Genomic DNA, 57456 nt, shown 5'->3' on the forward strand with positions numbered 1-57456 from the left:
CGAGCCAAGCCTGTCGTGCCAGGCCGCGCCGGCCGCACGTCCGCCGTGTTCTCTCCCCTCCCGGCGTTACCCCGCATTCGCCAGCGGGCGATGCGGCATGCCCCGGTAAAGCAGAGCCCTCTCCCGCTGGCGGCGGGTAGAGGGCTCTGCCTTTCTTCAACGGTATTCGGAGGGCTCAGCCCATAGCTGCCAGACGCTTGGCCTCAGCCACGATCTCCGGCGGCTGCACGAGAAACGCATCCTCCAGCTTCTTGGCGAATGGCACCGAGCAGTAAGGCGCGCCGAGACGGCCGACGGGAGCCTTCAGCTTGCCGAACAAGGTTTCCTGCACGGTCGCCGCGATCTCCGCCCCCGGGCCGAAGTTGCGGCCTGCTTCATGCACTACCAACAAACGCCCCGTCTTCTCGGCCGAGGCAAGGACGGTCTCCTTGTCCCACGGCGAGATCGTGCGCAGGTTGATGACCTCCACCGAAACGCCCGCCTTGCCGAGTTCCTCCACCGCCTGCATCACGGAGAACATCATCTGGCCGTAAGAGACGATGGTCAGGTCGCTGCCTTCGGTGACGACCTGCGCCTTGCCAATGGGAATCGGGCCCTGATTTGCCGGAGTCTCCATCGGCACGAACAGTGTCTTGCCGCTCTCGATGATCATTACCGGGTCCGGGTCCTGGATCGCGGAGAGATAGAGGCCCTTGAAGTCTGCCGGAGTCCAGGGAATCACCACCTTGATGCCTGCGGTGTGGCAGAACCACGCCTCGTAGAAGTCGGCATGCTGTCCCGCTGTCTGGTTGCCCGCACCGGTCAGAGTGCGGATTACCATCGGCACCTGGCTCTGCCCGCCCGACATGAAGCGCAACTTGGCCGCATGGTTGACGATCATGTCCATCGCCACGGTCGTGAAGTTCATCAGCATGATCTCGGCGACCGGCTTGTAGCCAGCCATGGCCGCGCCGATGGCCGCGCCGATGATCGCCTGTTCTGCAATGGGAGTGGAGCGCACGCGCATGTCGCCGAATTTGGTCGAAAGGCCACGTGTGACCCCGATCACGCCGCCGCCTTCCCTATCCGCGACGTCCTCTCCAAGGACGATCACCTTGGGATCGGCTTCCATGGCCTCGACAAGCGCGGCGTTGATAGCCTGCATGCCGTTCATCTTCACCATCTCGGCGGTCGACTTTTCGAGTGTGTCGGTGCTCATGCCGGAATCTCCTCTGCGAATACGTCGCGGCGCAGTTCGTCGACGCTCGGGAATTCACAGGACTGGGCGAACTCGATTGCGTCCTTCACTTCGGCTTCGATGTCCGACTTCATCTGCTCCAGTTGCTCCTCGGTCGCGACTCCATCGTCGATGAGCTTCTGCCGGAAGCGCGGCATCGGATCGAATTCGCGCGCAGCGTCCTTCTCGCCCGGGTTCATGTACTTGTCGTCGTCGCCGAAGACGTGGCCGAAGAAGCGGAAGGTTTTGCATTCCAGCAAAGTCGGGCCCTCACCCGCGCGCGCCCGCTCAATGGCGGCATAGGCATGGGCGTAGACGTCCAGCGGATCGTTGCCGTCGACGGTGTAGCCAGGCATGCCATAGCCCACCGCGCGCTTGGAGATCTGATCCACAGCGGTGGCGTTCTCGTAGCGGGTGTGTTCCGCAAAGCCGTTGTTCTGGCACACGAAGATGACCGGCAGTTTCCACACACCAGCCAGGTTCAACGCTTCATGGAAGGCGCCGATGTTGCTGGCACCGTCGCCGAAATAGGCGACCGTAACCTGCTTCGTGCCATCAAGGAGTGCCGCCCACCCGAAGCCATTCGCAATCGGCATTGAGGAGCCGACGATGCCTGTCGTCACCATCACACCTGTTTCAGGATGCGTCAGGTGCATCGGCCCGCCCTTGCCCTTGCAGGTACCGTCGACCCGGCCCGAGATCTCGGCCCAGAGCGGACGCAGCGGCATATTCTTGGCGACCATGTCGTGAATGCCGCGATAGATCGTGCAGATCTTGTCGTCGTCGTTCAGCAGCACCGAGATAGAGGCTGGGATCGCCTCCTGACCGCGCGCCGAATAGTAAGGCGCGGTGATACGGCCCTGACGGATCTGGGCTCGTGTAAACTCGTCATTGCGCTCAATTCGCAGCATGCGACGGTATATGTCGAGTTGCGTCGCGGCATCCGGCGATGCCCGGTTTGTCAGGGTCTGGCTCATGGTCCCTCTCTCATTGCCTCCGTCTCGTGAACTGGGCTGAAGTCTCGGGCAGTAGTCTTACGGCCTGAGGACGCGAGGGCAAGGCGATGCGTACCCCGTCACAAGGCAAGCATCGCTCCGGCGCTTGCATAAGAGGATCGAGGGCTTTCAACTGGCCTTTGTTCTCAAGCTTTCTACGCTCTGCCTGATGGAGGCCGCTGACGCGCGCCTCCGCGGAATGGCGCTTTGAGGCCCAAGAGTGTTCAACTGGAGACGAGCGATGAGCCAGGCACCCTACAAGGTCACACCGATCTTTGACGAGACGACGCTTCCCGAGGCGATCCGCAACGAGCACCGGACAAAGGCAGGCACCTGGGGCCTGCTACGCGTGCTTGAAGGCGCAGTAACGCTCGTCTTCATCGACCCTGCGCGCGAGGTGGCGGTGAGCAAGGACAGGCCCGCCCCCATCCCACCCGAAGCCCCTCACTTCGTGAAAGTGGATGGCCCGATGAGGCTGCAAGTGGAGTTCTATCGCGAGCAGCCCTCGACGCAGTAGGCCTCCAAGCCTGACGCACGATCGCTTGGCGGCGCCAGCCTTGGGCCTGCACCAGGCCGAGGGGCGCCTCAGGTCGTTCCGGACGGATCTGAGGCAGCTTCCGAAGGCGCGGCCTGAGCGGCGCGGCTTGCCATATCCTTCTCAAGCTCGGCCGCCTTCGAGTTGATCGTCTTCTGGGCGCTTGCGTAGCGCTCCTCAAAGCTCGGCTCCTGCTTGCATGCGGACAGCGCCGGGAGGGCGACAAGCACGCAGACAGCAAGGCGACAGATCCGCTTGGCCATCAGTAGTTCTTCTTCAGACGCACGTTGAGGCTATTCACTCCCGAGCCGCCAGCCTGGCTCAACACCGAGAGCCAAGGGGTCAGGCTGACTTCCAGCTGCGTGGCGGTAAAGCCCCGGGCGTCCGTGATCAGTTCAACGTAGATGTCGTCAGTCAGGTACTGTCCTGCGGCCAGCGAAGTGCCTCGGCCGTTCGTCTCGTCAGGCCCGAGGATACGCAGCCGATCGATGCCGGTGGCAGAGCGCAAGGTACCTAAGGGATTCAAGCCACCACCTGAGCCGCGCAGAGAGTTCAGCGAAGAGGCGAGTTGCACTGCCTGGATCGTTGAAAGGTTCGCGATGGAGCTGCCGAACAGGATGCGAGCCATGATCTCATCCTGCGGCAGGGACGGAGTCGAGGTAAAGGTGATCTCCGGGTCCATCGCCCGTCCGCCCACGTTCACGTTGACCGTGACGTCCTCGACCTCCTCGGTCGCCACTACGCGAATAGTGGGATTGATGGTGTTGCCGCCGTTGAACGCGATGAGGCCTTGAGTCAGCTCGAATGAGCGCCCAGCGAAGCCCAGCGTACCGCGAATGAGTTCCACCTGGCCCGCGAGCCGAGGCTCCGAGCTGGTCCCGCTGATCGCGAGATCCGCTCGCCATTCGGACTCCAGTCCCATGCCGGACACATACAATTGCTCGGGCGCGACAAGCTCAAGGTCGAGCCTGATGGAAGAGAAAGGGCTGCCAGAGGGTTGCGCAGGCTCGTCGCCAGTGATGCGCTGCGGACCGCGCGGCGGCTTGAACCGAACGCCGGTCAGCCTGGGCACCTCGGCAGCACCCTCACGGATAATCCGGTAGCGCGTCTCTGGCAGGCGAAGCTGGCCTGCGAGCAGAGGCGCCTCCCCTGCAGTTTTCGTCAATCGTAAGCTACCGGTGGCGCTGGCAGAAAGGCCTTCGCTGCGGGCGAGGCGAGCATCCCTCAACTCGACAGCAATATCCATAGGGTACCCGGCTTCGGCTGCGAGGCTTACCCGGCCGCTGGCGGTGATCGAACCGTCTCCTGCGCGTGCCGTCAGGTTCTCGATCTGTAAGCTGTTGCCGGTGAAGCGCCCCGCCAGATTCATCCGCGTCAGCTTGGTGCCATATGTCAGGTTCTCGTACGTGAGGTTCTGCCCTCGCACCACGCCATTCAGGCAAGGATCCTGCACGCGACACGTAAAGTCTGCCGCCAGGCCGATCGGTCCCGAAAGACGCTGATCGGTGAGTCCGGCAAAGGAAAACAGTGTATCGGCGGGGCCGTTATAGCGGATGCCACCACCCAACGGCGCGCTCAGCAACCGTTCAGTCCAGGAGCCAGCACTCGGCCCGAGAGGCCGCAAGGAAGCGACGACCCGTCCGATCACCGTCCCACGGCGACGCATCACCGCACGCGCTTCTCCGCCGTCCGGAAGCAGCTTCCCGACAAAATTGATGTCGATAGGCTGGCTGACCGAAGCGGCCGTGGTGCGCGTGAAGTTGTCGAGGTGCAGGCGCGCATCGGCGCGGGGAAATGCGTCGGAACTCGCCTGAGCGAAATCCAGGCTGCCGCTCGCGCTGCCGCCGATGCCGAAGCCGGGAACGAAAGCATTGATGAGCGCCAAGTCTACGTCCTCGAGCCGGCTCTGCAACTTCATGCCCTCGCCGTAGCTCCCAGCCAGCTTCACATTGCCGCCGCCGAAATTGATCTGGGTGGGCAGAAGTTCGTAAGCGCCGTTCTTGGGAACGATCCGGGCCGGCGTCACTGTGCGAACATCGATCCCGCGCACGCGACCGGCCAACGCGACCCGCCAGAGTTCCGGCTGCAAGTCAGCGTTGGCGCTCAGACGGAAGGGGACGCCGCTTGTCCCTTCCACAAGGGCTTTCGCCTGTCCGCGCCCATTCTGGTAGTCGACGAGCACCCGGGCCGCCGCGATGTTGAAGCCGCCTACCCGCGTTCCGGCCAATTGCGCATCAGCGATAATCAGCGGCTGGTCGTAAAGGATCGCCTTGCCATCAATGATCGCCGATCCGATCGCGAGATCGGCCGGACCGGCAAAAACCGTGTTGCGTGCCCGAAGATTGAACACGACCTCCTGGTACTTGCCTTCAGCGTCGAGCCTGAGCAAACCGCCCAGTCCGTTGCCACTCGCAACAAGCTTGCCCGTGAACGGTCCGGCGGGTGTCTGGACGATCCTGCCTGTCAGATCGACGCCCGAGAGATTTGCGCGGTTCACCTGGATGGCCAGCGCACCGCCCGTCTCAAGTATGACGTCGGCGGTGAGCGGACCATAATCCGTGTCGCTCGTGAGATTCAGGCGATACCCCCCCCTGACGCCGTCAATGCGTGCATCAACATTGGCGAGACCGAGGCCGAGATCCGGACGCTCCGCAGTGATGCGCGCATTCGGATCTGCAATCGTTCCTGCGACCCGTACTCCAATCCGTCCATACCGATCCGAGGTCCCCTGCGCATTGAGGACGATCCGGCCGTCGGGAGAATAGGCGCCACTGCCGCCGACGATCCGCAGGTCCGGCGCCTCCAGCCGCAAGCCGGAGAAGCGAACAACACCGTCCGAACCATAGTTCACGCGCGATGAAGCCACGAAGTTGCCGCCCAGATAGGTCTGAAGAGTCTCGTTCAGTAACCGGGTCGAGCGCGCCCGGACCGTTCCCTGGAGGGCATAGCCACTTGCCTGCGCCTTCAGATCCATGTCGGTCTGGATGTTGAAGATGCCGACGCTTTCGAGGCGGTAGTTGTCGATCCGCCCGTCGATTGCGCCGGTATACAGGCCCTCGCTCATGTCCGCGAGGAGAATGACGTTGGCGTCGATCCGGTCTGAACGGAGCCGCATATTGTCCGAGAGAATACGCGGGCCGTCGATCGCCACATCGCCATTCAAGCGAACGTCGGTGAGGGTTCCGCCTGCCACCGTGTCGAGCCCGGTGATCCGTTGCACCCGGGCGTTCACCGGGATGAGGATGCGATCCGCATCCACGCGCGCGGCACCTGTAGCGCTAAAGCCCACCAGTCCGATATCGTCCATCACCAGACGCGCAGCATTCAACGCGTATTGGACTTTCGGCGTCGCAAAAGCGCCGTCGAGGGTGAGAAGCGCACGCACCCCCGCGCCGCGCAGGTTTTCCGCCAGTGCCGCGGGCTTGTGCAGGACGAAAGCGAGCTTCAGATCCTCGAAGCTGTTGTCCGACAGGTCGACAATGCCATCCGGCGTCAGCGTGAACGCATCGCTGTATATGCGGCCGGAGAGTTTTGCCCGTCGCTCATTGAAAGCCGCCGTAACGTCCAGGTTCGTGACGGGTCCAAGCAAGCTCGCAGTGGGACCGCTCACCAGCCGAGCGATCCGCGTCGGGCCGCGCAGCGTGAACGTACCATCGCGTGCAGCGATGCCGATGCGAGCAAGTTCACTGCCGCCGAGATTGGCTGCCAGCTTTCCGTTCCAGCTTGCCCAGTCGCCCCTGCCCTTCACCTGCAGCGCGAGCGGTTGCTGGAGCCCGGCGAGCGTTGCAATCACGCCACCGGCGGGCGCATTGACATCAAGGTCGATGGCCAGCCGGTTCTGTTCCGGAACAGCATCAAGCTTGATCCGGAAGCGATCGCCGCCGGCAACACCTTGTGCCGCAACAGTGCCGCCTCGCGCGTTGATCTGAGCGCGCCCGTCGGAGATGTGCGCCTGCGCCTCAATGGAGGCGATCCGCCGCGCTCCCGTCACCGGCTCGGCAATCACGAACCGATCAACTTTCAGCCTGCCTATGTCGATGTCGATGTCGGGGAGCAAAGGCTCGTTGGGGTCGGGCGGCGGAGTTTCGCGGAACTGCGGTGTCCGCCGCAGGATCATGCGCTCAGCTGTGGCCGAGCGGACATCGACATGATTGTTGAGGTACTCGAAGGGACGCCAATCGATCACAACTCGAGGAGCAAAGAGGAACTCACCCTTGGGATCCCTCACGGAAAGATGGTGCAGGACCATCTCGCCGTAGAGATTGCCTTCGATACGTCCCACCTGGATCTTCATGCCGTTCTCGAACTCGAGTGCGGCAATCTGGTCTGCGACGAAGCGGCGGCCAGGACCGGTGTTAAGGCCCAGAACAATTGCGGCCACCAACACCACCAGGCCGATCACGGCCGCAGCGATGGTCTTCGCGATGCGAGGGCCCCAGCCACGGCGGCGGCGCTCGACGACCTCCACTTCGGCCGACTGCCCTTCGTCGGCTGCCGAGGATGTGGTGTTTGTGGGATCGGCCATCAGAATGCCTGCCCGATCGAGACGTAAACGTTGATCCGTGACTCACCCGGACGGCGGTCGAGCGGGGTGGCGACGTCGACGCGGAGCGGTCCGAAGTTGGTGTAGAAGCGCCCGCCGATACCCACACCGTAACGAAGGTCGGAAAACTTGGGCGTCGTGGACTCATACGATTGCCCGACGTCGAGGAAGGCGACGACGCCGTAGTTGCCAAAGCGATAGCGGCCTTCGATCGAACCCTCGTTCAGACTTCGCCCGCCGATCGGATCGCCATTGGGATCGAGCGGCCCCAGCTTTTGAAAGCCAAACCCGCGAACAGACCCGCCTCCGCCAGAATAGAAACGGCGGGACGGGGCAATCTCTGATCGCTCCGCTCCCTGGATTGTGCCGACGCGGGCTCGCCCAGCGAGGACAAAATCGTCGCTCACCGGAAAATATGCGGAGGCATCAAGGCGCGCCCTCACGTAGGGCGTGAAGTCACCCTGCAGCGAACCTTCGGGCTGCACCAGGCCGGTTACGCGAAACCCTCTGGTGGGGTTCAACAGATCATCCGATGTATCGTAGCCCAGCTGACCGTTCAGTGCCGCGATGTAGAACGTGCGCCGACGACGCTCTCCGACGCTAAAATCGTACTCGCGCTCTGCCGTGCCAAGCAACTCTACGCCGTAGGCGTAAGTGATCCTCTTCTGCCAGATCTGGGTCGAGTCATAGCTGACACGAGCGGCAACACGCCCAGTCAAAGCATTGTAAGCGTCGTAGTCGGTTCGCAGCCCTTCCGCGAGCAATTCGAAGGTGCGGTCCCGCCTCCCGGCGTTGGCGCGGCGGAACGTCACGCCGGCACCCTGCTCCTGTGTGCCCGCCACGCCATGGACGATGAGAGCACCTTCAGGCGGGAACATGTTACGATGGGTCCAAGTCGCCTCGAGAGTGAAACCCTGCCCTGCTGCGTAGCCCGCGCTGCCGGCAATCGTGCGCGGCGGCCCGGCGTCCTGCTTTACGAGCATCGTCACGTACTCAGTGCCCTCCGGAGCGGCTTCCCCCGTGGGCTGCGGCTCAGCAGAGACGGTGGAGAAGAGGCCCGTCGCCACCAAAGCCTTGCGCAGGTCGTCCACCTTGCGGCTGTCATACAGCTCGCCGCGCTCGAAGCGCGCCAGCGTCTCCACATGCTCAACGCCGAAGGCCAGATCGCCTTCCGTTTCGAAGCCACCGAAACGCGCTCGGGGCCCGACCTTGACCGGCAAGGTGTAGACGCCCTCCCCGGTTGTCTGATCCAGCAGAATATCCCGCTCGCGGATTTCGGCGAATGGATAGCCATTTTGCGGCAGAGTCAACGCGACCTGCGCCTCCGCGCCCTGAACTCGCTCAGCAACAATGGGATCGCCAACTTGAAGCGCCAGATTGTCAGAGATCAAGCCGGGCGGAACCGTGGGCTCTGCCTCAACATTGATCTCCGCGAACGTGAACCGCTTGCCCGGCGTGACGTCGATGACAGCTGTCATCGGCAGTGCCCCCTCGCCCTCAGATCGGTCCAGCCGCGTACGAACCTGCGGATTGTACCAGCCTTCCGAGGCGAGGATCGTCTTCACCAGATCGCTGTCCTCGGTAAGCCGAGCCGATAGCATGGCGGTGTTCGCCGCCTCGCCATCAGCCTTCTCCAACGCGGACAAATCCTCGAACATGTCCGCCAGGTTCGCGTCGGTCTGATCGTCGGCCGCAGCCAAGCCATTGACCTCTACCACATAGGTCACCCGGCTGTCGGCTTCGTCGGCCTCCTCCTGTTCTGCAAACTGGACAGGCGAGACCTCGAATTGCTCAAGCGGTGGCAGCGGCGCAGCCAGCTCGGCATCGCGGACCGGAGCATCGCCGATCTCCTCGACTGAATCTTGGTCCGCCAGCGCCGGGGCTCCGGCAGGAAGCGCCTCTCCCTCAGCTGCAGGGGAATTGGCTTGCTCGGCAAGGCGCCGCTCAAAAACTTCTATGGACTCCAGCGGCTCCATAAGCTCCGGGTCATCCTCGGCGCTCAATTCCGGCACGGCGCTGTTGAACTCCTCAGCCGTTATGATCGGCTCCACTTCGGGGAGCGGCGCATCCGGCGGGGGAGGAGGCACTGGCACCGCGCCTGCCCTAAGCGCCTCGTCCGAAACCCCGCCTGCCTCAGCGCCTTCGCCAGGCAGCGACTGCTGAACCACGTCGTCGCCTTGCGTCTGCGCGCGCGCGGGAGCGCTCAACAGCGCGAGCCCCACTGTGACCGTCGCTGCGCCGGCCAGCCAAAACCCCGAACGCTGCAGTGTGGAACCTTGGCGGCTTCTGGCGATTAGCTCTGGCATGCCGTGTGGTATGCAACACCCCCCATCCGAAGCGAGCTACATCTCGCCATCCAGGTTCCGTAATCGTCTGTGCAGGATCATAGTTCCCGTAAGCAAGGAGGATTTTGCGTGACCGAGACTGCGGACCAGAAACCGGTCGATCCCGGCACCACCGCTGCGTCGCCATGGTCCATGCCGCGCAGGGCATGGATTCAGGTGCTGAAGCGTGTCTATGTGATGATTGGCTTCCATGAGCTTGCGCTGCTGGCTGCCGGCCTCGCGTTCTATGTATTCCTCGCCATCACACCTTTAATCGCCGCCACCGTCATGATCTATGGCCTGGTTGGCGACCCTGAGCGCGTGCGGCAGCAGATGGATGCGATAGTGGACGTCGTTCCCGCTGAAGCGGCCCGCCTGATCCAGGATCAGCTTCTGCAAATCGTCACCACCAGTACCGGCGTAACGGGATTTGCACTGATCATAGCGCTTTTCTTTGCGATCTTTGGCGGCATGCGCGCTGCAAGCGGAATGATCAGCGCCCTTAACATCATCAACGAGGAGCATGAGACCCGCTCGTTTATCAGCCTGACTCTGCGCGCAGCAGGACTGACTGTGGCGGCAGTATTCATCGCTCTGACCGGTGTACTTTCCGGCGGTGTATTCGCGTGGCTGCAAACACAGACGTCGGTGTTCCTCGGCGGAGCGACCGCGACGCTGATAAAAAGTCTGACGTGGGTGGCCGCTATCGCCCTTGGAACGGCAGGTTTTGCACTGATCATGCGCTACGGGCCCGATCGCCGGCCCGCAAAGTGGCGTTGGCTCACACCCGGCTCTTTGCTGGCTACGGTGCTGTGGATCGCCGTATCGTTCGGCTTCTCTCTGTATGTTGCTTATATCAGCGACTACAACGCCACTTATGGCTCCCTCTCGGCCATCGTCGTTTTCCTGATGTGGCTGTTTCTGTCAGCCTATGGCATACTCCTGGGCGCCCTGCTCAACGCGGAGATTGAACGGCAGACCTACTGCGATACGACCGCAGGGCCGTCCATGCCGCCAGGGCAAAGGGGCGCAGTTCTGGCCGACGTCATCGATGACCACGTTCCGTCCCAACAGGCGCTCGAAAAGCGCAAACAGCGCCACGCCGCCAAAGCCCGCAGCAAGGCTGATGAAGCGCCGGAGCCAGCCTGAGCGTTCGGTTCCTCCGCGCGGCAAGCGACACCCCTAGGCGAGCTTTGAAAGAGTGATGCTGCTTGGCCAAGAAGAGAGGCGGGCGCCGCATCGCCGCTGCGATGACACCGAAGACTGGTTGATGCCCGAGCGCAGGGCGGCATAGCTGCAAAGTCGGAGGGGCTCTGCGCCCGGACAATGAAAGGATCAGGATCATGAGCGACGTTCTGGGTTATGCAGGTAAGCGCGTCATCGTCAGCGGCTGCTTCTCGGGCATGGGGCAAGCCACGGCCAAGCTTCTTCTGGATCTGGGAGCGGAAGTGCACGGTTTTGATTACAAAGACGTGGACCTGCCCCTGGCTTCGTTCAATAAAGTTGACCTGCGCGACCCGGCGTCGATTGAGGCTGGCGTAGCCGCGGTTGGCGGCAAGGTCGACGCGCTCTTCAATTGCGCCGGCCTTCCCGGCGGCGGTGGCTTTCCTCCGATCGACACAATGAAGGTCAACTTCCTCGGCACCCGACACCTCACTGAGCAGGTCGTACCGCTCATGGGCAACAAGGGGGCAATCGTCTCAATCGCATCGACGGGTGGTCTGGGCTGGAGCCGCCGCATCCCGGTTCACATGCAGCTTCTGCAAACGCAGGGCTTTCAGGCGGGGCTCGACTGGTGCGAAGCCAATGCGGATCAGGTTGCGGAAGGCTATGCCTTCTCCAAGGAGGCCGTGATCGTCTGGACGCAGTTCATGGGTGCGCAACTTATCAAGAAGGGCATCCGCATCAACTGCTCCCTCCCCTCACCCACGCAGACGCCTATGATGGCAACGTTCCATGCCACCTCCGGGAAGGAAGTGGTCGACGCTGCAGCAGAGCCGCTTGGCCGCTACACGACGGCTGAGGAGCAGGCCGGACCGCTGGTGCTGATCAACTCCGATCTGGCCAGCGTGGTCAACGGCATCGTGCTGCCTGTAGATGGCGGCTTCATGGGCGGACTAGCCACCGGGCAGGTCGACATCTCGAAGATGATGAGCGCCGGCAAGAAGGAAGGCTAGACGCGACCACTCGCCGCTATCGCGCGTTTCTGACTACATCAGAACAGGTCTGTCGGGGAGAGCTCGGCAGACCTGTTTTCGCTGCAGGAACTCACATCCACACACCACCCTTGCCTGCAATGTGAATGCCACCTAAAGCGAGCACATCAAAATGTGATGTGAGCGCAAGAATGGCTACCGACCTAATCGAAAAAGTCCGCAAGCTTGTAGCGGAAGGCTCGATGAGCCGCTCCGGACTCGCCCGCGCTGCGGGGCTTCACGCCAACACCTTGCGTGACTGCACCGAGCCGGACTGGAATCCCACTGCGGAAACGCTGAACAAGTTGGAACGGGTTCTCCTGTCCAACGAGGACAGGCAAGTGCTCGTCCCAATCGAGGAAATCATCGACGAGGCCCGCAATGGCCGGATGTTTATCCTGGTTGATGACGAGGATCGCGAGAATGAAGGCGATCTGGTAATTCCTGCGCAGATGGCCACTCCCTCAGCCGTCAACTTCATGGCCACGCATGGTCGCGGACTCATCTGCCTTTCGCTGACGTCGGCTCGCTGCGAACAGCTGGGTCTTGAAGCGATGAGCCCCAAGAATGGGACGCGGCATGAGACAGCATTCACTGTCTCCATCGAGGCACGCGAAGGGGTAACGACGGGCATCTCTGCCGCCGATCGCGCCCGCACGATCAGCGTCGCAATCGATGGCACCAAGTCACGCGATGACATTGTTACGCCGGGCCACGTTTTCCCTCTGCGCGCCCGCGACGGCGGTGTCCTCGTGCGAGCCGGCCACACGGAAGCGGCGGTCGACATTTCTCGGCTGGCTGGTCTCAATCCTTCCGGCGTCATCTGCGAGATCATGCGCGATGACGGCACTATGGCCCGGATGGACGACCTGGTCACATTCGCCCGTATGCATGATCTGAAGATCGGAACTATCCGGGACCTGATTGCTTACAGGCGCCGCCACGACCGGATGGTCGAGAAGAAGGCCGACCTCACCTTCCAAAGCCGCTTTGGCGGACAGTGGACAGCGCGCACCTACTTCAACAAGGCCACCGGCGAAGAGACCATGGCTTTGGTCAAAGGCCGGATCGATCCAGAGCAGCCCACGCTGGTGCGAATGCACACGCTTTCGATTTTCGCCGACATCCTGGGTGAGCACCAAGGGCCGCGAAGCGACCTCCTGCACCGTTCCATGGAACTCATCGGAGAAGCGGGAACCGGTGTGATTGTGCTGATCAACCGCCCGATGTGGAGCCTCATGTCACGTTCGATCGACATCAAGCAGCGCGTGCGGGCCGGTGAACAACCGGACTTGGGCGAACTGCGGGATTATGGTGTAGGCGCGCAGATCCTTGCAGAGTTGGGCGTGCATGACATGATTCTGTTGACCAACACGCACCACTCGCTTGTGGCACTGGAAGGATATGGCCTCAACATCGTTGGCGAGAAGCCGATCGATGCAGGAGACGAACATAATGGCTAAGTTCCTCATCGTCGAAGCTCGGTTCTACGATCATCTGAACGACATGCTGATTGCCGGCGCCCGGGCTACGCTCAAGGCGGCAGGTCACAAGAGCGAGACGATTACGGTGCCCGGCGCACTTGAAATCCCGGGTGCTATCGCGCTTGCCGAAGCGACGGGCGACTACGACGGCTTCGTTGCGATCGGCGTCGTCATTCGCGGTGAGACCTACCACTTCGAGATCGTTGCAGGTGAGAGCGCACGCGGCATCCTGGCCATGACGATGGACGGGGTTGCCATCGGCAACGGCATCCTTACCGTGGAAAACGAGGCTCAAGCGCTGGTGCGTGCGGACCCCGAGCAGAAGAACAAGGGCGGAGAGGCAGCGCAGGCTGCGATCGCGCTGCTGGAACTGAAGGAAAGATTTGGTGGATAGCAACGATCCGGTCGATCACCCCTGTCTTAGCGGAATCCGTCTCGTGTTGGGCGGCAACGTTTTCGGTTGGACGATTGACCGTGATCGTAGCTTCGCCGTGCTCGACGCCTTCTACGAGGCCGGCGGTCGCATGATCGACACCGCAGAAGGGTATTCCGCCTGGGTACCCGGCCATGAGGGCGGAGAATCAGAGGCCGTGATCGGAGCCTGGCTTGAGAGCCGCGGAGTCCGCTCCGAGATGCGCATCGGAACGAAGACCGGCATGGGCGGCCCACCCGGCGCGCTCAAGCCGGAGGCCGTGGCGAGCGCCTTACGCGGCTCTCTTGAGAGACTGCGTACTGACTACGTCGATCTCTACTACATCCATAGAGACGATCAGGTGACGCCTCTTGATGAGGTTGTCTCTGCCTTCAATGCGCCGCTTCAAGCGGGCAAGATCCGCGAACTAGGCGTCTCCAACTACGCACCCGCTCGCCTGACCGACTTGAATGCAACCGCAGACCGGATGCAGCTTCGGCCGTTCACCGCCGCCCAGCCCTTGTGCAACCTCGTCGCGAGGCAAAGCTACGAGGGCGCACTGCAAGATCTCTGCGTAAGTCAGGGCGTTGCTGTCATGCCCTATTACGGCCTTGCTGCAGGCTTCCTCACGGGCAAGTACAACAGCGCTGCCGACTGGAAAGGAAGCCCTCGCGCCTCCTCACTCGATGAAGCCTCAGCGAACGGCGGCTGGAGCATACTGGAGAGACTGCGCGCGCTTTCCCAGGATGTGGGCGCCTCCCCTTCCCAGATCGCACTCGCATGGCTTAACGCACAGCCTGGCATCGCAGCACCGCTGGCAAGCGCCACAAGCGTGACGCAGGTCGAGGAACTCGCACGTGCTGCCACTTTGGAACTGGATGCCGAGCAACTCAGACGGTTAGGCTAAACAAAGCGTTGTGCCCCAAGTCGCGTTTGCCGGTGCAGCGGATACACTTTCTTTAATATCTCTGTCGCACACTGCTTGAAAACAGTACACGGAGAAGATCGTTCCACTCAGTGAGTGGGAAAGGCATACCAGGCTTCGGCCGATCGAGTAAGATCGGTTTCGGTTCTTAAATCACGTATAAATGTCTCCGGATAAATCCGGGTCGCAAAACAAAAACACGGTTCACATCAGTGGATGGCCGCAGTAGCCCTGCTCTGCGTCATGGAGACTTACGAAGTGGCTAGTCATTCGCACATTGAAAAACTGGATCAGTCGCTGAAGTCCTGCCTCGATGAGCTGGACCAACTCGACGCCGCCGTCGCCGCAGCACATCTGGAGGCGGCACTCCATGCCTTTCGCCGACAATTCGCTGTGAAGGCCGAACCCTTCAAAGCGGAGTAACCTCGCCAAGACGCCTGGTACTGCATCGGCCTATAGTTACTCCAGAGCGGACCAGCTCTCAGCCTGCGCAAACCAGTTCTGTTCGCAACAGGCGTTTCGCAGGAGGGGCACTAAGACGAGGCGTTTTACTCATGCATGTGGATCCAAGCCGCAGTTTCACGGCTGCGAACGGAGCGGTGTGCGCATGGCAGTAGCGGAACATGTCATGCGCAATCGAGCCAAGGCGATGCGCCTGATCGGTATAGCAAACGATCTGCTCGCCATGGCTCGCGAATTGGAAATGACGACGCACGCGGACCCAAGCGGCACCTTCTCTCGAACGGATGGTAGTTCTGCACCCCAGCCTGGCAACCATGACCATCCTATCTGGGTCGAGCTCGCCCGGCAGACTTACGATGACCGCCGCAGGCGCAGCAAGATCTTCCAGACGGACGAGCTATTCGGCGAGCCGGCGTGGGACATACTTCTCGACCTCTTCATCGCGGCGAAGGAGCGACGCCGCGTGTCAGTGACCAGTGCCTGCATCGGTTCCGCTGTACCATCGACGACCGCCCTACGATGGATCTCTATCCTCGAGCGCGAGGGTTTGCTGACTCGTGAGGCGGATCCGGGCGACGCGAGGCGGGTCTACGTCCGCCTAAGCCCCAAGGGCTACGAGGCCATGCTGGAGTACTTCTCTGCCTCCAGCCGTTCCGTTGTGCTGCTGGATGATTGCGCGCCCGAAGCGGCGCGACGCCGCTGAGCAGGCTTTGCCACCAGCCTCAGTCGGTTGATCGCTAAAAGGACTGGCCGCGACGCCAGGGGACCCGCAGCCTTGCGGTAAGCGCCGCACGCTTGTAGAGCACGCGCCAACTCCCCTCTCCTGCCAAGTTCCCAGAGGATCCTCGATGGCCGCCCAGTACGCCTATGTCATGAAGGGCATGACGAAGACCTTCCCCGGTGCACAAAAGCCGGTGCTCTCCGATATTAGCCTGCAGTTCTATCAGGGTGCCAAGATCGGCATCGTGGGCCCGAACGGCGCCGGCAAGTCCACCCTCATGAAGATCATGGCGGGTATCGACCGAGACTACACGGGCGAAGCTTGGCCCGGAGAGAATATCACCGTTGGCTATCTTCCTCAGGAACCGGAACTCGACCAGAGCAAGACGGTCCTCGAGAACGTGAAGGATGGCGCCCGCGAAGTGGCCGACATGGTCGACCGCTTCAATGCGATTTCCGCCGAAATGGGCGATCCGAAAGATGATACCGACTTCGACGCGCTCATGGAGGAAATGGGTACGCTCCAGGAGAAGATCGACGCGGTTGACGGCTGGACGCTGGACAACCAGCTTGAGATCGCAATGGAGGCTCTCCGCTGCCCTCCGCCAGATTGGTCCGTCGCCAGCCTTTCAGGGGGTGAAAAGCGCCGGATCGCCCTTACTCGCCTGCTGATCCAGAAGCCTTCCATCCTCCTGCTGGACGAGCCGACCAACCACCTCGACGCCGAAAGTGTCGAATGGCTGGAGAACCATTTGAAGGAATATGCGGGCGCGGTGCTGATGATCACCCACGACCGTTACTTTCTGGACAATGTTGTGGGCTGGATCCTTGAGCTCGATCGCGGGAAATACTTCCCGTATGAAGGCAACTACTCAACCTACCTGGAGAAGAAGGCCAAGCGCCTCGAACAGGAAGAACGCGAAGAGTCGGGCCGCCAGAAGGCGCTCCGAGAAGAGCTTGCGTGGATTCGGCAGACGCCAGCCGCACGCCAGACAAAGAGCAAGGCGCGCATCCGCAAGTTCGAGCAGCTTCAGGAAGCACAGAGCGACCGGCGGCCCGGAAAGGCGCAGATCGTCATCCAGGTACCTGAGCGCCTCGGCGGGAAGGTGATCGAGGCAAAGAATATCTCAAAGGCCTACGGAGACAAGCTGCTCTTCGAGGACCTTTCGTTCCTGCTGCCGCCGGGTGGCATTGTCGGTGTCATCGGACCGAACGGCGCTGGTAAGTCGACTCTGTTCAAGATCCTCACCGGAAAGGAGCAACCGGACTCGGGCGAGATTTCGATCGGCGAGACCGTGCATCTGGGTTACGTCGACCAGAGCCGCGATCATCTCGATCCAAAGAAGAACGTCTGGGAAGAAATTTCGGACGGACTCGATTACATGAAGGTCAACGGCCACGACATGTCGACCCGGGCCTATGTCGGCGCCTTCAACTTCAAGGGCGCGGATCAGCAGAAAAACGTCGGCAAGCTCTCCGGCGGTGAGCGGAACCGCGTGCACTTGGCAAAGATGCTGAAAGAGGGCGGCAACGTTCTGCTCCTCGACGAGCCGACCAACGACCTCGACGTCGAAACACTTGGCGCGCTAGAGGATGCCATCGAGAACTTTGCAGGGTGCGCCGTGGTGATCAGCCACGACCGTTTCTTCCTCGATCGTCTTGCCACACACATTCTGGCGTTCGAAGGCAATAGCCATGTCGAATGGTTTGAGGGCAACTTCGAAGCATATGAAGAAGACAAACGCCGTAGGCTGGGCGATGCAGCTGATCGTCCTACGGCATTGGCATACAAGAAACTGACGAGATAACATCGCCTGCGTGACATCGGTCTGCCGTTCATCTGTCATTGAAATCAGATGAACGGAAGACCGCGCTGCAGTTCAGTGCTCCGACAGCGGAACTGCGCTAAGACCTGTCAATGGACAGGCCGCGATCGCCGTGCGACCCGTCCCTTCGGAGAATGGGACAGATGGCAAAGAATGGAGCAGGTGGCGGACTCTTGAGGCACTCAGCCAGCTTAGGCGCGTTAGCTCTCGCTGCGATGGCGATGAGCTTGCCTGGCTTGGCGTCGGCGCAAGACCAATCGCGGGCCCTCAGGGAAGCTCGTGAAGCGGCCTATGAACGTAACGAGCGCATGCGTGCGCCGGATACGCGATCACAGCGCCCTTCCTCGCAAGCAGATAGACACAACAGCACGACAGCTGGTTCTCGACAACGTGACCGAGGGGAGTGGCGGCGTGGTGACGTTTCTGGTCGTCCGGATGCTCGTCCACAGAGTGAGTGGCGTGAGCGATACCAAGCTCGCGAAGGGACACGCTCATCAAGAGAGGAGCGCCAGGACCGGAGTGGCACGCGGTGGTCAGATCGCGAAGACGGTAGATCGCGTGAGCGCTGGCGCACCCAGAGCGACGGATATGACGCCCGGCAGGACAGGCGCAACCGCCCCCAAGCGAACACCTGGGGCAGGCATGATCAAACGTGGCGCTCCGCGTCACGGGACAGGCGCGACTGGGATCGGGGGTGGCGCAGCAACTCTCGGTACGACTGGTCAGGTTACCGCACGCGCAATCGCAGTGTCTTCCATGCCGGCCGCTACTATGCACCACATGCGAGTTACCGTTATCGCCGCATTGGCGTAGGGTTTACCCTGGGGGCCTTCTTCTATGGGCAGCGGTACTGGATATCCGATCCTTGGTCCTATCGCCTTCCAGATGTCTATGGCCCCTATCGCTGGGTCCGCTACTATGACGATGTGCTGCTAGTGGACATTTATTCAGGCCGGGTGGTCGACGTCGTGCATGACTTCTTCTGGTAACACTCTCACCCTACAACGCTGATCGGAACCCCCGCGCGCCCCTTCGCGGGGGTTCTGCTATTCGTCGCGAGCAGAGACGGCGCCCTAGGCTCGCGTAAAGGCCGCTGCCTTGCGTAGTAGCTGGTAGGCCTCGACGACCTGCCGCAGCTTCCCTTCCCTCGAACGATCTCCCCCATTGTGGTCGGGATGAAGCTGGCGCACCAACGCGGTGTAACGACGGCGCAGAGTGGCCCGGTCTGCATCGCCTTCAAGGCCCAATGTGGCCATCGCCCGCTGTTCTGACGGTGAGAAACGGCCGACGCTTCCCGCATGTTGCCGGCGCTCTCGCACATGCGCCCTTGCACGGGCATTGATCGCCTCGAGGGGATCAGAGAAGTCCGCCCAGCGGGGCACATCATCGACACCGGCATCGGGCCGGAAGGGGCGCCTCGAGGAAGCCCATCCATGAAGCGGCGATTGGGCTTCGAAGATCTCTTCCGAACTCATGCCTTCGAAGTAATCGTACCTGGCGTTAAACTGCCGCACATGTTCGAGGCAGAACCAGCGAAAATCGCCCGGTCCATCAAAGCTGGGCGCGCGAGGGCCAGGCGCACGAAACTCGCCACCCTCGTCGCATCCAGGCCACCCGCACAAACGTCCCGTCGACTCGAACCTACCGTGAAATCTCTGTTTGCTCACCGGCTTTCAGATGGGTGACAGATGCCCTAAATGGAAGACATGAACGGACCGATAGCCCAAGAACTGCGACAGCGTCTCACAGACGCCTTTGCCCCGACACAGCTCGAGATCATCAATGACACGGCTCAGCATCATGGGCACGCCGGAGATGACGGTAGCGGCGAGTCCCACTTCACAGTGGTAATCGAAAGCGCTGCCTTCGCAGGCATTTCCCGGCTCCAGCGGCAGAGAATGGTCAACGCTGCTCTGGGTGATCTGCCTGGACAGCGGGTTCATGCGCTGGCCATCCGCGCCCGCGCACCTGGCGAAGGCTAAAGCGGTTCTCAACGCAAAGTTCTGCCGTACCCTCATCCTCAGGCCTTGAACGTGTGGCGAGTTGCCCTTTTCCCAGTTGACGCCTAAGGCGCGCACGATGCCAAATCCGCTGATCTTCGCTGTCCCGAAGGGCCGAATCCTTGACGAGGCGCTGCCGCTGATGGCGCGCGCCGGGGTCGTCCCGGAACCGGAATTTCACGACAAGAAGTCGCGCGCGCTGTCGTTCGCTTGCGAGGATGCGGATATACGCCTCATCCGCGTGCGGGCCTTCGACGTCGCCACCTTCGTGGCACATGGTGCTGCGCAAGCCGGTATTGTCGGCTCCGACGTCGTGGAGGAGTTCGCATACTCGGACCTTTACGCGCCGGTCGATCTCGACATAGGTCATTGCCGCCTTTCAGTAGCCGAGCCGGCAGGGCAGGTCTCGGGCGTGCTGCCTTCGCACCTTCGCATCGCGAGCAAGTACCCCAACCTCACGCGCCGCCATTACGAGCAGATTGGAGTGCAGGCGGAGGTGGTAAAGCTGAATGGCGCAATGGAGCTTGCGCCAAGCTTGGGCTTGTCCAGCCGGATCGTCGATCTCGTGTCGACCGGACGTACTCTTCGCGAGAACGGGCTTGTTGAAACGAGTACGATCCTTGAGATTTCGGCGCGTCTGATTGTCAACCGCGCTGCCCTGAAGACGGATGGCCGTGTCGGCCAACTGGTCGAGCGTTTCCGCACCCTGGTCGCACAACAGAAGGCTACCGCCTGATGCAGCGGCTCTCTACTCGGGACCCAGAGTTCGAGAAAGCGTTTGCCCGTCTCGTACGGGAGCGGCGCGAAAGCGATGAGAATGTAGCTCGCGATGTGTCTCTCATCCTTGCAGACGTTCGCAACCGCGGTGACGAGGCGGTGGCGGAACTGACGCAGCGGTTCGATGGCCACGATCTGAATGGAGATTCCTCCTGGCGTATCGAGCTTTCAACCTGCCGAGAGGCGTTCGACGCGCTTAATCCTAGCCTTCGCGCAGCGCTTGAACTCGCCGCGGAGCGCATCCGCGCCTATCATGAAGCCCAGCGTCCGGTAGACAGGGACTTCACGGACGAAGCTGGCGTGAGACTGGGCGCGAAGTGGACCGCGGTGGATGCCGCGGGCCTATATGTTCCTGGCGGACGCGCCGCATACCCGTCTTCGCTCCTTATGAACGCCATCCCTGCGAAGGTCGCAGGGGTCGAGCGGTTGGTTGTGGTCACCCCGTCACCCAAAGGGGCGATCAATCCGCTCGTCCTGGCGGCGGCGCATCTGGCCGGCGTGGACGAGATCTGGCGCATTGGCGGAGCTCAGGCGATTGGTGCCCTCGCATATGGCACGCAACGCATTCGCGCCGTCGACGTGATCACCGGCCCTGGCAACGCCTGGGTGGCTGAAGCAAAGCGGCAACTCTACGGTGTCGTCGGCATCGACATGGTTGCCGGCCCGAGCGAGATCCTGGTCATTGCCGATGCCAAGAACGAGCCGGAATGGATAGCAGCCGATCTGCTGAGCCAAGCGGAACACGATCCGTCCTCGCAATCGATACTGATCACCGACGACCCGGTCTTCGCAGACACTGTGGCGGATCGCGTCGGGGTAGAAATCTCGATGTTGCAGACTGCCCGGGTGGCCGAGCAGAGCTGGAAAAAGCACGGCGTGATCATAGAAGTAGGCAGCCTTGACGAGGCGCCCCGCCTCGCGAATGCGCTTGCGGCCGAACACGTCGAGATCGCAACTGATGACCCGGAGGCCCTTTTCGCCCGCATCCGGCATGCAGGCAGCGTCTTCCTCGGGCGCCATACCCCCGAGGCAGTCGGTGATTACGTGGCGGGGCCCAACCACGTTCTTCCCACCGGACGTCGCGCCCGGTTCGCGTCCGGCCTTTCGGTCCTGGACTTTATGAAACGGACCAGCTTCATCCAACTGAACGAGCAGGCGCTGACTGCCATTGGCCCCGCAGCCGTGGCCCTGGCGGAAGCCGAGGGGCTTCCCGCACATGCGCGCTCTATCGAAACAAGGCTCGGAATATGAAACCCAAGTCAAAGGCGCGCGCAGCCGCCCGCCTGGCTGCCGTTCAGGCGCTCTATCAACACGAAATGGAGAATACGCCTCAGGCGCAGCTGTTAGACGAGTTCCACCGCCATCGTCTCGGCGCAGAGATCGACGAGGATCAGTATGCGGACGCAGAGGTCGCTTTCTTCGACGATGTGGTGAAGGGGGTGCTCGCCCGGCGCGACGAGATCGATGCACTGCTTACAAGCAAGTTGGCGCAGGGGTGGTCACTCGCACGCTTGGATCGCACTATGCTTCAGATCCTTCGCGCAGGTACATGGGAGCTTCTGGCTCGACCGGACGTGCCCACCGGCACCGCGATAAACGAGTACTTGGATGTGGCGCATGCTTTCTTCGAGACGCGAGAAACCAAGTTCGTCAACGGTGTGCTCGACGCGGTCGGCAAGCAGGTACGCCAGTAACCGCTGGCCGGTCGAAGCTCGCATGCGATAATGACAAGCGAGGCCGCCTTCATTCGGGCCCTTCGTGCGATTGCCACGGACCCGGCTGCTCGCGGGTTGACTGATGATGCCGCCGTGCTTGAACTCGGTGGAGCACGATTGGTCCTGACCATGGACGCAATCTGCGAGGATGTTCACTTTCTTGCGGATGATCCTCCAGCCACCGTGGCCTGGAAGCTGGTCGCGACGAATGTGTCCGACCTCGCGGCGAAAGGCGCAGAGCCGCGAGGATGTCTGCTATCATATGCGCTCACCGATGCAGATGCGTGGAACGAAGCTTTTCTGCAAGGACTGCAGCAAGCCTGCGAGTTCTTCGCGATTCCGCTCTTGGGGGGAGATACGGTACGGCCAAAGAGCGGCGCCGGACGCAACTTTGCCTTAGTGGCATTCGGCGAGCCACGCGCGAGGATGCCAGTTCCTTCGCGCAGCGGAGCACGCTCCGGTGACACACTGTGGCTCAGCGCTCCTGTTGGCGACGCGGGTGCCGGCCTCGCTCTCTTGCAGGGCAAGCGACAGACCGACTCGCCGGCACAGCATCAGCTTGTGGATCGCTATCGGAAACCGATGCCGCGTGTAGATCTGGGAGTGGCACTCGCTCCTTATGTGACGACAATGATGGACGTCTCGGACGGCGTGCTGATCGACTCTGAGCGCCTGGCCTCTGCCAGCGAGCTCGCCGCCGTGATCCAGCTTGATAAGATTCCGCTGTCGCCCGCGTTCGCGGAAGTGTTCGGTGAGGATCTAGAGGCGCGCCTGTTCGCAGCCTCCGCAGGTGACGATTACTGCCTGCTCTTTACTGCCGCCTCAGATGCCGCGGGCGCTCTCGAAAGAGTAGCGCGCAACCTTCATTCGACACTCTACCCTGTTGGACACTTCATGGAGGGCAAGGGCATTTCCCTGATGTTCGATGATGTCGCCGTGGCCACGCCTGATCGCCTGGGCTTCGAACACTAGTTCCCTCCAACCCATGGTTCTCCCTGATTCCATGGTACTTGCCACATTCCCGGCAGCACTATAGCCCTTGCATAGAGCAGCGATTAAACGTTGCCGCAAATAAACATATGACCATGGGAAAAGGGGATGTTGCGTGGAACTAGTCACGTTCGCAATCGTCCTGGGGCTGGTGGCCGTTGTTTACGGTCTCATCACCAGTAGACAGGTGCTCGGTGCACCCGCCGGTAATGCAAGGATGCAGGACATCGCGGCGGCCATTCAAGAGGGGGCCAAAGCGTACTTGGGGCGGCAGTATACGACTATCGCCGTCGTCGGGGTGATCGTCGCCATCGTGCTGTTTCTCACCTTAGGTGGCCTCTCGACAATCGCCTTCCTCATTGGCGCCATCCTCTCGGGCGTTGCTGGCTACATCGGCATGATCATTTCAGTTCGCGCTAATGTCCGCACCGCCGAGGCCGCGCGGGGCTCTCTTCAAGGCGGGCTTACACTCGCATTCCGGTCAGGAGCCATTACTGGAATGCTCGTGGCAGGTCTCGGCCTCCTGTCGATGGCGAGCATCTTCTGGTATTTGATCGGTCCGGCCGGGCTGGCGCCAAATGCCCGTCCTATTGTGGAGGCGCTGACCGCCCTCGCCTTCGGGGCCTCCCTCATCTCAATCTTTGCGCGGCTTGGCGGAGGCATATTCACCAAGGCGGCAGATGTAGGTGCCGACCTCGTGGGTAAGATCGAAGCCGGCATTCCCGAGGACGACCCCCGCAATCCAGCGGTCATCGCCGATAACGTGGGTGACAATGTCGGTGACTGCGCTGGCATGGCCGCCGATCTGTTTGAGACCTACGTCGTTACGATTGGCCTCACCATGGTATCGATCGCGCTCCTCGTCGATGCTCCTACTGCCGAACTGTTGACGCTTATGGCAGTGCCTCTGATGGTTGGGGGCGTTTGCATCGTAGCATCAATCATAGGCACATATTTCGTGCGCCTCGGATCGAAATCCTCGATTATGGGCGCTCTTTACAAGGGCTTCTGGGTTACGGTGGCCCTCTCCGCCCTGGCCATCTATGGCGTATTCCAATTCGCGTTCGGCGATCTCAATGCCACTATCGGCGGCGCTGGATTCCTTCAGCCAGTAACAGACACCCTGACTACGGAAAGTGCACTGGGTTCGGCCGCTCGTGAGGGAGCCGAGTTCACCGCCCTTGACCTGTTCTGGTGCATGATGATCGGTCTGGTGGTCACTGGCCTTCTCGTATGGATAACGGAGTACTATACCGGCACCAATTTCCGGCCGGTCCGCTCGATTGCGCGTGCGAGTGAGACGGGGCATGGCACGAATGTCATCCAAGGTCTCGCGATCAGCCTGGAATCCACGGCTCTTCCAACTCTCGTGATCGTGGTCGCGGTGGTCGCTACGTACCAGTTGGCTGGCATCATCGGCGTAGCGTTCGCCGCGACAGCTCTGCTGTCGCTTGCCGGGATGGTCGTGGCACTTGATGCCTACGGCCCCGTCACGGATAACGCGGGCGGCATTGCGGAAATGGCTGGCCTCGAAGACAGCGTCCGAGAGCGGACCGATGCCCTTGATGCCGTGGGCAACACCACCAAGGCGGTGACCAAAGGCTATGCCATAGGATCCGCAGCACTCGCGGCTCTGGTCCTCTTCGGTGCCTACACGACCGATCTCAAGGAGTTTTTCCCAACAGTCGCAGTCGACTTTTCGTTGTCAAACCCATTCGTCATCGTCGGCCTTTTGCTCGGCGCGTTACTGCCTTACCTGTTTGGAGCATTCGGGATGACTGCAGTAGGGCGCGCAGCAGGATCAGTTGTCGAAGATGTGCGCGAGCAGTTCCGGTCTAACCCCGGCATCATGGCAGGGACCAGCAGACCCGACTACGCTCGGACGGTCGACATCGTCACTCGTGCCGCGATCAAGGAAATGATCATCCCGTCACTGTTGCCGGTACTCTCGCCCATCGCTGTGTACTTCATCATTACTGCAGTCGCGGGACAGGGAGAGGGCTTCGCCGCCTTGGGAGCGATGCTGCTGGGCGTCATCGTCTCGGGTCTGTTCGTCGCGATTTCCATGACTTCAGGCGGCGGCGCATGGGATAACGCGAAGAAGTACATCGAAGACGGTCATCACGGCGGCAAGGGGTCCGTGGCTCACATGGCGGCTGTGACCGGCGATACGGTTGGGGACCCCTACAAGGACACCGCGGGACCCGCCGTGAACCCGATGATCAAGATCACCAACATCGTCGCACTCCTGCTCTTGGCAGCGCTGGCTGCAAACGCCGGCTAGGATTGCTCCAAGTCGCAGCCCCGTCCGGCGGTCCGGGCGGGGCAATTCTTTAACCATCTCCGTTGACCTGCCCTTGACCCTGCTCCGCTAGCAGGGAGACACGCGTAACCGGCTGTGGGGCGAGGCAAAAGCTAACGTGGCGACGCAGCCCAGGATCGACCCGGCCCTCACCTTTCGAGCGGGCCCGCCAGCCATGGGTTCATCCGCGTGCCTGCGGTGGGAGGAGATGTCCGTCCCGGCTCAGGTCGCAGCCTGGGACGTCCTCGCCGACCGCTCCTGCGAGCCCAATCCCTTCCACGCGAGCTGGTACCTGCTCCCCTCTCTCGCTCATCTCGATACCGAGCGAAAGGCCCGCTTGTTTCGTTTCGAGCAGGGTGGCCACCTCGCAGGACTTCTCCCGCTCATCCGGCAGGGCCGATACTACGGCTACCCCATTCCCCACCTCGCCAACTGGCAGCACCCCAACGCGTTTTGCGGCGCGCCACTTGTTGCTCCCGGCGCCGAAGTGCCGTTCTGGGAAGCCCTCCTGCGCTGGGCTGACGAGAACGCAGGCGCCGCGCTGTTCTTGCACTTGCGTGACCTGCCGCTCGACGGCCCCCTCCACGCCGCGCTGAACCAGGTGCTCGCCAGCCAGCGCCGGCAAGCCGAGGTGGTCCACCGTGAGGAGCGGGCCCTGCTCGCCTCCGATCTCACGCCGGAAGCGTACTGGGATGCCTCGCTATCCGGCAAGAAGCGCAAGGAGCTGCGCCGCCAGGCCAATCGCCTCGCCGACGAAGGGGCTGTTGCCTTCACCCGCTCCACGGACAGCGAGGGGCTGGAGGGCTGGTGCCACGACTTCCTCCGCCTCGAGCAAGCTGGCTGGAAAGGCAAGGCCGGTTCCGCCCTCGCCTCATCCCCCGCCACCGCCGCGCTGTTCTGCGAGAGCCTCGCCGGTGCCGCAGCGCGAGGCCGCCTCGAACGCCTCACCCTCACGCTAGACGGCCGGCCAATCGCCATGCTTGTCAGCTTCCTCGCCCCGCCCGGCGCGTTCTCGTTCAAGACCGCGTTCGACGAGCGGTTCGCCAAGTTCTCCCCCGGCGTCCTGCTTCAGCGCGAGAACCTCGCCATTCTTGCCCGGCCCGAGATCGCCTGGACCGACAGCTGCGCCGCCGCCGATCACCCGATGATCGACCACATCTGGCGCGAGCGGCGCAGCATCGGGCGGATCTCCATCGCCATCGGTGGCCCGGCCCGCCGCTTCGCTTTCCGTCAGCTCGTCCGCGCAGAGACCCGCCGCACATGACCGTCTTTCCCCCCGCCGCCCGCCAGACGTTCGCCGCCTCCTATCCCGAGGTGCCGCATGTCCTGCCGCACACGCTGGACCATCACCCGCTGCTGGAGCGTGAGGCGCTGGCCGCACTGGCCGAGAGCCTGCCGCCCGCCTCGATCGAGTACAACGCCGGCGACCAGCCCATCGGCATCGACGGCAAGCCCGCCCCCACCGGCATTCCCATCGGCGAGACCATCCGCCGGATCGAGAGCGCCAATTCCTGGGCCGTCCTGAAAAACGTGGAGCAGGACCCCGCCTACGCCGCCTTGCTGGAGGCGCTGCTGGCTGACCTGCGGCCCGGGATCGAGGCGAAGACCGGGCGCATGCTGAAGACCCAAGCCTTCATCTTCGTGACGTCACCGGGCGGCGTCACCCCCTACCACTTCGACCCCGAGCACAACATCCTGCTGCAGGTGCGCGGGTCCAAGGTGATGACGCAGTTCCCCGCCGGAGACCCGCTCTACGCGCCGGACGAAGTGCACGAGACCTACCACACCGGAGGGGGACGCGAGCTCAAGTGGCGCGAGGAGCTGCTGGCTGGCGGCACCGCGTTCCCGCTTCAGGCGGGCGAGGCGCTGTTCGTGCCGGTCATGGCGCCGCATTTCGTGCGCAACGGGCCGGAACCGTCCATCTCGCTGTCGATCACCTGGCGCTCGGAGTGGAGCTTTGCCGAGGCCGATGCGCGCGCGTTCAACGGGCTGCTGCGCCAGTGGGGCATGACGCCCGCGCGCCCCGGACGCTGGCCCGCGTCGAACCGGGCGAAGGCGCTGGGCTGGCGTGTGGCGAGAAAGCTCGGCGCAGGCGGCACGGCGGCGCGGACCGGAGCCTGAACGGCGTCCGCGGGATGGCCGCCCCCAGAATCGCTGAGGTTGCCGCAGTTGCCGGTGTCCAGGGGAACAAGTCCCGCCATCTCCATCGACTTGTATTCGATCACCACGTCCTCGGGGCCATAGCCCATGTCGGCCCAGTGCGGCCGCGGGTCACCTTCGTCGCTCTCATCGTCGGCGAAGTCGTCGTCGGCGGCGTAGAACGCGGCCATGTCGATCTCCACCTTGGGGAAGACCCACGTCGGCGGCCCCTTGCTTGCGCTGGCGACGGCGGCATCGACGGCGGAGCAGGCGCGAGCATGCCAGGCGTCCCACTCGCAAAGCGCGGCCTCGAACCAGGGGGTGTGGAGTTCGCTGGGTTCGTCGTCGCGCGTGGCGGTCTTGGCGCGCATCCCCTCTCGCCACGCCTCACGCGCGGACTGCTGGAGCTGGTGCGCCATGCGGTCGGCCCAAAGCTCGCGCGCATGGGGGAGCAGCGGCGCCGGATCGGACCAGCTCTCCCCCGCATCGGCCAGACCTGCCTCCGGCAGTTCGCCTGCGACTTGCGCGACCAGTTCGTCGAAACGCTCGGCATAGTCGCCCGCGTCGGTCTCCTCGGCCGCCTTGTCGAGCCGCGCGAGGTGGGCGAGCAGCAGCCGCGAGTCATGGCGGCGGCGCGTGCCGACCTGCTCGCCGCGAAACCACACGGGCTCCTCGATCCCATCGAGCGCATGGGTGGCGAGCACTTGCGCCGCCGCCTCGCGCGCGAGCACCAGCGCCGCATCCCAGCCCGCCCGGAACACCCGGTCCCGCCGCCGCGCGACATAGGCCGACTGATGCGACAACCCCACCCGCGCCGCCGAGGCCCGCACGTTCCCCTTCTCCGCAAGGTGATGCAGAAACGCCGCCTTGCGCGCCGGAGTCCAGGAGTTGTGGTTGGGCGCGCTCGCGTTCTCCCCGGCAGGCGGAGGCGGACCATCGGCCCCGCCGTGGAGCGCGCTGGCGTCCTCCCGCGAGGCCGCGCCGAAAGGCACCGCCCCCGCCCCACTCGCCTCGCGAGCGGTCGCCCCGCCGACTCCGGGCAGGACCATGTCCTCACCCGGCAAGCCAATATCCCGCTCGACCGGTATCCACCCCCGCCCGAACGGCGTGGGATAGGAAGGCGCATTCGCTTCTGAACTGTCCGACATGGTTCACCTCGCAACATGGGCAAGCACGACGTGTCGCTCAACGGCCCGCCGATAGGAACCTATATGGTTATTTAGTTTGAGGCGTGTAGGAAAGCGATTTACGGAACTTCTCAGACCATGTGAGGTCAGCTGCACAAGGATACGAAGTCAAAGCCGATCTTTTAGCAAGGCGAGTAGATTTGAAAAATTGATGACCGTCCAACATAAGCGAACCGACAGAGAGAGAAGGAAGTATAAGGCAACAGTTGATGCTGCCCGGGATATTTCTGGCGTAAACATGTAGAAATCAAACCCGCCGACCGCCATAATAGCAATGTACACAACGGTTGACATGATAACTAGTAAGCAAAGCTGATATCCGTATACGTAATCGACTAGTGGACGATCCTCAGAAATGATCGCTTTACGGAAATCGTTATCGTTGATCACAGTTGCTGCTCTTGCTGTCCATGCGACTGACATGCTGACCAAAATCGCAGTGGCTGGAAACAACCCCTTTTCGGCGAATAAAAAACCGTCCACCTTCAGGAAGGCAGTAGCCACTGAGGCGACAGCCAAATCTAGAGCAAGCCACCAGTTAAGAAGAGTCCAGATGCCAGTCTTGCCGCGAACTTGTCGCGTCACGAGCCAACGCCAAAATGTCTCAACCGGCATGACAGCAACTCACCGTTCTTCTTTTCTGAGACTATTGTACTTTTCGCGTAGAGCGGCCTTGAGGGCGTCTAACGGTGAAACTTGCTCATTCACCCACTCAAATTCTCCGAGAAGAGGAGCACCTTGTAGTAGTATTTTCCTAAGCTTCGAACCAGCATTCTCACGTACCGTGGCAGTTGCCTTCTCACCGACTGCTGCGACACCTCGCGTGAGCTCCTCTAGAATGGGCCTGCTGAGATCAGGACCTTCAACCTCGACTTTGGTTACTTCACCGCCAACTTTTTCGTTGAACTGCTCAGCAGGTCTTTGGATTAACCGAGAGACATCAAAGGCATTTTCATACCGAGCGGTGAAAGCAAAGCGAACGACTTTGTCGGCGGTTAACAGCGTATCTACAAAGTCTTCCGGATCCGGAATCACCTCGACGTAAAGGTTGTACCCAGACTCTTGAGGCACCTGACTGGCGTTAAGAAGCCTCTCAAGCTTGGAGGCTACTTCAGTCGCCCGAAGAGAGACACCAGTTTTGCGGAGCACTCCGCATGCCTGCGTTCGTTCATCGAAGACCGCCCATGTGAATGGCGCCCTTTCGGTGTCAAACTCGAAGAAGACACGTTTCACATCATCATAGTGGGGAGTGGGCACGGATTGCACGCGGCCCATCTGAAATGCCAGAGCGCCTTCGGATAGAGGCGTCGGAGCAGCTATATGCCACTCGGAGTTCCTACGGACAACCGACTCTGGTTGAGCTTCAATGGAGGCAGCAATGACTTCTGAGGGGCTCCTTTTGATTTCAAACAGACTCGACTGCAGAATCCGCTCACATTGAATTCTAAGTACATGAAATCGATGTGTGGTCATCAATGCCCTACCCCGGAACACTCAGAAGTACGATACCTCGAGTAAGCAGCTGCCGGTAGCTAAAGCAACATACCTACAGAGCAAGGTGGGAGGAGCATGCTGGGCACCTTGCATACTTCCCGAGGTGAGGTCCCGTATTCACCTCACCACTTGGCGCCGGTGGCCTCAATGGCTGCCAGCAGCGCGCGCTTGGATGCGGTGCGGCGGTTGCCGGCGTTGCGGGGCATCTCGCTGGCGCAGCCCAGTTCCGCGCGGCGAGCCGAGAGGCGCGCACCGAGTTCCGCCATGTCGATCACCGCCTCGGCCTGCGGCGGCTCGCTTTCAGAGGATGTCTTTAACGCCATAGTCGCCCGCGCTTTCTTCCCGGATGCGACGTTCAAGATAGGCCATGTCGGCATCCGGGTGAAGTCCCAGCAGGACGCGTGCCTGTCCCAGGCGATCCGGCGCCGCGCCGGAGGCATACTGGCCCATGCGGTCCGCGATCAGATCCTCGACAGAGACGACCCGGAACAAGCCCCCGCCGCCGATCGGCCTCACCAAGCGGATGTGCGCGGCATCGACGTTGCCGTCCATCGGCACTTCGGCCACAACTTCAAAGCCCAGGCGCAGTTCGGGGTGTATCCAGCCTTTGAGCATGGCTCCGGCGCCGGACGGTCGCACGAAGCCAAGGCGCTGCATCTCCTCTTCCAACTCGGGCTGGCGAGTGGTGCAGATGTCGAAATCGCCGGTATTGACGGCGCCGGTGGACCACAATTCGGCCGCAGCGCCGCCGACAAGGATGGGACGCTGAAATCCGCGTGCGTGCATGGCTTCGCTCACACGGGCGAAGAGTTGCAAGGCGGCGACGAACTCGGGCCGGTAGCCGCTCTCGCTATCGGACATCGTCACCGCTCCAACAACGGCTTCAGATACCGCCCCGTAAAGCTCGCCGGGTTGGCCGCCACTTGCTCGGGCGTGCCGGTGGCGACGATCTCGCCGCCGCGGACGCCGCCTTCGGGGCCGAGGTCGATGATCCAGTCGGCCACCTTGATGACGTCGAGGTTGTGTTCGATCACCACCACCGAGTTGCCCTGGTCGACGAGGCGTTGGAGCACTTCGAGGAGCTTGCGCACATCCTCGAAGTGGAGGCCGGTGGTCGGCTCGTCGAGGATGTAGAGCGTCTGCCCGGTGGAGCGGCGCGCCAGTTCCTTGGCGAGCTTCACGCGCTGCGCCTCGCCGCCCGACAGCGTGGTCGCCTGCTGGCCGACCTTGACGTAGCCCAGCCCCACTTCGTTGAGCATGTGCATGCGGTCGCGGATCGGGGGCACGGCCTTGAAGAACTCCTCGGCATCCTCGATCGTCATGTCGAGCACGTCGGCGATGGACTTGTCCTTGAACTTCACCTCCAGCGTCTCGCGGTTGTAGCGCTTGCCGTGGCACTCCTCGCAGGTGACGTAGACGTCGGGCAGGAAGTGCATCTCGATCTTGATCAGGCCGTCGCCCTGGCACGCCTCGCAGCGGCCGCCCTTGACGTTGAAGCTGAAGCGCCCCGGCTTGTACCCGCGCGCGGCGCTCTCCGGCAGGCCTGCGAACCAGTCGCGGATGATGGTGAAGGCGCCGGTGTAGGTCGCCGGGTTGGAGCGCGGGGTGCGGCCGATCGGGGACTGGTCGATCTCGATCACCTTGTCGCAGTTCTCAAGCCCCGTGATCCTGTCGTGCGCGCCCGCGATCACCCGCGCGCCGTTGAGCTGGCGCGAGGCGCCGGCCTGCAGCGTGTCGATGGTGAGCGAGGACTTGCCCGAGCCCGACACGCCCGTCACGCAGCAGAAGGTGCCGAGCGGGAACTTGGCAGTGACGCCCTTGAGGTTGTTGGCGCGCGCGTTCTCTACGGTCACGAACTTCTTGTTGCCCTTGCGGCGCTGCTTGGGGACCTCGATCTCGCGCGTGCCGTTGAGGTAGGCGGCGGTGAGGCTGTTCTTGGACTTGAGCACTTGCTTGAGCGTGCCTTCAGCCACCACCTCGCCGCCGTGGACGCCGGCGCCGGGGCCAAGATCGACGATGTAGTCGGCCGCGCGGATCGCGTCCTCGTCATGCTCGACGACGATGACGGTGTTGCCGAGGTCGCGCAGGCGTTTCAGCGTGGCGAGCAGCATGTCGTTGTCGCGCTGGTGCAGGCCGATCGAGGGCTCGTCGAGCACGTAGAGCACGCCTGAAAGCCCCGAGCCGATCTGGCTGGCGAGGCGGATGCGCTGGCTCTCACCGCCCGAGAGGGTGCCGCTGGTGCGGTCGAGGTTGAGGTAGTCGAGCCCGACGTTGTTGAGGAAACCCAGCCGCTCGTTGATCTCCTTGAGGATGGCCTTGGCGATCTGGCTCTGCTGCGGGGTGAGCTTGGCATCGAGTTCGCCGAACCAGGCATGCGCGTCCGCCACCGAGAGGCGGGCGGCACTGGCGATGTCGCTGCCCGCGATCTTGACGCTGAGCGCCTCGGGCTTGAGGCGCTTGCCGTGGCAGGTCTCGCACGGCTGCGCGGTCTGGAACTTGCCCAGCTCCTCGCGCATCCAGGCGCTGTCGGTCTGCAACATGCGGCGGTTGAGGTTGCCGATTACGCCCTCGAACGCCTTGTTGACGGTGTAGCTCTTGCGCCCGTCCTTGAAGGTGAGCGGCACGGCCTTGCCCTTGGTGCCGAACAGGATGGCGTCGCGGTGCTCGGGGGCAAGTTCTTCCCACGCCGTCTCCAGCGCGAAGCCGAAATGCTCGGCGAGGCTGGAGAGCACCTGCATGTAGTAGGGGCTGGGCGGGTTGGACTTGGCCCAAGGCACGATGGCGCCCTTCTTGAGGCTCAACCCTTCGTTGGGCACCACCAACTGCGGATCGAACAGCAGCTTCTCGCCCAGACCGTCGCAGGCCGGGCACGCGCCTTGCGGAGCGTTGAACGAGAACAGCCGCGGCTCGATCTCCTCGATGGTGAAGCCGCTGACCGGACAGGCGAACTTCTCGGAGAAGACGATGCGGTTGGCAGGCAGCCCCGCGCCCTTGAGGTTGGTGCCTTCACCCCCGTCCTCGCGGCCCGGCACGACGCCATCGGCGAGGTCGATATAAGCCAGCCCCTCCGCGAGCTTCAGCGCTTGCTCGAAGCTGTCGGCCAGCCGCGTCTGGATGCCGTCCTTCACCGCGATGCGGTCGACCACGACTTCGATGTCGTGCTTGTACTTCTTGTCGAGCGCAGGCGCGTCCTCGATCGCGTACATCTCGCCGTCGATCCGCACGCGGGTGTAGCCAGCCCGCTGCCACTCGGCGATTTCCTTGCGATACTCGCCCTTGCGGCCACGCACCACGGGCGCGAGCAAGTAGGCACGCGTACCCTCGGGCAGAGCCATCACGCGGTCGACCATGTTCGACACCGTCTGCGCCTCGATCGGCAAGCCGGTGGCGGGCGAATAAGGCACACCCACGCGCGCCCAGAGCAAGCGCATGTAGTCCCAGATCTCGGTCACGGTCGCGACGGTCGAGCGCGGGTTACGGCTCGTCGTCTTCTGCTCAATCGAGATCGCGGGAGAGAGCCCGTCGATATGCTCGACATCGGGCTTCTGCATCATCTCCAGGAACTGGCGCGCATAGGCGCTCAGCGACTCCACGTAGCGCCGCTGCCCCTCGGCATAGATCGTGTCGAACGCCAGGCTCGACTTGCCCGAGCCGGACAGCCCGGTGATGACAATCAGCTTGTCACGGGGGAGCGCGATGTCCACGCCCTTGAGGTTATGCTCGCGCGCACCGCGCACAGTAATGTGAGTGAGGCTCATGGAGGGGCTGTGTTCCCGAGATGTTCGCGCGGGTCAAGGCCCCCGCCAAAGGTCGGGACGAAGATGGGGTGCGCCCTCATTATCGCAATGCCCTGACCGAAAAGCGCCGCATCCGCAGCACGGTTGCCTCAGGGCGATGGCTGGTTAGGATGCGCGGGATGAGAAGCACACTCCTCCCGCTCGCCGCCGTCGCTGCCGTCCTTGCCACCGCCGCGCCTTCCGCTCACGCGAAAGTCACCGTGGATCCTGAGCGTATCGTCCGCGATGTGAAGACGCTGGCGTCGGACGCATTCGAAGGGCGAGCGCCGGGCACCAAGGGTGAAGAGCGCACCATCGGCTATCTCATCGCCCGCATGCAGGACGTGGGGCTCGAGCCGGGAGGACCGGATGGACAATGGCTCCAGACGGTTCCCCTGCTGCATACGACACTGGGCAAGGGAACGATGGCCTTCACCGGTCCCCAAGGACGGATGCCGGTGTCGCTCGGCAAGGAGATCTACGTCTCGACGCTCAGGCCCGATGATGCTGCACGGATCGACAAGGCGCCGGTGGTCTTCGTCGGCTATGGCGTGACCGCGCCCGAGCGCCAGTGGGACGACTTCAAGGATGTCGACCTCAAGGGCAAGGTCGCCGTGTTCCTCGTCAACGATCCGGACTTCTCCGCCACGCAAGGTGAGGCCCCGTTCGGCAAGTTCGGCGGCCGCACCATGACTTACTACGGCCGGTGGAGTTACAAGTTCGAGGAAGCGGCGCGCCGGGGCGCAGTGGGGGCACTGATCGTCCATGACACCGAAGGGGCAGGCTATGGCTGGAATGTAGTGACCAGCCCGCGTGGCGAGAACTATGACATCGTGCGAAAGCCCGAGGACCTGACCAGCCTGCGCCTGCAAGGCTGGATCGAAGGCGATGCCGCGAAGACGCTGTTCAACCGCGCGGGGCTTGATCTCAGCCAGCTGCGGGCTGCCGCGAGCCGCGCTGACTTCCGTCCGGTCCCCCTGAAAGGCGTCACCTTCAGCGCCGACGTTCCGGTCAGCCATGAACAGATCGCCAGCCACAACGTGATCGGCCGCATTCCCGGCGCGCAAAGGCCGGAAGAGACGATCGTCCTCGGCGCACATTGGGACGCTTACGGCGCCGGCGAACCCGACGCGCAGGGCCGCATCTATCGCGCCGGTGCGAACGACGACGCGCTTGGGCTGGCGGGCATTCTCGACATCGCACGCGCCATTAACGCAGGACCGCCGCCCGAGCGCAGCGTCGTTGTGGCGGCGTGGACTGCCGAGGAGCGCGGTCTGCTCGGCAGCGAGTACTACGCGGCCAATCCGGTCTATCCGATAGAGAAGACCGTCGCCAATCTGGCCATCGACATTCTCCAGACCGCCGGTGCGGCGAACGATGTGGTGCTGGTCGGCAAGGGGCAGAACACGCTGGAGGACGAGATGGCAGTCGTCGCAAAGGCGCAGGGGCGCACCGTCACTCCGGAGAGCCTGCCCGAGAACGGGCTGTTCTATCGCGCCGACCACTTCTCCTTCGCCAAGCGCGGCGTTCCTGTCATGCTGCTGATGGGCATCGCGGGCGCGGCGGACCTGAAGGAAGGCGGGCGCGCAGCGGGGCAGGCCTGGATCGACCAGTATACCGGCAATTGCTATCACCAGGCGTGCGACGCCTGGAGCGCGGACTGGAACCTGGCCGGCGCCATTCAGGACATCGAACTGGCCGGCACCATCGCGGAGAACCTGGCGAACTCGACCCGCTGGCCCGAGTGGAAGGCCGGCTCCGAGTTCAAAGCGATCCGGGACGAGAGCAAGCCAGTGAGACGCTGAGAGGACGCGGGGGCGGCACGCGTCCGCCCCCTCAGTTCATCAACTCTGTGAAGGAGGCGTGCGAACCACCAGTCCGTCAAGCTGCCGCGTGACGCGTATCTGGCAGGACAGGCGCACGCCGTCAGTGTCGTCGCCCGCCGCCTCTATCATGGGCAGCTCGATCTCGGTCGCCTCCCCAAGAACGGAGCGCCATGCCGCTTCGGGGTAGACGCGGCACGTCCCGCAATAGGCGTTCCCGCCGCAGACCGCCTCAATGGTTTCCACGCCTTGCGCGACCGCGTTCTCCATCAGGGAGAGGTCTTCCTGCGCCTTGATGACATGGCTGGCGCCATCGGCGGCAATGAACGTGATGGAAGGCATGCTCCCGCTTCCCGTCAGGCCGGATCGCAGGCGACGACCGCGCCGCGAAGTTCATAACCCTGGATGTGGGGATTCCAGATCACCTCCGGCTCAGACACCAGTCGAATGCCGGGAAGGCGAAATAGCCGCTCGAGAAACAACCGCGTTTCGTGCAGCGCGACTTGCGCACCGGGGCAGCGGTGCGGACCATCGCCAAAGCTCATGTAAGGGCCGACCACCTTCATCCGCTTGGCGCGATCCGGGTCCAGCTCGTAAGGACAAGGGCCGGTGATCGCTTCATCGACATTCGCGTCACGAATGCTGAGGCACACCGTCTCGTCCTTAGCCACCGTGGTTGTCTTCGCATCGATCGGCTCAGCCGCGCGCCGGTGCAGCAGCGAGGCGACCGGTTCCAGCCGCAGGATCTCTTCCAGGATGGCGAATTGATCGTCCTCCGGGCCCTTGAGGAAGCGTTCGCGCAAGTCCGGCTTGTCGAACAAGTGCCACGCGCACATCACGATGAACTCGCGCGTGGTCATCATGCCTGCGCCGCCGTAGCTCAGGCACTCCATCAGCATGCCCTTTCGGGAGTAGTTATTCTGCACCAGATAGGTGATGACATCGTCCTTCGGCGCCCTGCGGCGCGCCTCGACAGCGGGCGCAAGGTCGTGCTTCCAGAACGCGTTGACGCGGCTCAGCGCCTTGGCGGTGAAGATCAGCTTGTTGAGGAAGCCGGGCTTACGTTCCATGCTGGCGTCGAGCACCGCTTTCACACGCTTCGCCAGTCCCTTGCTGTCGCTGTTGGTCAGACCGACGATGTCCGCCGCGACATCGACCGCCATCTGCCAGCTCATCTCATCGAGAGGCGCGGAGCCGCGCGCTTGCAGGTCCGCGACGATCTGATCCATTGTCCGATCCATCACCGCCCGATGCCGGGTCACGATGGTCTTGGGTGCGAATAGCCCGGCCACCGCGGCGCGGCGCTTGCGGTGCAGGTCTCCGTCGAGGAAGAAGAAGGAAATCTCGCCGGGGCGGCTGAGATCCACTTGCTCTGCACTGGCCCCGGCCTGCCGTCCTTTGGGCGAGCGCAGGACCTCGCGCGCCGCCGCGAAGTTGCCGATAACGCGGGCTCCTTCCTGCGGCCTCAGGTTCGCCTCGGCCACTTTGCCGCTCTTCCGGTCGTCACGGCCTTCATGCATCGGGCACTTGGCGGCACTTGCGTTCATCTCTGCTTCCTCTCCGAAGCTGCTTCTGGTGCGCTCCCTGAGTCCCCGGAAGCTTACGCAGTGATATACAATGGATCACACTGGTCCGCAACGTGAGCGGAACTTCGCTGGCGACACCTGCGTTCATAAGGGAAAGGTTGCCAGCGAGGCTGGCGGCAGCTTGGTATCGTGAGGAGAGAGCCATGAACGAAGCTCATAAACCCATCATTGGGAACGAAATTCCCTATCGTCGCACCCGCCTGGACAAGCGGACGGGATCGCTGGTCTTCGATCGCCACCTGGACGAGACGCTGGCCGAGGGGTCCTCGTCCTACTCACGCGCTCCCGACGTCGACAATCCACTCGCTCGCGGGCAAGTGACCTGATCCCGATCAGGCCAGCAGCCTGGCCCAGGTGACCGGGCCGACTATACCATCCGCGCTGATCCCGTTTCTCTTCTGAAGCGCGAGAACGGCCTGCAGAGTGAGGGGACCGAACGCTCCGTCGGCGCGTGCTCCAAGCAGCGTCTGCAGTTGCGCCACATGGTCTCCCTGGTCGCCCAGCTTGAGTAGCGGCCTCGCGCACTCTTCCTCGAGAAAGCGGGCGTGCGCACTCCCAATCTTCCGGTCATACGCATGGGCGGCGTAGGCGGGTCCGTTGTAGCCGCGCGCAAACCCCGCCCAATCGCAGCGCCGGAGTTCGTCCGCGAGGCCCGCCGATTTCAGGAATGCGGTGAATGTCGCGAGTTGAGGCCCCTCTCCCGCAACCATGCCGGCGACGAAGCTTTCGACATCCTCGTGCCCGCACAAGGCATGATTGAAGCCCATGATCTGAAACTTGCCCCAGCTGGCACTTTCCAACGCGACAGTACGATTGAGGGCCATGGCGGCATGCAGCCGCTCGTACTCGCGCGCGCCTCCGAGATAAGCGCCCGGTCTGGCAGACGAGATGTGCGGGTGGGCAGCGCTGTGCTCTCCGCGCGTTCGCCGGTGGAAGATGTGCCGTTCGAACAGGATCTTCGGACGTCGATTGGGAAGGAAGCCGCTCCCGGCGCTCTCCACATGCGCGACCGCGCGCAAAGCGGCCACGCTGCACCCCAGCTCCCTCGCCGCCGCGACGTAATCCGAAATTTCGAGGGGCGCCGGGTTTCCGGTGAATTCGTCGCGCATGGATCGTCCTTCCCGTTCAGAGAGTGACCTTCCCGGTATCGCGAGCCCAGTGCTGTAGGAAAGTTATTTCTCGTCGCTAGCGAGCCCTACCGCCAACGCGCGCGTGCCTCTCTCGCCCAGCCACTGCACATCCACTGACCAGACCTTCCGGATGACCGCTTCCGACAGCGCTTCATCGGGCGTCCCGTCCGCGATCAAGCGCCCGCGGTTCAAGACCAGCACCCGGTCGGCATGGTTCATCGCGGTCGCGAGATCGTGCAGCACCAGCACCACGCCGCGCCCCTCCGCCGCCTGCTCGTGGAACCGGCGCATGAGAGAGGCCGCATGAGCCAGATCCAGGTTGGCGAGCGGTTCGTCGGCCAGCAGCCAGTCCGGCTTTGTGGCGAGCACGCGAGCCATCAGGGCACGCGCGCGCTCACCGCCTGACAGCCGCGAGACGGAGCGGGTACGCAGCCCCCCCAGGTCCATCGCAGCGATGGCGGCATCGATGGCAGCTTGCGCCTCCTGCGCTGGAGCCCCCCGCCACGGCAGGCGCCCCAGGGACACCAGAGTCTCGACCGAGAGATCCCACGCGACTTCGGGAGCCTGCGGCAAGTAGCCCAGAGACCGGGCCCGCGCGTCGGCGGCCATCTGGGACAAGGGGATCTCTCCCAAGCCCACGGTCCCGGCGTCTGGCGTAAGCAGCCCCGCGAGACATGACAGAAGCGTGGACTTGCCTGCACCGTTGGGACCGCAGATCGCCGTAACGGCACCGGGTGCGAGGTGCGAGCTGATCGCGTCGAGCCGGTCGGTTACAACCAGATGCTCCAGGACAAGATCCCCGGCCATCAGGCAAGCCCCCGTCGCATCTTGATCAGCAGGTGCAGGAAGAACGGCGCACCGATGAGGCTAAGCGCGATGCCGAGGCGCAATTCTCCACCCGCAAGCGGCAGGATACGGCACAGGCAATCCGCCATCAGCAGCAAAAGCGCTCCGGCCAGCGCGCTCGGCAGGAGCAGCGAAGACGGCCGGCGGTCCGTCAGCGGACGGATGAGGTGCGGCACGATCAATCCCACAAAGCCGATGATCCCTGCCACCGCAACACTCGCGCCGACGGTCAGGCCCACCCCCGCAACGAGCAGCGCCTGCAACTTTCTCGGCTCCACTCCGAGAGAGCGCGCCGCCGCCTCGCCCAGCGTCAGAGCGTCCAGGCTGCGGCCAGCCAGCATCAGCAATCCGATACCCAGTCCGGTCAACGGCGCAGCGATCCAGACCTCTCGCCAGGAGCGGTCCGCCAGTGCACCCATCAACCAAGTGACAATCTCGCTCATGGCGAAAGGCGTGGGCGAAAGGCTGATCGCCAGGCTCATCAAGGCACCCGCAAGACTGGCGATCATCAGCCCCGCCAGTGTGAAAAGCGCAATTCCGCCGTCTCGCCCGGCAATGAGCGCCAGCAGCGCCATCGCGCCTCCTGCGCCCAGAAGCGCCGAGATCGGCAGAAGCCAGGCCGAGGCGGCATAGCCCGCCCAGAAGCTCAGCACCGCTCCCAGGGCCGCGCCCGGCGCGATCCCGAACAGCCCTGGATCGGCCAGCGGATTGCGCAAGTAACCCTGCATCGCCGCCCCCGCGCTTCCTAATCCCGCACCGACCACCAGCGCGAGAGCGGCCCGCGGCATACGCAGCTCAAGGACAATCACCAGAGCATTGCGCGTCTGCGGATCGAACGGGTCGATCCAGACGCGCCCTGCCAGCAGGGACAATGGTACAACCACGGCGAGTGCCAGCAGAAGGGCCCAGAGCGCACGGTTCATGGCGTTGCCAGTCCAGAGAACCGTGCGGCCGATGCCGAGGAAGGGAGCCCCCGCCTGATACGCGCCAAGCGTTCCACCGCCCGGATGATAGTGGGTCCCCCGCACCACAGAAGCGTACTGTCGAACGCCGCATACCGAATGTCCGGCAGAGCGCGGAGAGCAGGATGGGAGAGCAGCCGGTTCTCCTGAGAGTGAGCGTCGCCAGCAGCGATGACCACCTCTGGCGGATCAGCCAGCACAGCCTCTAGGGGCAGATAGTCTGCCTGTCGGAGCCCTCGCGCAGCTGCCCCGTTGATGAAGCCGGTCCGGCGCAGGAGATCGGCAACCAGAGTGCTGTCTCCCGCAACGATGCCGCCGGATTGCCACACGATGGCCGGGATCGGCGCCGCGCCCCGCTGCGGCGCAGAACTTGCCAAGGCATGCTCAATCTTGCTGATAAGATCTTCACCTTGCTCACTATTCCCGGTCTCTTCCGCGAGCTGACGGATCTGCGCCTTGCTGGTCTCCACAGAATCCGTCGCGCCAATGCTCACCACCCTGATGCCCAGGTCTTCCAGGGCCTGCCGCGTCGCGGGCGGAAGGAAGATGTCAGCGACCACCATATCCGGCTGCAAAGCTGCAATCTCCTCGACCGAGCCGGACACAGCCCCAAAGCGTTCTGCCGCCGCGACACCCATCGAGCTTGCGGCAGGATCCAGGCTATAGTGAGAGACGGCGAGGAGTTGCCCTGGCGCAGCGACTTCCGCGAGCGTGGCGTCACTGCACGGGTTGAGCGACACGAGCGTCGGGCGCGTATCGCTGCGGGGCACCTCAGCCGCCGGGCTCGCGCAGGCCGAAATCAAGGCGCAAATGAGCACAGCGCCAGCCTTACGGAGCACGCCGGCAGAGGCGTCGCCAGCCGGCAGGCCCTTTGTCCGGGCAGCCGTTCCAGGGACAGGGCGAGCCCCTCCTGTCACATCCGGGCTCGCAGACCCACGAAGGCAGACCGTCCGGCCGTGCCATATCCGGAGACTGTCTGATAACTTTCATCCGCAAGGTTCTCTACACGGCCGAAAATCTCAAGATACTGTGTCACAGGCACGCTCGCCCTCAGAGTCCCCAGGACGTAGCTGGAAAGACGCGTGAAATTGCCCGGATCGTCATAGCTTTCCCCGACGAGCCGCACGTCGCCGCCGATCGCCAAGCCGGTAAGTGGGCCCGCCGTGATGGGCGACCAATCGAGCGAGGCCGTCAGCGTGTGCCGCGGACGTCTTGCGAGGTCGTTGCCCTCGCTCACTCCGCCCTCGGTTCGGTCAATCGATTTGACGTAAGTGTAGGCTGCCTGTCCGCGCAACGTGCTGCTCATCCTGGCGCCCAGTTCGAGTTCCATGCCGGTTGCGCGCGCACGTCCGATATTGATGTAGTAGCCGAAGGGACGGGTTTCGCAGAGGCTCCCTTCGCATGAGATGAAGCCAATGAGATCGCGGCTGTCGCGCCGAAATCCGGTGAGTGCGAAGTGGAGCGCTCCGTTGCGGTCGCCGTATTCCACGCCTGCGTCATAACTGCGGCTCTTCTCGGGTCTGAGCGCTCCGTTCCCGTATTCCGAGAAAAGCTGATAGAGCGTGGGAACCTTGAACCCTTCACCATACGACGCGCGCAGGCGCCAGTCGTCGCCGAGCGCGGCGCTACCGTTGGCACCGAACGTCCAGCGATCACCGAAGCGCGAATGGTCATCGTAGCGCACGCCGGCCGCCACTGTGAACGCATCCGAGTACCAGCCTAGCAGCGCGTGTCCGCTTGAAAGATGGGCCTTGCGGCGGGACGCAGAGCTGACATCGATGCGGGTCCATTCGTGATCTGCGCCGAAGTCCAGCCGGAGAGCATCGTATGCCCGCCATGCGCCCCGAAGCTCTGCACGGCGACTCTGCCCCTGTGTCTGCGAAGTCGGATCCGTCGGGGAGCTCGGGTCGAAGTAGCGGCGGCGTGTGTCTGAAACCTGGTATCCGGCATTCAGATCAACTGCGTCGGAAGACCACGCGAGCCCAGCGCGCCCGCCAATCTCTCGTGTCTTCTGGTACTCGTGCGTGTCCGCGAAGACGTAGAGAGGCGCCGGATAGCCGTCGATCTCCAGCTTGCCCTGTGTGTACCTGCCGGTGAGTGTCGCCTCCAAAGCAGACGTGAGCGCATACCTAGCGCGTCCGTTGGCCCGCCACTGTCGAAAACCGTCTTCTTCCGATCCAGCCGCTGCCTGGCTTAGCCCGTCAGTCCTCAGGTACCCGCCATTCAGCGTGACACCGTAACGGTCTGTGGACAGGCCCGCTGTCACTTGACCATCGAATGTATCGCGCGTGCCATACTCTGCGGTCGTCTCGACGCCATTGAGCTCGCGCGATGTCAGAGAGATGACACCACCGATGGCTTCCGAACCCCAGATCACCGAGTTCGATCCGCGCAGAAGCTCTACGCGCCCGACGCCACCGGCGCTGACGTTGGCGAAGTCATAGCCGCCCCCCGGTGCGGCGACATCCGCGACCCTGATGCCATCGATGAGGACCAGCACCTGCTGCGAGTTGGCGCCCCGCACGAAGACGCTCGTCGTGCCACCCAGACTGCCGTTTCGCGAGAACGTGACTCCAGGCAGACGCTCAAGCACTCGCGCGATATCGGGGCCCTGGATCGACTTCAGCTCCGCCGTCCCGATGACACTGACAGGCTGACCAGTCTTGTCGATGTCGAGGCGGCTGCCAGTGGCAAGAACGGTGATCTCCGTCCCTTCGCCAACGCCGGTCGCTGAGGCGAGCGGCACGTCCTGAGCACGTGCCTGCATCGCCAACGTGAGTGACGAACCAAGCAAAAACAGATACTTCATAGATAAACCTCCAGCCCTGAACGAATTGCCGCTCATGGCGAGAGGGCCGCGCCCATTGCTTGGCGCGCGGTCCACGCTGCATTCCGGTACACCCCGCCCGGCGCGGAACGACCGTCTTGGGCAGGTCTCCTGGCTCCCGGATCGCTGCCCACCCTCGCCTTCCCGGCCGCCTTCGAAGCTGCACCAGTGGCTGGTTGAGAGTGGACTCCCCGGTCACAGTTGCGGGGGCAGCTCGGTATCGCACCGAATTCCCTCTTAGGCCCGGCAATCGGGCACCCATGACGTGAGCGGGCGGATAGAAGCACAAGTCAGGCCTGGCAAGGGTAACTGCACGGAACCATCGCCGCGCTCGCGGAGCAGGAGTCTTTAAGCTCTTAAGGCTATGGCTGGCCCCTGTGCCGTGACGGGACGCGAGGGAATCGCCGCTGTTCTACGCTGCGCCCGCACTTATGCGGAGGGGGTGACGGTCTGCCGCCGTACACCCCCTCCCGCTAGAATCAGGATTGCATGACGGCCCGCCTCGCCCAACTCTGTCTTAACGAGCAGCGCTCCCGCGATTTCACGGCACGGCTGACACACAAAGGCATGCGAGGCCATCGCGCTAAAGCCCAGCGCAAGAAGGCCCGCCTGGCAGCAGCCCTCATGGGTCTCGCCGCTCTCCCGGCGTTTTCGGCTAACCCCAACGCACTCGCAGCTTTCCGGATCGGCGACGCAATTGCGCACGAGGCGGGAATGGACCCGATGCCGTTCGAGCGGAAGGGCGAGAGTTTTCCCGGCTCCGCGTTCTACTACCTTGATCTTGAGGCCAACCCGGCACCAGCAGCGTACTCTGCCATTGCGACCGAGATCGGGTCTGTCTTTCAGAATGAACCGGCAGCGCGCCCTCTGCGCGTCGACAACAGCGGCATCGATCGCTTGCGTGCAGAGCAGTGCCTGACGGCTGCGATCTATTACGAAGCGGCGAGCGAAGCCGATGCCGGACAGCGTGCGGTCGCCCAGGTTGTTCTTAACCGGGTCGCCCATCCCGCATATCCGAACACTGTCTGCGGCGTGGTCTTTCAAGGCTCGGAACGCACGACCGGCTGCCAGTTCACGTTCACCTGCGACGGGTCACTGGCACGCCGCCCCCAGCGTCTGTTCTGGGACCGAGCCGCAAACGTGGCCCGGCAGGCGCTGGCGGGCTATGTCTACACTCCCGCCGGTCTGGCGACGCACTATCATACGCTTGCAGTCCATCCGTACTGGGCATCAAGCTTACGCTATATGCTCACCATCGGCGCTCACCGCTTTTACAGCTTCAACGGAGCCGCCGGAAAACATGCGGTCTTCCGCTTCGCCTATCTCGGCGGCGAACCCACTCCAGGCCCTCGGCCCCGGCAGCCTGCGCCAGCCCAAGCCGGAGACACTTCAATCGATCCCGTGGACATCCAGCAGGTGTTTGATCGGGGAGCCATGCAGGCCGATCGCTCGGCGGCGTCGCTTCATACCGGCGCGCCAACGGCTGCGCCTCTCTACACCAATGAACTCACGCGCAGAGGCGGCGACGCGCTCTACAGCGGCGACAACTTGCCGGGCGGTCACGAGGTTCGAGACGAATATCGCAACAGCGGCCAGTGGATCGCCAGCCCGGTCGGCAGCTTGTGAACTGAGTACCCGTGCATTTCATCTGCTGACGTGAGCGACGGAACGCCGGTCCAGCAAGCCGGACAGATGATCCTCAACGTCTCTGAAACCATAGACTTGCACCGATGGATTAGGACAATGCGGCTAAGCCTCTCAGATCAATAACGACAAAGGGCCGCACCCATGACCATCCGCTTCGCCGCAGCAAACACGGCATCCAATATTGTCGTTCGCGCATGCCGCTGCCGGTCGGTCGAGTTGCGCCCGGTGAACGACAACGATCGACACCGGCTGGATCAGTCTCTGCTGGCCGCTGCCCTGCGCCACTTCGCGCGGCACGGCATGGCCGCCGCCGAGAACGCAGCCAATCGCGCATTGTGGGCCCGGCGCGACGGCGATGATCAAGCATGCCTGCACTGGCTCGCCCTGTGCCGTCAGCTAGACCGGCGCATGGCAGACAGCCTCACCGCTCAGATGGAGGCGGTGTCGTAAAGGGTGGTTATTGCTATTGCGATCCTTTATCATTAAGAGGCGTAATTACTGGGGCTTTTCACCTTTAGAGTGTTGCATTGTCAGCACCGCGGGCCTAGGCACGCGCGGAACGCAATTTGGAGCCTGCCATTTTTGCGGAGCAAGGCAGGCCGCCCTTTTTCGTCCGCTGCTCCCGCTCGTGAAGGACTGACAGGCACATGGCTCGCAAGAAGATCGCCCTTATCGGCGCCGGCAACATCGGCGGCACTCTGGCTCACCTCGCCGCGCAGAAGGAACTGGGCGACATCGTCCTGTTCGACATCGCCGACGGCGTCCCCCAGGGCAAGGCGCTCGACTTGTCGCAGTGTGGCCCGGTTGAAGGCTTCGACGCGCAGATCACCGGCACCAGCGACTACAAGGATATCGCCGGCGCCGACGTGGTGATCGTCACCGCAGGCGTTCCGCGCAAGCCCGGCATGAGCCGCGACGACCTGCTCGGCATCAACCTCAAGGTGATGAAGGCAGTCGGCGAGGGCATCAAGAACAACTGCCCCGACGCGTTCGTGATCTGCATCACCAACCCGCTCGACGCGATGGTCTGGGCTCTGCGCGAGTTCTCCGGCCTGCCGCATAACAAGGTCGTCGGCATGGCCGGCGTGCTGGACTCGGCTCGCTTCTCGACCTTCCTTGCCTGGGAGTTCGGCGTTTCGGTTCGCGACGTCACCAGCTTCGTGCTTGGCGGCCACGGCGACACGATGGTGCCGGTGGTCGAGTACTCGACCGTCAAGGGCATCCCCGTTCCCGACCTCATCAAGATGGGCAAGTCCACTCAGGAGCGCATCGACGAGATCGTCAAGCGCACCGCGAATGGTGGCGGCGAAATCGTCGGCCTGCTCAAGACCGGTTCGGCGTTCTATGCACCGGCAGCCTCGGCGATCGCGATGGCCGAAAGCTACCTGGGCGACCAGAAGCGCATTCTGCCTTGCGCCGCTTACCTCGAAGGCCAGTATGGCGTTGACGGCCTCTATGTTGGCGTGCCGGTGAAGATCGGTAAGGACGGCGTCGAGGAAGTGATCGAGATTGCGCTGAACGACAAGGCGAAGGCCGGCCTTCAGGTCTCCATTGACGCGGTCAAGGAACTGCTGGTCGCCTGCAAGGGCATCGACGAGAGCCTGGCCTGAACGGTTAGCCTCGCGCTTCTAAACTCTTCCTCCCCAGGAGATAAATTCGATGTCCATTCTCGTCGACAAGAACACCAAGGTCATCACCCAGGGTATGACCGGCTCGACCGGCAGCTTCCACACCCAGGCAGCCCTTGACTACGGCACGCAGATGGTTGCGGGCGTTACCCCGGGCAAGGGCGGTCAGACGCACCTGGGCTTGCCGCAGTTCAACTCGGTTCACGAAGCCAAGGCTGCGACCGGCGCCACCGCATCGTGCATCTACGTGCCGCCAGCAGGTGCCGCCGACGCGATCCTGGAGGCGATCGACGCCGAGATCGAGCTGATCATCTGCATCACCGAGGGCATCCCGGTGCTGGACATGATCCCGGTCAAGCGCGCCCTCACCGGTAGCAAGTCGCGCCTCATCGGCCCGAACTGCCCCGGCGTCCTCACGCCCAACGAGTGCAAGATCGGCATCATGCCGGGCAACATCTTCTCGAAGGGCTCGGTGGGCGTTGTCTCGCGCTCGGGCACACTTACCTATGAGGCGGTGTTCCAGACCACCAATGCGGGCCTTGGCCAGACAACGGCTGTCGGCATCGGCGGAGATCCGGTCAACGGCACCAACTTCATCGACGTGCTTGAGCTGTTCCTGGCCGACGACGAGACCAAGTCGATCATCATGATCGGCGAGATCGGCGGCTCGGCCGAGGAAGAAGCGGCGCAGTTCATCAAGGATGAAGCGAAGCGCGGCCGCAAGAAGCCGATGGTGGGCTTCATCGCCGGCCGTACTGCACCTCCGGGACGCCGCATGGGCCATGCCGGCGCCATTGTGTCGGGCGGACAGGGCGGTGCCGAAGACAAGATCGCGGCGATGGAAGAGGCGGGCATCCGCGTTTCTCCCTCGCCTTCGGAACTGGGCGTGACTCTCGAAGGTTTGCTGAAAGAACTCGCCTAACTTCCCCCGCAAGGGGCCACAGCGGACGCACGGCTCACCCCTCCCCGGGAAACCGCAGAGCCCGCAAAGTGATTGGTTCGTAGCGCCGGGAATATCTCCCGGCGCGGAAAGGTCATTGCCATGGGCAACGAAACGTTCGACTTCTTCCCCGACGATCCACAGCCGGGGCCGAGCTGGCAACGCAGCAACTGGCCCATCGTGGGGGGGCAGCATGAGGACGAACTCACCCAGGCGCTGGACCCCACCACGCTAAAGGCTCGCATCGAGAAGTCCGCCAAGAAGGCCGGAACTCCCATTGATGAAGGGCGCATAGAGGAAGCAGCGGCGGATTCCATCCGCGCAATGATGCTGATCCGCACATATCGCGTGCGCGGTCATCTCGCGGCTGACCTTGACCCCCTTGGCCTTTCACAGCGTCCGCAGCCCGAAGATCTCACGCCCGAGTACCACGGCTTCGTCGGTGCGGCTCAGGACCGGCCCGTCTATATCGGCGGCAACCTTGGCCTTGAGTGGTGCACGGTACGCGAGATCGTGCAGATCCTTCGCGCGAACTACTGCGGCAAGGTCGGCCTCGAATACATGCACATCGCTGACGTGGAGGAGCGCCGTTTCCTCCAGGACCGCATGGAAGGGGCCGACAAGGAAATCGAGTTCACGCCCGAGGGGAAAAAGGCGATCCTCCAGGCTGTGATCCGTGGCGAGCAGTACGAGAAGTTCCTGGGCAAGAAGTACGTCGGCACCAAGCGCTTTGGTCTGGATGGCGGCGAATCCATGATTCCGGCGCTGGAAGCCGTGATCAAGTATGGCGGCCAGCTCGGCGTGCGCGAGATCGTTTACGGCATGGCGCATCGCGGCCGCCTCAACGTGCTCGCCAATGTCATGGCCAAGCCCTACAAGGTCATCTTCCACGAGTTCTCGGGCGGCACGGCCAACCCCGAGGACGTCGGCGGGTCGGGTGACGTCAAGTATCACCTGGGCACCTCTACCGATCGCGAGTTCGACGGGATCAAGGTTCACATGAGCCTGATGCCGAACCCCAGCCACTTGGAAACGGTCAACCCGGTGGTACTCGGCAAGGTCCGCGCGTATCAAACATTGCAGGACGACATTGGTGACGACATCGGCGCAGGTGCCAAGCACAAGCAGGTGCTTCCGGTCCTGATCCACGGGGATGCTGCCTTCGCCGGCCAGGGCGTCGTCTGGGAGTGCTTCGGCCTGTCGGGTGTGAAAGGCTACAACACGGGCGGCTGCATCCACTTCGTCATCAACAACCAGATCGGGTTCACGACGAGCCCACAGTTCGCGCGCAAATCCCCATACCCTTCCGATGTTGCCAAGGGCGTTCAAGCACCGATCCTGCACGTTAACGGCGATGATCCGGCTGCGGTGACCTTCTGCTGCAAGCTGGCGATCGATTATCGTCAGACTTTCGGTCGCGACATCGTCATCGACATGTGGTGCTATCGCCGATTCGGCCATAACGAGGGCGATGAGCCAAGCTTCACGCAGCCGCTGATGTACGCGAAGATCAAGCAGCATCCGGCGGTAAGCGCGATCTATGCGAAGCGCCTCAAGGATGACGGCGTCATCGAGGATGCTTTTGTCGCGGAGACGGAGTCTGGCTTCACCGCATATCTTGAAGAACAGTTCGAGGCCGCGAAGAGCTACCAGGCGAACGAGGCCGACTGGTTCGGTGGTCAGTGGAGCGGCTTTCACAAGCCCGCTGATCCCGAGACGGCGCGCCGCAACATCGACACCAACATCGAGCCCAAGCTGTTCGAAAGCCTGGGTCGCACGCTGACGACCGTTCCCGACGACCTGACGATCCACAGGACGCTGGGCCGCGTGCTGGACGCGAAGCGCGAGATGTTCAAGTCCGGCGAAGGGTTCGACTGGGCCACGGCGGAGGCACTCGCGTTCGGCAGTCTCGTCTCCGAGGGGTACTCCGTGCGCCTGTCTGGTCAGGACTCCGGTCGCGGGACGTTCAGTCAGCGCCACGCCGTCTGGGTAGACCAGACCACCGAGCATAAGTACGTCCCGCTCGACAGCGTTCCGCATGGCCGCTTCGAGGTCCTGGACTCCACGCTGTCGGAATACGGCGTCCTGGGGTTCGAGTATGGCTACGCCAGCGCGGACCCGAAGACTCTCGTTCTTTGGGAAGCGCAGTTCGGCGACTTCGCGAACGGTGCGCAGATCATCATTGATCAGTACGTCGCTGCGGCAGAAGCCAAGTGGCTGCGGGCAAACGGCCTCGTGATGCTCCTTCCCCATGGCTACGAGGGTCAGGGGCCGGAGCACTCGTCAGCCCGTCTTGAGCGGTTCCTGCAGCTTTGCGCCCAGGATAACATCCAGGTGTGCAACATCACCACGCCGGCAAATTACTTCCACGTCCTGCGCCGGCAGATGCACCGTCCCTTCCGCAAGCCGCTGATCATCATGACGCCCAAGTCCCTGCTTCGTCACCCGCTGGCGAAGTCGCAGGCGTCCGATTTTACCGGCGCGCATTTCTTCCGCATCCTCTCGGACCCGAAGGCGGCTGAGGACAAGGCCACGAAGAGAGTGGTGCTGTGCTCGGGCAAGGTCGCCTACGATCTCCTGGAAGCACGGGATGCGGCAGAGATCGACGATGTGCAGATCATCCGGATCGAGCAGCTCTACCCGTTCCCGGGTGAGCCTCTGGCTCTGCGCCTGTCGCGCATGACCAATCTGGAAGAGATCGTCTGGTGCCAGGAGGAGCCGCGCAACAATGGTGCCTGGTTCTTCGTCGCCTCACAAATCGAAGAAGCCGCCGAGCAGGCCGGAATCAAGGTAGGGCGTCCGCGTTACGCGGGCCGTACTGCCTCCGCCTCGCCCGCGACCGGCCTTGCAAAGCGGCATGCCTCCGAGCAGGCTGCACTTGTTGCCGACGCCCTGGGCCTCTCGGTCCGGTCCGAAATCCGTCGCAAGCAGAAGGCTTGAGATAAACGATGTCCAGTGAAGTCAAGGTTCCCACTCTCGGCGAGTCCGTCTCCGAAGCCACTATCGGCCAATGGCTGAAGCAACCCGGGGAGGCGGTCGCCGCCGATGAGCCGATTGCCAGCCTCGAGACCGACAAGGTCGCGATTGACGTCATGGCCCCTCAGGCGGGCGTCATGGGCGAGCATATCGCCAAGGAAGGCGAGACCGTAACGGTCGGCGCCCTGATCGCCACGATCGAGGACGGTGCAGGCGCTGCTCCGGCGGCGAAGAAGGCTGACCCTTCAGCTACGGCGGGTCAGCAGGCCCCTGCGTCCGGTTCTTCGGCTCCTGCCCCATCGGCAAGCGAAGAGCCTGCGGCGGGCGCTTCAGTGCTGTCGCCAGCGGTCCGTCGCGCGGTGCTTGAATACGGCATCGATCCGAGCAAGGTGAAAGGCACCGGCAAGGACGGTCGCATCACCAAGGATGACGTTCTGGCAGCGGCGCAGGCAAAAACCGCGCAGGCCGAACCTGCCGGTTCCGCTCAGGCGCCGGCGCCTGCAGCCGCGGCTGAACGCCGCGAGGAGCGGGTCCGCATGACGCGCCTGCGCCAGACAGTCGCCAAGCGCCTCAAGAGCGCGCAGGACACGGCAGCGCTGCTGACCACGTTCAACGACGTCGACATGACGGCAGTGATTGCGGCGCGCAATAGCTACAAGGACGCCTTCGAGAAGAAGCACGGCATCCGGCTCGGGTTCATGAGCTTTTTCGCCAAGGCTTCGGTGCTGGCCCTCAAGGACATCCCTGCCGCCAACGCCTACATCGAAGGCGACGAGATCGTGTACCACGACTACGTCGACATTTCGGTGGCGGTCTCTGCACCGCAGGGCCTGGTCGTTCCGGTCGTCAAGGATTGCGACAAGCTGTCGTTCGCCGGTATCGAGAAGTCGATCGCCGAGTTCGGCAAGAAGGCGAAGGACGGCACTCTCACCATGGAAGACATGAAGGGCGGTACCTTCACGATCTCCAACGGCGGCGTGTTCGGTTCGCTGATGAGCACCCCGATCATCAACCCGCCGCAGTCTGCCGTGCTGGGCCTTCACCGCATCGAGGACCGTCCGGTTGTCCGCGATGGCCAGGTGGTGGTGCGTCCGATGATGTACATCGCCCTCTCCTACGATCACCGCCTGATCGACGGTCGGGAAGCGGTGACGGCGCTCAAGATCATCAAGGAAGCAATCGAGGATCCCACACGCCTGCTGATCGACCTTTGACGCGAGATCCGTCACTCACGCGAAAAGAAAGAGCTGGAGCCTTCCATGGCTGAATACGACTACGACGTGCTTGTCATCGGTGCCGGACCCGGCGGTTATGTCGCGGCCATTCGCGCGGCGCAGCTGGGTCTGAAGACCGCGTGTGCAGAAGGTCGCGAGACACTGGGCGGAACCTGCCTCAACGTGGGCTGCATTCCCTCGAAGGCGATGCTTCACGCTTCGGAATTCTTCGATGCGGCTGCGAACGGTGCGATGGCCAAGATGGGCATCAAGGTCACGCCAGAGCTGGATCTTGAGATCATGCACGCCCAGCGTCGCGATGCGGTGAAAGGCCTGACGGGCGGTATCGAGTTCCTGTTCAAGAAGAACAAGGTGGACTGGCTCAAAGGCTATGCGGCCTTCGAGGATGCGCACACCGTCAAAGTGGGCGACAAAGCGGTCTCCGCCAAGAACATCGTGATTGCCACTGGCTCCACTGTCACCCCCCTGCCCGGCGTTGAGATCGACAACGGCAAGGGCATCGTGGTCGACAGCACTGGCGCTCTTGAGCTGCCTGCGGTCCCCGGCAAGATGGTGGTCATCGGCGGTGGTGTGATCGGCCTTGAGCTGGGCTCCGTCTGGCGCAGGCTTGGCGCGGACGTGACCGTCGTGGAGTTCCTGGATCAGCTCCTTCCCGGCATGGACGGGGACGTGCGCAAGGAAGCTGCCAAGATCTTCAAGAAGCAGGGCATGACGCTGAAGCTCGGCACCAAGGTGACCGGCGTGTCCGTAAAGGGCAAGAAAGCCACGATCACCGTCGAGCCTGCTGCGGGCGGCGACGCGGAGAAGCTGGAAGCAGACGTCGTGCTGGTTTCTATCGGAAGGCGCCCGAATACCGATGGCCTGGGGCTGGAGAAGATCGGCCTCGCTACCAACCAGCGCGGCCAGATCGAGACCGATCACGACTTTGCCACCAAGGTGGACGGCGTGTGGGCTATCGGCGACGTAATCCCAGGACCTATGCTTGCGCACAAGGCAGAGGACGAGGGCATCGCCGTCGCCGAGAACATCGCAGGGATGACGGGCATCGTGAACCACGATGTCATTCCCGGCGTGGTTTACACCATGCCTGAGTTCGCCGGCGTCGGCCTGACCGAGGAAGCAGCGAAGGAGCGCGGCCCGGTCAAGGTCGGCAAGTTCCCGATGCTCGCGAACTCACGTGCCAAGACCAATCACGAGCCCGATGGCTTCGTGAAGATCATTGCCGACGCGGAGACTGACCGGGTGCTGGGCGTCTGGTGCATTGCCTCCGTCGCCGGTACGATGATCGCGCAGGCTGCACAGGCGATGGAGTTTGGCGCGACCAGCGAGGACATCGCCTATACCTGCCATGCGCACCCGACACACTCGGAAGCGATCAAGGAAGCCGCGATGGCTGTAACGGGCAAACCGATCCACACCTGACGTTACGTTGAAGGCGCCGCCCTCCCCTTTCCCAGCTCCATGGAGAAGCCTGGGAGGGCGGTCCTATCGCAACGAACCGGTCTCGCACACGACCGGGCGGGACCGGTAGCTTACCGGTTGGCAAGCATTTGGGTCTAGAGCAATGGCGTGGCTGTTCGCGTCAACTCTCTCCGGCTCCTGACACCTGTTGGGTTTATCGCTGCGATAACGCTCCTGCTCCGAGCCGGTAGCTTCTGGGGCGAGCAGATCGACTGGGATGAATGGAGCTTCATCCTCATGGGTGCGGACGTCGCCCGAGGCCATCTTCCCTTCGTCCACCAGTTCGACCTCAAACCACCGCTGGTCTTCTTTGCCTTCGGCGCCACGATTGCACTGTTCGGAAAGAGCCTGCTGGCCATCCGATTGCTGGGGGCGCTTTGCGTCTTCACGAGCGCCGTCCTCGTCTTTCTCATCACGCGCAGGTCCGTGGGCGATTGGCCCGCCTTGGCAGGAGCTCTTCTGACCGTTGCGCTTGCTTCGGCCCCGTTCGGCTTGGCGACCAGTTCAGAACTTCCTGCAATTGCCTTCCTCAGTGCGGCCGTATGGCGGTTGTCCCGGCACCCGCTCGCCGATCGTGATGCTGCCCTCGGCGGCGTTCTGGTTGCATTGGCAGTGCTTACCCGCACCAACTTGGCGCTCGTGGCCCTCGCCTTCGGCTTGCTGCTGCTCCTTGCTGCGCGATCGCCGCGCTTGTGCGTGAGCCGCACAGCATGGCTCGCCTACGGTCTCGCCGGCCTAGTGCCGCCGCTCTTGTTGTTGCTCGCCTACGCGGCCGCCGGAGAGCTATCGACTCTTCGGCTTGCAATGGTCGATGTCCCGCTCGCCTATTCAGGTCAGCTGACCGTGCCCGAGGTGGCCAGCCAGCATGCCGTGCAATTCTACTATACGCTTGTGGACACCCCACTGCTCTTTGCTCCGGCGGTCCTTCTTCTACTGTGCGGCACTGGCGTCGCTATACCCCGCATGCTGAGCACTGCTGAGGACGCGCATCGCTGGATGCTGATGACCGGGGCGGTGGGACTGGCCGCCGTCGCCTGCTCGCTCCTGATAGGAGGCGCCGCCTACCCCCATTACTGGCTTCAACTCATGCCCTTCGCAGGGTGCTTTGCCGCAGTGGCAGTGAAAGGCGCGGTACAGAGAGGCCGGACGACCCGCTGGCTTGCAGTGCTTCTCGTGCTCTTGCCACTTGCCGCTGCCCTTTCGGCGTCAGTCTCCCGAGCCCGCTCCACCTACAGCAGCCCGTGCGATATAGCCGAAGCCGCGAGCCACATTCGGGCGCATGAGAAATCCACGCCCGCTGTCTGGGCGCTCCACAAACACCTCATTCATTGGTTCCTGGATGCGCCGCAATTGTCCCGCGCCTCGGTTCACCCGGACAATCTCGCTCGGCACGCGATCATCGACACGCTTGCCGAGCATGATTACGTCGGCAGGAACGAGGTCGCGCGCCTGATGAGCCTCAAACCAAAGTATGTCGTCACCGATGCGGCCGGCAAGGGGGTGGCCTGGGTGCGTGACGATGGAGCGGATATCGACAGCTGGCTCTCCGCTCACTACTCTCTGGATGCCCGCTTCGGAGACGTTCTGGTATACCGTCGGCGCTAGCGCGCTTTCGCTACGAGCCTGCCGAATGCATCCGCGCTCATCGGACGCGCACGCAGGAATCCTTGGTAGTAAGCGCAGCCCTCCGTCTCGACACTCGTGCGCTGGGCCTCTGTCTCGATCCCCTCTGCGATCACCTGAAGATCGAGCGCCTGCGCCATGGCAACAATCGCGCGCAGCACGGCACGGTCCCGCCGATCCCGCCCGATGCCCTCGACCATTGCCCGGTCCAGTTTGAGGTAATGGAGCGGCAGCACTTTGAGATATCGGAAGTTGCAGAAACCCGCGCCGAAATCGTCGAGCGCCATGCGGATCCCGTTGGCAGAGAACTCCGCCATGATCTGCGCTGCGTGGCGCACATCTCCGATCAGCGACTGTTCGGTAACTTCCAGCGTCAGGCGGTGAGGCGGGAAGCCGGTCTCCCGCAGTCGGTCCAGCAGGTGCCGCGCGTAGCTCCCGAATGCGAGGTCGGCGGGCGTGATGTTGAGAGAGAGGCGCAGACTGGCCGGCCAGCTGCATGCCACATCGAGGGCGCGGCTGGCGATATGGCGGGACAACGGCGCGACGTGGTCGGTCCGCTCGGCGATAGCGAATAGCGCCCCTGCCCCCACTCTGCCCAGTTCCGGATGATTCCAGCGCGCCAAAGCCTCCGCACCCACCAGCCGGTCATCGGGGAGACTGAATTGCGGCTGAAACAGCACCTCGATCTCGTCCCGGTCAATGGCGCCGAGCAGGTCAACTTCCAGTTGAGACGAGGAACGACCGTGCGGCGTCTTTTCACCGCTGGCCCACACCAGCCGCGCACCCTGCTGCAATGCCGCTGCGCTCAGAGCCTGACCCAGCCGGTCCAGCATAGAATCCACGGTTTCACCGCTGAGCATGCGCACCAGCCCGATGCGCGGAGACAGTCGCAAGACGCCCTCAGGCACTGCAAGGGGCCGGGCGATCGCCTCGCCGAGCTCACCGGCCACAAGTTGCCAACGCTCTCGGCTGCACTCTTCTGCTGTCAGCAACAGGAAGGATCCGCCACCGGCACGGGCCACCAGCCAGTGCCCGTCCAGTTCACCGGCTGCGAACCCGCCAATGCGCGCGGCAACTTCCTCGAGCGCGCCGTCACCTGCCGCCTCTCCATATGCAAGGTTCACAGCGTCGAGACGCCGCAGCCCGACGAGCATCGCCTGCAACGGTGCGCGCTCCGGATCGATCCCTTCGCGGCCCATCCACTCGGTGATACGATCGCGCAGCGAGTCCAGGCCAGCGGCAGGTCCCACGGGCGAGCGGCGCTCGTCCTCTGCGCTTTCTCCGCGCTCCTCAGGTGTGTGTGCTTGTTGGCCTTCCGCGCGCATCACACGTCCATAGCCGCAAAAGCGCTTGCCAAACACTTCCAAATTAGACAGCCCACCGCTTCAAGGTGGGACGACGGAACCGTGCCGAGCTTCGGCAGCAAGGGTGATCGATGAGCGAGGAACGCAAGCTGGCGCTGGTCGTCTCTGACAGCCCCAAGGCGCAGAAGGGCGCCGAGACACTGCGGCAGCTTCATGACTGGGTAGCACCCGCCGATGCCGACGCGCTGGTTGTGGTCGGCGGAGACGGGTTTCTCCTGCACGTGCTGCACGAAATGCTGAAGTGGGACCGCATGCTGCCCTGCTACGGCCTGAATCTCGGCACCGTCGGCTTCCTGATGAACGACACCCATCACAATGGCCGCTCGATCGGCTGCCGTGTAGCAGACGCCCACCCGGTCGCGGTACGGCCGCTGGAGGTGTACGTCACCACCCAGGGCGGGCAGGAATTCTGCTACTACGCGATCAACGAAGTCTCGCTACTGCGTGAAACGCGGCAGACGGCCAAGCTGGAAGTGCGCATCAACGGCAAGGTGCGGATGGAGGAACTGGCAGGCGACGGAATACTGCTTGCCACTCCCGCAGGATCAACGGCCTATAATCTCTCCGCTGGGGGCCCCATCCTGCCTTTAGGCTCGCGCATGCTTGCGCTCACGCCGCTCAGCCCATTCCGTCCCCGTCGCTGGAAGGGCGCGATCCTGCCCGAGAGCGCTGAAGTAGAATTCCGCATCCTTGAACCCGGCAAGCGTCCGGTCGCCGCCGTCGCCGACCAGAAGGAAGTGCGCGAGGTACGGGACGTGCGAATCGTGGCATCGCAGAAGAAGGAACTGACCCTGCTTTTCGATCCGGGATCGAGTTTAGAGGAACGCATTTTTTCCGAGCAATTTCAGGTCTGAACACCTTACCTGCATCATCGCGCGGCAAACAATCGGATTTCTGAACCAATCTCCCTTGCCAAACGAATCCAGGCTGCTATACGCGCACCCCTGCCCAGGGCGGCAACGCCTTAGGCCGCTCCCCGATAGCTCAGCGGTAGAGCATTCGACTGTTAATCGAATGGCCGTAGGTTCGAATCCTACTCGGGGAGCCAGTTTCTTCCATAAAATCTCGCTAATCTGCTGGTTTCAGCCGCGCTAATGTCTCACTCTAAACAACAGGTGAGACATTCTCAATCATTAGCGACGGCCTTTTCCTCTGTTTCCATCACGCTCTTTTCCCATGCGGAGAGCTGAGCCATCGCTGAGTCGGCAAGGGCGGCTTGGTCTGCTTTCTCGATGTAGCGAGCGAGCGTCTTGTCGCTGCGCTGTCCGCTCACGGACTTCATGTCCTTGTTGGTCATCCGAAGTTCCGCCATGCGGCGCAGGGTCGCCTTGCGCAGGCCATGCATCGTGCAATGCGGCAGACCAGCAGCAACACACGCCTTTTTGAACCAC

At 63.0% G+C, this 57456-nt stretch carries 50 protein-coding genes, 1 tRNA gene and 1 riboswitch (1 of these 52 only partly in view); of the genes, 31 read left to right on the forward strand and 20 right to left on the reverse strand.

All coding sequences use genetic code 11. The features are described 5' to 3' along the window. Positions 1 to 175: 175 nt before the first annotated feature. Positions 176 to 1198, reverse strand: coding sequence for an alpha-ketoacid dehydrogenase subunit beta (locus ABUH87_RS11845; RefSeq protein ID WP_367773866.1), 1023 nt, complete (start codon positions 1196 to 1198; stop codon positions 176 to 178). Continuing rightward, positions 1195 to 2193 (reverse strand): thiamine pyrophosphate-dependent dehydrogenase E1 component subunit alpha, encoded by a 999-nt coding sequence (locus ABUH87_RS11850; RefSeq protein ID WP_367773874.1) that lies wholly within the window; start codon positions 2191 to 2193, stop codon positions 1195 to 1197. Before ABUH87_RS11850 ends, ABUH87_RS11845 begins: the two co-directional genes overlap by 4 nt. Positions 2194 to 2452: 259 nt before the next feature. Here ABUH87_RS11850 and ABUH87_RS11855 point away from each other — a divergent pair, with 259 nt between their 5' ends. Further along, positions 2453 to 2728 carry a TehB family protein gene (locus ABUH87_RS11855; RefSeq protein WP_367773877.1) on the forward strand — a complete coding sequence of 92 codons (276 nt, stop codon included), beginning with the start codon at positions 2453 to 2455 and terminating at the stop codon, positions 2726 to 2728. Positions 2729 to 2796: 68 nt separating this feature from the next. On the opposite strand, the gene ABUH87_RS11860 is transcribed toward ABUH87_RS11855, so the two are convergent. From ABUH87_RS11860 to ABUH87_RS11870, 3 genes are read right to left on the reverse strand one after another with little or no spacing between them, the layout of a single operon-like run. Continuing rightward, positions 2797 to 3009 carry a hypothetical protein gene (locus ABUH87_RS11860; protein WP_367773879.1) on the reverse strand — a complete coding sequence of 71 codons (213 nt, stop codon included), beginning with the start codon at positions 3007 to 3009 and terminating at the stop codon, positions 2797 to 2799. Beyond that, positions 3009 to 7271: a translocation/assembly module TamB domain-containing protein gene (locus tag ABUH87_RS11865; protein ID WP_367773882.1), complete on the reverse strand. Its 4263-nt coding sequence runs from the start codon at positions 7269 to 7271 to the stop codon at positions 3009 to 3011. The genes ABUH87_RS11860 and ABUH87_RS11865 overlap by 1 nt, the downstream gene beginning before the upstream one ends. Next, positions 7271 to 9595, reverse strand: coding sequence for an autotransporter assembly complex protein TamA (locus ABUH87_RS11870; protein WP_367773891.1), 2325 nt, complete (start codon positions 9593 to 9595; stop codon positions 7271 to 7273). Before ABUH87_RS11870 ends, ABUH87_RS11865 begins: the two co-directional genes overlap by 1 nt. A gap of 108 nt (positions 9596 to 9703) precedes the next feature. On the opposite strand from ABUH87_RS11870, the gene ABUH87_RS11875 reads away from it, so the two are divergent. From ABUH87_RS11875 to ABUH87_RS11920, 10 genes are all read left to right on the forward strand, one after another. After that, complete coding sequence (locus tag ABUH87_RS11875) at positions 9704 to 10762, forward strand: YihY/virulence factor BrkB family protein (protein WP_367773893.1); 1059 nt, start codon at positions 9704 to 9706, stop codon at positions 10760 to 10762. 194 nt (positions 10763 to 10956) lie between these two features. Continuing rightward, a complete protein-coding gene (locus ABUH87_RS11880) occupies positions 10957 to 11790 on the forward strand; it encodes a coniferyl-alcohol dehydrogenase (RefSeq protein ID WP_367773895.1) in 834 nt (277 codons plus the stop codon). Between the two features lie 170 nt (positions 11791 to 11960). Then, positions 11961 to 13271 (forward strand): 3,4-dihydroxy-2-butanone-4-phosphate synthase, encoded by a 1311-nt coding sequence (gene ribB, locus ABUH87_RS11885; RefSeq protein ID WP_367773898.1) that lies wholly within the window; start codon positions 11961 to 11963, stop codon positions 13269 to 13271. Next, positions 13264 to 13686, forward strand: a complete 423-nt coding sequence (ribH, locus tag ABUH87_RS11890) for a 6,7-dimethyl-8-ribityllumazine synthase (protein ID WP_367773901.1) — start codon at positions 13264 to 13266, stop codon at positions 13684 to 13686. The genes ribB and ribH overlap by 8 nt, the downstream gene beginning before the upstream one ends. After that, a complete protein-coding gene (locus ABUH87_RS11895) occupies positions 13679 to 14611 on the forward strand; it encodes an aldo/keto reductase (RefSeq protein WP_367773903.1) in 933 nt (310 codons plus the stop codon). The genes ribH and ABUH87_RS11895 overlap by 8 nt, the downstream gene beginning before the upstream one ends. 234 nt (positions 14612 to 14845) lie before the next feature. After that, positions 14846 to 15052, forward strand: coding sequence for a hypothetical protein (locus ABUH87_RS11900; RefSeq protein ID WP_367773905.1), 207 nt, complete (start codon positions 14846 to 14848; stop codon positions 15050 to 15052). 184 nt (positions 15053 to 15236) lie between these two features. After that, complete coding sequence (locus tag ABUH87_RS11905; protein ID WP_367773907.1) at positions 15237 to 15794, forward strand: MarR family transcriptional regulator; 558 nt, start codon at positions 15237 to 15239, stop codon at positions 15792 to 15794. A 145-nt stretch (positions 15795 to 15939) separates the two neighbouring features. Beyond that, positions 15940 to 17619, forward strand: coding sequence for an energy-dependent translational throttle protein EttA (gene ettA, locus ABUH87_RS11910; protein ID WP_367773909.1), 1680 nt, complete (start codon positions 15940 to 15942; stop codon positions 17617 to 17619). 330 nt (positions 17620 to 17949) lie between these two features. Then, entirely contained in the window at positions 17950 to 18450 is a 501-nt protein-coding gene (locus tag ABUH87_RS11915) for a hypothetical protein (protein ID WP_367774197.1), read from the forward strand. Between the two features lie 8 nt (positions 18451 to 18458). Then, positions 18459 to 18626, forward strand: a complete 168-nt coding sequence (locus ABUH87_RS11920) for an RcnB family protein (protein ID WP_367774193.1) — start codon at positions 18459 to 18461, stop codon at positions 18624 to 18626. An 84-nt stretch (positions 18627 to 18710) separates the two neighbouring features. On the opposite strand, the gene ABUH87_RS11925 is transcribed toward ABUH87_RS11920, so the two are convergent. Then, positions 18711 to 19112 carry a J domain-containing protein gene (locus ABUH87_RS11925; RefSeq protein WP_367773912.1) on the reverse strand — a complete coding sequence of 134 codons (402 nt, stop codon included), beginning with the start codon at positions 19110 to 19112 and terminating at the stop codon, positions 18711 to 18713. A 231-nt stretch (positions 19113 to 19343) separates the two neighbouring features. Between ABUH87_RS11925 and ABUH87_RS11930 the strand changes: the two genes are divergently transcribed. From ABUH87_RS11930 to ABUH87_RS11965, 8 genes are all read left to right on the forward strand, one after another. Continuing rightward, positions 19344 to 19619, forward strand: a complete 276-nt coding sequence (locus ABUH87_RS11930; protein ID WP_367773914.1) for a BolA family protein — start codon at positions 19344 to 19346, stop codon at positions 19617 to 19619. A 97-nt stretch (positions 19620 to 19716) separates the two neighbouring features. Next, positions 19717 to 20373: an ATP phosphoribosyltransferase gene (hisG, locus tag ABUH87_RS11935; RefSeq protein WP_367773916.1), complete on the forward strand. Its 657-nt coding sequence runs from the start codon at positions 19717 to 19719 to the stop codon at positions 20371 to 20373. Next, positions 20373 to 21665: a histidinol dehydrogenase gene (gene hisD / locus ABUH87_RS11940; RefSeq protein WP_367773918.1), complete on the forward strand. Its 1293-nt coding sequence runs from the start codon at positions 20373 to 20375 to the stop codon at positions 21663 to 21665. Before hisG ends, hisD begins: the two co-directional genes overlap by 1 nt. Further along, complete coding sequence (gene nusB, locus ABUH87_RS11945) at positions 21662 to 22108, forward strand: transcription antitermination factor NusB (RefSeq protein ID WP_367773920.1); 447 nt, start codon at positions 21662 to 21664, stop codon at positions 22106 to 22108. The genes hisD and nusB overlap by 4 nt, the downstream gene beginning before the upstream one ends. 30 nt (positions 22109 to 22138) lie before the next feature. Next, positions 22139 to 23101, forward strand: a complete 963-nt coding sequence (gene thiL / locus ABUH87_RS11950; protein ID WP_367773923.1) for a thiamine-phosphate kinase — start codon at positions 22139 to 22141, stop codon at positions 23099 to 23101. Positions 23102 to 23234: 133 nt separating this feature from the next. After that, positions 23235 to 25403, forward strand: coding sequence for a sodium-translocating pyrophosphatase (locus ABUH87_RS11955; protein ID WP_367773926.1), 2169 nt, complete (start codon positions 23235 to 23237; stop codon positions 25401 to 25403). A 226-nt stretch (positions 25404 to 25629) separates the two neighbouring features. Continuing rightward, a complete protein-coding gene (locus ABUH87_RS11960) occupies positions 25630 to 26685 on the forward strand; it encodes a GNAT family N-acetyltransferase (protein ID WP_367773929.1) in 1056 nt (351 codons plus the stop codon). Then, positions 26682 to 27542 carry a transcriptional regulator gene (locus tag ABUH87_RS11965; RefSeq protein WP_367773932.1) on the forward strand — a complete coding sequence of 287 codons (861 nt, stop codon included), beginning with the start codon at positions 26682 to 26684 and terminating at the stop codon, positions 27540 to 27542. The genes ABUH87_RS11960 and ABUH87_RS11965 overlap by 4 nt, the downstream gene beginning before the upstream one ends. A 1313-nt stretch (positions 27543 to 28855) precedes the next feature. Here ABUH87_RS11965 and ABUH87_RS11970 read toward each other — a convergent pair. From ABUH87_RS11970 to uvrA, 5 genes are all read right to left on the reverse strand, one after another. Continuing rightward, complete coding sequence (locus ABUH87_RS11970; RefSeq protein ID WP_367773934.1) at positions 28856 to 29332, reverse strand: hypothetical protein; 477 nt, start codon at positions 29330 to 29332, stop codon at positions 28856 to 28858. Positions 29333 to 29371: 39 nt separating this feature from the next. Then, positions 29372 to 30220 carry a hypothetical protein gene (locus tag ABUH87_RS11975; protein WP_367773936.1) on the reverse strand — a complete coding sequence of 283 codons (849 nt, stop codon included), beginning with the start codon at positions 30218 to 30220 and terminating at the stop codon, positions 29372 to 29374. A 143-nt stretch (positions 30221 to 30363) separates the two neighbouring features. Further along, positions 30364 to 30564 (reverse strand): hypothetical protein, encoded by a 201-nt coding sequence (locus tag ABUH87_RS11980; protein ID WP_367773938.1) that lies wholly within the window; start codon positions 30562 to 30564, stop codon positions 30364 to 30366. Further along, positions 30542 to 31102: a hypothetical protein gene (locus ABUH87_RS11985; protein ID WP_367773940.1), complete on the reverse strand. Its 561-nt coding sequence runs from the start codon at positions 31100 to 31102 to the stop codon at positions 30542 to 30544. Before ABUH87_RS11985 ends, ABUH87_RS11980 begins: the two co-directional genes overlap by 23 nt. Positions 31103 to 31104: 2 nt before the next feature. Beyond that, entirely contained in the window at positions 31105 to 33999 is a 2895-nt protein-coding gene (gene uvrA / locus ABUH87_RS11990) for an excinuclease ABC subunit UvrA (protein WP_367773942.1), read from the reverse strand. A 149-nt stretch (positions 34000 to 34148) separates the two neighbouring features. On the opposite strand from uvrA, the gene ABUH87_RS11995 reads away from it, so the two are divergent. Continuing rightward, the gene (locus tag ABUH87_RS11995; protein WP_419956695.1) at positions 34149 to 35822 is read left to right on the forward strand and encodes a M28 family metallopeptidase; all 1674 of its coding nucleotides are present in this window, start codon (positions 34149 to 34151) and stop codon (positions 35820 to 35822) included. A gap of 39 nt (positions 35823 to 35861) precedes the next feature. On the opposite strand, the gene ABUH87_RS12000 is transcribed toward ABUH87_RS11995, so the two are convergent. Next, positions 35862 to 36182, reverse strand: a complete 321-nt coding sequence (locus ABUH87_RS12000) for a 2Fe-2S iron-sulfur cluster-binding protein (protein WP_367773946.1) — start codon at positions 36180 to 36182, stop codon at positions 35862 to 35864. 14 nt (positions 36183 to 36196) lie between these two features. Further along, entirely contained in the window at positions 36197 to 37387 is a 1191-nt protein-coding gene (locus ABUH87_RS12005) for a cytochrome P450 (RefSeq protein ID WP_367773949.1), read from the reverse strand. A gap of 182 nt (positions 37388 to 37569) precedes the next feature. On the opposite strand from ABUH87_RS12005, the gene ABUH87_RS12010 reads away from it, so the two are divergent. Further along, positions 37570 to 37752, forward strand: coding sequence for a hypothetical protein (locus ABUH87_RS12010; RefSeq protein ID WP_367773951.1), 183 nt, complete (start codon positions 37570 to 37572; stop codon positions 37750 to 37752). Between the two features lie 6 nt (positions 37753 to 37758). Here the strand turns inward: ABUH87_RS12010 and ABUH87_RS12015 are convergent, their stop codons facing one another. The 5 genes from ABUH87_RS12015 to ABUH87_RS12035 all read right to left on the reverse strand — a co-directional run bounded on the left by ABUH87_RS12015 (position 37759) and on the right by ABUH87_RS12035 (position 43173). Beyond that, entirely contained in the window at positions 37759 to 38535 is a 777-nt protein-coding gene (locus tag ABUH87_RS12015; protein WP_367773953.1) for an N-acetylmuramidase domain-containing protein, read from the reverse strand. A gap of 63 nt (positions 38536 to 38598) precedes the next feature. Next, a complete protein-coding gene (locus ABUH87_RS12020; protein WP_367773956.1) occupies positions 38599 to 39363 on the reverse strand; it encodes an ABC transporter ATP-binding protein in 765 nt (254 codons plus the stop codon). Beyond that, positions 39363 to 40325, reverse strand: a complete 963-nt coding sequence (locus tag ABUH87_RS12025) for a FecCD family ABC transporter permease (RefSeq protein ID WP_367773959.1) — start codon at positions 40323 to 40325, stop codon at positions 39363 to 39365. Before ABUH87_RS12025 ends, ABUH87_RS12020 begins: the two co-directional genes overlap by 1 nt. Further along, on the reverse strand, positions 40322 to 41134 hold the full coding sequence (locus ABUH87_RS12030; protein ID WP_367773961.1) for an ABC transporter substrate-binding protein: 813 nt from the start codon (positions 41132 to 41134) through the stop codon (positions 40322 to 40324). The genes ABUH87_RS12025 and ABUH87_RS12030 overlap by 4 nt, the downstream gene beginning before the upstream one ends. A 143-nt stretch (positions 41135 to 41277) precedes the next feature. Further along, a complete protein-coding gene (locus ABUH87_RS12035) occupies positions 41278 to 43173 on the reverse strand; it encodes a TonB-dependent receptor plug domain-containing protein (protein ID WP_367773963.1) in 1896 nt (631 codons plus the stop codon). A gap of 102 nt (positions 43174 to 43275) precedes the next feature. Then, positions 43276 to 43468: riboswitch (cobalamin riboswitch) on the reverse strand. Positions 43469 to 43680: 212 nt separating this feature from the next. On the opposite strand from ABUH87_RS12035, the gene ABUH87_RS12040 reads away from it, so the two are divergent. From ABUH87_RS12040 to ABUH87_RS12075, 8 genes are all read left to right on the forward strand, one after another. Continuing rightward, on the forward strand, positions 43681 to 44817 hold the full coding sequence (locus ABUH87_RS12040) for a cell wall hydrolase (protein ID WP_367773966.1): 1137 nt from the start codon (positions 43681 to 43683) through the stop codon (positions 44815 to 44817). A gap of 162 nt (positions 44818 to 44979) precedes the next feature. Next, complete coding sequence (locus ABUH87_RS12045) at positions 44980 to 45288, forward strand: hypothetical protein (RefSeq protein WP_367773968.1); 309 nt, start codon at positions 44980 to 44982, stop codon at positions 45286 to 45288. A gap of 197 nt (positions 45289 to 45485) precedes the next feature. Then, positions 45486 to 46448: a malate dehydrogenase gene (gene mdh / locus ABUH87_RS12050; RefSeq protein ID WP_367773971.1), complete on the forward strand. Its 963-nt coding sequence runs from the start codon at positions 45486 to 45488 to the stop codon at positions 46446 to 46448. 49 nt (positions 46449 to 46497) lie between these two features. Further along, the gene (gene sucD / locus ABUH87_RS12055) at positions 46498 to 47388 is read left to right on the forward strand and encodes a succinate--CoA ligase subunit alpha (RefSeq protein ID WP_367773973.1); all 891 of its coding nucleotides are present in this window, start codon (positions 46498 to 46500) and stop codon (positions 47386 to 47388) included. 120 nt (positions 47389 to 47508) lie between these two features. Then, on the forward strand, positions 47509 to 50346 hold the full coding sequence (locus ABUH87_RS12060) for a 2-oxoglutarate dehydrogenase E1 component (RefSeq protein WP_367773977.1): 2838 nt from the start codon (positions 47509 to 47511) through the stop codon (positions 50344 to 50346). Positions 50347 to 50354: 8 nt separating this feature from the next. Next, complete coding sequence (gene odhB / locus ABUH87_RS12065) at positions 50355 to 51596, forward strand: 2-oxoglutarate dehydrogenase complex dihydrolipoyllysine-residue succinyltransferase (protein ID WP_367773981.1); 1242 nt, start codon at positions 50355 to 50357, stop codon at positions 51594 to 51596. Positions 51597 to 51641: 45 nt separating this feature from the next. Beyond that, a complete protein-coding gene (lpdA, locus tag ABUH87_RS12070; RefSeq protein WP_367773983.1) occupies positions 51642 to 53039 on the forward strand; it encodes a dihydrolipoyl dehydrogenase in 1398 nt (465 codons plus the stop codon). Between the two features lie 147 nt (positions 53040 to 53186). Beyond that, positions 53187 to 54683 (forward strand): ArnT family glycosyltransferase, encoded by a 1497-nt coding sequence (locus ABUH87_RS12075; RefSeq protein WP_367773986.1) that lies wholly within the window; start codon positions 53187 to 53189, stop codon positions 54681 to 54683. Here ABUH87_RS12075 and ABUH87_RS12080 read toward each other — a convergent pair. Beyond that, positions 54680 to 56026, reverse strand: coding sequence for an EAL domain-containing protein (locus ABUH87_RS12080; RefSeq protein ID WP_367773989.1), 1347 nt, complete (start codon positions 56024 to 56026; stop codon positions 54680 to 54682). The two genes, ABUH87_RS12075 and ABUH87_RS12080, sit on opposite strands and share 4 nt — an antisense overlap. A gap of 110 nt (positions 56027 to 56136) precedes the next feature. Between ABUH87_RS12080 and ABUH87_RS12085 the strand changes: the two genes are divergently transcribed. Both ABUH87_RS12085 and ABUH87_RS12090 read left to right on the forward strand, forming a co-directional pair. Further along, positions 56137 to 56919, forward strand: a complete 783-nt coding sequence (locus ABUH87_RS12085) for an NAD kinase (protein ID WP_367773991.1) — start codon at positions 56137 to 56139, stop codon at positions 56917 to 56919. A 119-nt stretch (positions 56920 to 57038) separates the two neighbouring features. Further along, positions 57039 to 57113, forward strand: a tRNA-Asn gene (locus ABUH87_RS12090). A gap of 78 nt (positions 57114 to 57191) precedes the next feature. On the opposite strand, the gene ABUH87_RS12095 is transcribed toward ABUH87_RS12090, so the two are convergent. Then, positions 57192 to 57456: the end of a tyrosine-type recombinase/integrase gene (locus tag ABUH87_RS12095; protein ID WP_367773994.1), read on the reverse strand. Its footprint extends 890 nt past the window's final position; only the last 265 of its 1155 coding nucleotides appear in the window; its start codon lies off the right edge, out of view; the stop codon is at positions 57192 to 57194.

This window comes from Novosphingobium rhizovicinum (genome assembly GCF_040813635.1).
GTDB classification, from domain to species: Bacteria; Pseudomonadota; Alphaproteobacteria; order Sphingomonadales; family Sphingomonadaceae; genus Novosphingobium; species Novosphingobium rhizovicinum.

Bases quoted from the DNA above. Each gene is read 5' to 3' on its own strand.
- ABUH87_RS11845 (WP_367773866.1), bottom strand. From the start codon at position 1,198: ATGAGCACCGACACACTCGAAAAGTCGACCGCCGAGATGGTGAAGATG.
- ABUH87_RS11850 (WP_367773874.1), bottom strand. From the start codon at position 2,193: ATGAGCCAGACCCTGACAAACCGGGCATCGCCGGATGCCGCGACGCAA.
- ABUH87_RS11855 (WP_367773877.1), top strand. From the start codon at position 2,453: ATGAGCCAGGCACCCTACAAGGTCACACCGATCTTTGACGAGACGACG.
- ABUH87_RS11860 (WP_367773879.1), bottom strand. From the start codon at position 3,009: ATGGCCAAGCGGATCTGTCGCCTTGCTGTCTGCGTGCTTGTCGCCCTC.
- ABUH87_RS11865 (WP_367773882.1), bottom strand. From the start codon at position 7,271: ATGGCCGATCCCACAAACACCACATCCTCGGCAGCCGACGAAGGGCAG.
- ABUH87_RS11870 (WP_367773891.1), bottom strand. From the start codon at position 9,595: ATGCCAGAGCTAATCGCCAGAAGCCGCCAAGGTTCCACACTGCAGCGT.
- ABUH87_RS11880 (WP_367773895.1), top strand. From the start codon at position 10,957: ATGAGCGACGTTCTGGGTTATGCAGGTAAGCGCGTCATCGTCAGCGGC.
- ribB (WP_367773898.1), top strand. From the start codon at position 11,961: ATGGCTACCGACCTAATCGAAAAAGTCCGCAAGCTTGTAGCGGAAGGC.
- ribH (WP_367773901.1), top strand. From the start codon at position 13,264: ATGGCTAAGTTCCTCATCGTCGAAGCTCGGTTCTACGATCATCTGAAC.
- ABUH87_RS11900 (WP_367773905.1), top strand. From the start codon at position 14,846: ATGGCCGCAGTAGCCCTGCTCTGCGTCATGGAGACTTACGAAGTGGCT.
- ABUH87_RS11905 (WP_367773907.1), top strand. From the start codon at position 15,237: ATGGCAGTAGCGGAACATGTCATGCGCAATCGAGCCAAGGCGATGCGC.
- ettA (WP_367773909.1), top strand. From the start codon at position 15,940: ATGGCCGCCCAGTACGCCTATGTCATGAAGGGCATGACGAAGACCTTC.
- ABUH87_RS11925 (WP_367773912.1), bottom strand. From the start codon at position 19,112: ATGAGTTCGGAAGAGATCTTCGAAGCCCAATCGCCGCTTCATGGATGG.
- ABUH87_RS11930 (WP_367773914.1), top strand. From the start codon at position 19,344: ATGAACGGACCGATAGCCCAAGAACTGCGACAGCGTCTCACAGACGCC.
- hisG (WP_367773916.1), top strand. From the start codon at position 19,717: ATGCCAAATCCGCTGATCTTCGCTGTCCCGAAGGGCCGAATCCTTGAC.
- hisD (WP_367773918.1), top strand. From the start codon at position 20,373: ATGCAGCGGCTCTCTACTCGGGACCCAGAGTTCGAGAAAGCGTTTGCC.
- nusB (WP_367773920.1), top strand. From the start codon at position 21,662: ATGAAACCCAAGTCAAAGGCGCGCGCAGCCGCCCGCCTGGCTGCCGTT.
- thiL (WP_367773923.1), top strand. From the start codon at position 22,139: ATGACAAGCGAGGCCGCCTTCATTCGGGCCCTTCGTGCGATTGCCACG.
- ABUH87_RS11960 (WP_367773929.1), top strand. From the start codon at position 25,630: ATGTCCGTCCCGGCTCAGGTCGCAGCCTGGGACGTCCTCGCCGACCGC.
- ABUH87_RS11965 (WP_367773932.1), top strand. From the start codon at position 26,682: ATGACCGTCTTTCCCCCCGCCGCCCGCCAGACGTTCGCCGCCTCCTAT.
- ABUH87_RS11975 (WP_367773936.1), bottom strand. From the start codon at position 30,220: ATGACCACACATCGATTTCATGTACTTAGAATTCAATGTGAGCGGATT.
- ABUH87_RS11980 (WP_367773938.1), bottom strand. From the start codon at position 30,564: ATGGCGTTAAAGACATCCTCTGAAAGCGAGCCGCCGCAGGCCGAGGCG.
- ABUH87_RS11985 (WP_367773940.1), bottom strand. From the start codon at position 31,102: ATGTCCGATAGCGAGAGCGGCTACCGGCCCGAGTTCGTCGCCGCCTTG.
- uvrA (WP_367773942.1), bottom strand. From the start codon at position 33,999: ATGAGCCTCACTCACATTACTGTGCGCGGTGCGCGCGAGCATAACCTC.
- ABUH87_RS11995 (WP_419956695.1), top strand. From the start codon at position 34,149: ATGCGCGGGATGAGAAGCACACTCCTCCCGCTCGCCGCCGTCGCTGCC.
- ABUH87_RS12000 (WP_367773946.1), bottom strand. From the start codon at position 36,182: ATGCCTTCCATCACGTTCATTGCCGCCGATGGCGCCAGCCATGTCATC.
- ABUH87_RS12005 (WP_367773949.1), bottom strand. From the start codon at position 37,387: ATGAACGCAAGTGCCGCCAAGTGCCCGATGCATGAAGGCCGTGACGAC.
- ABUH87_RS12010 (WP_367773951.1), top strand. From the start codon at position 37,570: ATGAACGAAGCTCATAAACCCATCATTGGGAACGAAATTCCCTATCGT.
- ABUH87_RS12015 (WP_367773953.1), bottom strand. From the start codon at position 38,535: ATGCGCGACGAATTCACCGGAAACCCGGCGCCCCTCGAAATTTCGGAT.
- ABUH87_RS12020 (WP_367773956.1), bottom strand. From the start codon at position 39,363: ATGGCCGGGGATCTTGTCCTGGAGCATCTGGTTGTAACCGACCGGCTC.
- ABUH87_RS12025 (WP_367773959.1), bottom strand. From the start codon at position 40,325: ATGAACCGTGCGCTCTGGGCCCTTCTGCTGGCACTCGCCGTGGTTGTA.
- ABUH87_RS12035 (WP_367773963.1), bottom strand. From the start codon at position 43,173: ATGAAGTATCTGTTTTTGCTTGGTTCGTCACTCACGTTGGCGATGCAG.
- ABUH87_RS12040 (WP_367773966.1), top strand. From the start codon at position 43,681: ATGACGGCCCGCCTCGCCCAACTCTGTCTTAACGAGCAGCGCTCCCGC.
- ABUH87_RS12045 (WP_367773968.1), top strand. From the start codon at position 44,980: ATGACCATCCGCTTCGCCGCAGCAAACACGGCATCCAATATTGTCGTT.
- mdh (WP_367773971.1), top strand. From the start codon at position 45,486: ATGGCTCGCAAGAAGATCGCCCTTATCGGCGCCGGCAACATCGGCGGC.
- sucD (WP_367773973.1), top strand. From the start codon at position 46,498: ATGTCCATTCTCGTCGACAAGAACACCAAGGTCATCACCCAGGGTATG.
- ABUH87_RS12060 (WP_367773977.1), top strand. From the start codon at position 47,509: ATGGGCAACGAAACGTTCGACTTCTTCCCCGACGATCCACAGCCGGGG.
- odhB (WP_367773981.1), top strand. From the start codon at position 50,355: ATGTCCAGTGAAGTCAAGGTTCCCACTCTCGGCGAGTCCGTCTCCGAA.
- lpdA (WP_367773983.1), top strand. From the start codon at position 51,642: ATGGCTGAATACGACTACGACGTGCTTGTCATCGGTGCCGGACCCGGC.
- ABUH87_RS12080 (WP_367773989.1), bottom strand. From the start codon at position 56,026: ATGCGCGCGGAAGGCCAACAAGCACACACACCTGAGGAGCGCGGAGAA.
- ABUH87_RS12085 (WP_367773991.1), top strand. From the start codon at position 56,137: ATGAGCGAGGAACGCAAGCTGGCGCTGGTCGTCTCTGACAGCCCCAAG.